Raw genomic sequence first — 46,821 nt, 5'->3', positions numbered from 1 at the left:
CCTTCCCCTTTCCCCTTTCCCCCTTCCCCTTTCCCCTTTCCCCCTTCCCCTTCCCCCTTCCCCCTTCCCCCGCCAAATCACAAAAGCGAACTACTAAGAGTTAGCTTTATTCCATTTTGGAATACAGAAATGAGATTTAAGTATATCGAGTCACAACATCTGAGCAAGTGTCGTGATAAAGTCTGAACTATTCATAAATACGGTAATTTGGTCGGATTATAGTATAATCTCAGCACAAAGCCTGAAAGTCTTTATCTGAAAACTGAAAGTAGTTTCTAGCGGCCCTGAAATCTTGATTCTAATTAGGATTTTACCGTCTAGGTTTTTGGCTGTATTGTTGGCGATGAAAAATTAATCACCAACCATCAGACAAATAGCCAAAAAGTTTCCATTACACACACACAAATTATGACTGATATTAAGTTCGCATACTGGATTCCCAATGTTAGTGGCGGGTTAGTGGTAAGTAAAATCCCCCAACGCACAAACTGGACTTACGATTACAACGCTCAATTAGCACAAACAGCTGAAGAAGTGGGGTTTGACTATGCGCTAGCACAAGCTCGATTTATCGCTAGCTATGGTGCTGAATATCAACTTGAGGCATTTACAATAGTGTCCGCCTTAGCTCCAGTCACCAAGAAGTTAAAGTTAATTGCAGCAGTTCATCCTGGATTGTGGCATCCGGGAGTCGTGGCCAAAATTGGTTCTAGCATTGATTTTATTTCTAATGGTCGGTTTGCTCTAAATGTAGTTAGTGGCTGGTTCAAAGATGAATTCACTATCTATGGCGAACCTTGGTTAGATCATGACGAACGCTATCGTCGTTCGGAAGAATTTATCCGCGTTCTCAAAGGTTTGTGGACAGAAGATGAGTTCCATTTTAAAGGTGACTTCTACCGCATCAATGGTGGTTGGGTGAAGCCTAGACCAATTAACCAACCACATCCAGAAATTTTCCAAGGTGGTAACTCCAAAGCCGCCCGGCGCATGGCTGGCCGCGTGTCTGATTGGTATTTTATGAATGGCAATACCATAGAAGGGGTGCGCGAGCAAATTGCAGAGGTGTCTGCATTAGCTCGTGAAGCTGGACGCACCATCAAGTTTGGTTTGAATGCCTTCATCATAGTCCGGGATACAGAAGCTGAAGCCCATGAAGTACTGCGCGAAATCATTGCTCAAGCGGATGTAGAAGCAGTCAAAGGATTTGGCGAAGCCGTGAAACAGGCGGGAGCCGCAACTCGCGAACGTCAAGGAATGTGGGCAAATTCTAATTTTGAAGACTTAGTACAATACAACGATGGCTTCCGCTCAGGATTGATTGGTACACCCGAACAAGTGGCTGAGAAGATTGGCCAATTTTATGAAGCCGGAGTTGATTTAATTCTTGGCGGTTTCTTACACTACTCAGATGATTTACCTGCATTTGGTCGGACGGTAATTCCTATTGTGCGCGAACTCAAAGCTCATGGTCGGACAGCTGAAGAATTAGTTCAAGTATAGATTGAGCGGAAAATATTCAACACAAGCGGTTGTTGTGGATGAGAGCTGCTAATTAATATCCTTTCTGTTTTCTAATGTGCGTGGGAGAGATTCAAGGAGTTTTACTATGACATCAATCATCAATACTGAAAAAAAGGCCCATATTATTCAGGATGACCAAGAAGCGATCGCCATCGCCCATGAATTGGCCGCTGAGTTTGCTAAGGGTGATTCCGAACGCGACCAAACTCGGCGTTTACCTGCTGAAGAAGTAGAAAAGTTCTCTCAAAGCGGATTGTGGGGAATTACAGTTCCGAAAGAATACGGTGGTGCTTTTGTCTCTAATGCCACCTTAGCAGAGGTCATCAAAATCATTTCTGAAGCTGACTCTAGCCTTGGTCAAATTCCCCAAAATCACCTCTATATGGTGGAAGCCATTCGTTTAGATGGTACACACCAACAAAAGCAATTGTTTTTTGATTTAGTCCTCCAAGGTAAGCGATTCGGTAACGCCTTCTCGGAAATCGGTACAAAGTCGGTAACTGATATCCAGACTAAATTGCAGCCAGATAATTCTGATTATGTACTCAACGGACGAAAATACTATTCAGCTGGCGCATTGTTAGCTCATTGGGTTCCCGTCATCGCCAGTAATCCAGAGGGTAAGACAGTGGTAGCATTTGTGGAACGAGATGCCGAAGGACTCACCCTACTTGATGATTGGACTAGCTTCGGACAGCGTACCACTGCTAGCGGTACCACCATTATTGAAAACGTCAAAGTCAAAGCAGAACACGTCATTCCCCATTATTTAGCATTTGAGCGTGCCACACCAATGGGTGCGATCGCCCAAATTATCCAAGCTGCTGTAGATGTGGGCATTGCCAAAGCCGCAGTTCGTGACACCATTTATTTTGTCCGCAACCATACCCGTCCTTGGGTAGATAGCAATTTAGAAAAAGGCTACGAAGACCCCCTTACGCTCTATAACTTTGGTAATGTCCAAATTCAGGTTCACGCTGCTGAAGCATTGCTGCGACGTGCCGGTGAATTTATCGACATCGCCAACGCATCAAATTTAGAAGAAGCCAAGGTAGTGGAAGCATCAATCGCAGTTGCGGAAGCCAAAGCCCTAGCCACCGAAGCCTCAATACTAGCCGCCAACAAGTTATTTGAATTAGCAGGTACTAAATCCACATTGGAACAATTTAACTACAATCGCCACTGGCGCAATGCCAGAGCGCATACACTCCACGATCCCGTGCGTTGGAAGTATTACGCTGTTGGTAACTACTTCCTCAATGGTGTCTATCCTCCCCGCCATCCTTGGCTTTAAGATTCCCCAGCCTATGAATCAATCTGGTTTAGTTAATGAATTTATCTGTTCAGGCAATTCTTGGTAGGGAAAAAGCTTAACTAAACTGTATTGGGTTAAAGCGTTGATTGTTGACTGTTGACCGTTAACTGTGAACCGTCAACAGTCAACAATGTAGCACCCAAAATGAGTGATTCTATAGGTAAATTATGAATTGAAATACCGTAAATTTAAAAATTTAATTCAAAAATTTAGCTAAATTTATAATTGCTCATTGTAAGAGAGTGAATGGAAAAATTGGTAAGTTATGCAATTAATAGACATTAAAGAATCGCAAAGTTATTTGGATATAGCTAAATCTTTAGCAGAGGAATTTGCCCAAACTGCGGTGGTGAGGGATGTGAAAGGTGGAACACCAAAAAATGAACGCGATCGCTTGCGTGAAACTAACTTACTGAAACTCATAATCCCCAAAGAATACGGCGGGTTAGGGCAAAGCTGGATTACTGTTTTGCAAATTACCCGTGAATTTGCCAAGGTTGATAGTTCGATTGCTCATGTGTTTTCTTACCATCATTTAGGCGTAGTCATTCCCCATATTTTTGGTTCGGCAGAGCAGAAACAACGCTATTACACAGAAACTATTCGCAACAATTGGTTTTGGTGCAATGCCCTAAACCCTTTAGACAAAAGAAATATTCTTACCCCAGAAAATAATTATTTTCGACTTAACGGAATCAAAAGTTTTTGTTCGGGTTCCCATGATTCGGATATATTACCGATTACTGCCATTCATCAAGAAACTGGTGAATTGATAATTTTGGTAATTCCGACCCAACGCTTGGGTGTTACTGTGAATGATGATTGGGATAACATAGGACAACGGCAAACAGATAGTGGTAGTGTGACTTTTGAAAATGTGTTGGTTTACCCAGAAGAAATCCTGGGTATTAGAGACAAACCAAGTCAACCTTTCACTACTATTCGTGCTTGTTTGACTCAATTGAATTTAGCAAATATTTACTTGGGAATTGCTCAAGGAGCATTTGCAGCCGCGAAAACATACACTCGTACAAAAACAAAACCTTGGTTAACATCAGGCGTAAAAAATGCAAATCAAGATCCTTATATTCTGGAAGACTATGGGAAAATGTGGGCCGACCTGCAAGCAGCTAGATGTTTAGTTGACGAAGCAGGAGAGTTACTGCAAGCGACTTGGGAGCAGGAATGGTCACTGACAGCAGAACAACGGGGAGAATGTGCGCTCTTAATCGCTAGCGCTAAAATTGTGACTACTAAAATCGGTTTAGAAATTACTAATCGCATCTTTGAAGTTATGGGCGCACATGCTACCAGTGCAAAATATGGTTTCGATCGTTATTGGCGCAATCTTCGCACATTCACGCTCCACGATCCTGTCGTTTATAAAATCAGAGATGTAGGAAACTGGGCACTAAATGATGAATTACCAAAACCCAATTTTTATTCTTAAATAAAAATAGGTTATGGCGCAATACAGTTCAGTTAAGCCTTTCTTTCTTCTCTTTGCGTCCTTCTCTGACGAGACGCTGCGCGAATGCGTCCTTGGCGGTAGCCTGCGGCAAGCCGCTACGCGTCTACGTTAAAAAAATTGAATTTGACCAAGAGTTTTAGCCTTAACACCAAGCGTATTAGGTTATGGCGTAGCAGCGTGTCAAGGCTAAAATGTGGCAATAGATTTTATTGTGGGATGGGTGTCCTCACCCGTCCGGGCGGGCAGGATGCCCACCCCACAAGAATTTATTAATGCACTATTTTAATCTAGACACGCCACTACTGGCGTGACAAGTCTTAAATGTTGCAATAGATTTTATTGTGGGATGGGTGTCCTCACCCGTCCGGGCGGGCAGGATGCCCACCCCACAAGAGTTTACTAATGTACTATTTTAGCCCGGTCACGCCACTACGTATGTTTCTCCAAATCAAATATGAGTCCTATGGCGATGCACTTCAACTCTAGGAAAGATATCACAGTCTATTGGCTCACCAAATTTTTTGGTTTTCAATGAATTAAATTGTGGTAAATCAATTTCTTCGAGAGGTTTGAAAGGCCATGCTTTCGGACGCTGATAATAAGTAACATCATCGCCAGTCCAATTCGTAACTATTGCGCGTCGTTGTGTAGAAGATTTGTTAGTTACTGAGTGATGAATCGTCAGAAAATGATGAATTAAACAATCTCCAGCCTCCATATCCCAAGAGAGAATTTCGTGAGGTTCTGGTTCTACAAACCACGAAGGATTCGATCGCTCGCGTAATTCTCTGCCCCATTGATGAGAACCTTTGATATACTCTAATCGGCCATTTTCTTGTTTGACAGTATCTAGAGCCAGCCAAATTTTACAACACTGCCAACCTTGTACAGGCCAATAAGGTAGGTCGTTATGCCATCCAATACGGCCATTTGCTTCCGGTCTTTTTACAAAAAAACCATCAGCTAAAAAATTTAATTTTTCCGATTTTAAAACTCCAACTGCAAGTTTTGGTAATGGAGATTCAAAAGCCAAAGCACGGAAATCAGCATCAACAAGCCATAAGCTACTGGTATGTTCCGCACTCGCTTCTTTTTTTGGTGTATTCTTTCCCTCTAAAGGGCCAGGGATTGATATATTCTTGTCAACTGCTTTTCGCATCCGTTCTATCCAGATGTCATCTAAAGCATTTTTGACACAGATAACTCCATCTCGTTCAAAAGCTTCAACTTGTTGAGGACTAATTTTTGGTGTGTCTACCTTGAGCATTTTCTCTTTTTTCAGATTTTGAAATTCAACTATTTTGGATGGAAACTCCAAAAAATAAACAACAGCACATGGTGGTTGATTGTTGACTGTGAACCGTCAACAGTGAACAGTCAACAATAGCAATAGAATAGTTTGTTACCACCTAACAAAGCTTTTTCAGTATAAAGTAGATATTTAGTTAGTCATTCTTTCTGTAGATGGACTATTTTTTGACAAATCCAGTGAAATAATTTCACTCTAACTACTGAGATCCTTTTTCATAATGAGTGGTACTAGTGACGCTAAGCGTAATATACCAGATACAATGAATACTTCGGTTATTCCCAAAGAGCCAGCGAACTGAACAATAAAACCGCCTATAGTTGCTCCCAAAGCACCACTCACCCCAGCAATAGCAGCTGCGATCGCAAAATAAATAGACTGATTTTTTAGTGGTACTATTTCAATCTGGAGATTGTTGTTACACAAATCAACTCCTCCCCAATTGGCACCAATGAAAATGTGTAACAAAGGCAGCCATAACCACAGATTCAAAGGACTAGAACCCATCCACAGCCATAGCCACGGTATGACTGCAATCATCATTCCTGTAAAAACTAAAATCCGACGATTACCAATTTTATCTGCAAATTTTCCCCAGACAATTAACATTACCATGTGTGCCCCAGCTCGCAAGCTGTTGTAAAAAGTTACCCAACTCACATCTAGATTTAAAGTATCCAAGAGGTAAAGGTTAAAAAATGGGGCACTGAGGTTAACACTAAATGTCCATAAGCCGAAATAAAGCAAAAATAGCAAAAAATTAGAATTTTTCTGAATAATACTAACTAAATCGTTTTCTGGTGTCAGTATTTGCTTTAAAAAGATTGCATCAGATGTTTCCCCAACTTCCTTTGGTGATGAGTCTGCCTGAATCTTGCTAGTTTCAGACGAGTTAGCATAATAACTATTTTGTAATTGGGGATTCACATCTACCTGGAAATACTGACACCCCAAGCTAACCATGCCAAAGAAAATACCTGCTAACAAAATCACTCCATAACCTTGGATGCTTCCCCCATACCAATGGGATACAGTCAAACCTGCCAAGGGTAAACCAATTAACTCGGTAAGATTGGCAAGACTATTGCGTAGCCCAAAATATCTGCCCCGCAACCGTCGTGGAACTAACATTGCTATCCAACTCAAGCATGATGCAATTGCTAATCCTCCTAAAAGATGAGTGCATAGCAGAATTGAAAGCGACAAAATTGCCAACTGGTTGGAATCCAGCCATCCCCAGTTAAAGCTAAAAATGGCAATTACTAAAATTAGCCACAGTAATCGAGCAATTCCATGTGTCCGTAGTGAATACTCAAAGCGGCTGGTGCTGCGTTCAGATAAGTAAGCACCTATGGGCTGAAACAAATGTACCAACATAGGTATAGAGGATACCAAGCCAAACACCACCGGACTAGCATCCAACTCCACCAAAAAATTACCTAGCAAAACTGCGCCAGTGGCAATAGAGAAAAGTGCTGCGAAAATTCCATCAGCAGTGGCAGCCTTTAAACTAGTACGAATCGCATCTTTAGAAATACGAGAACCTGCTGTTGGGGTAGGAGCAAGTGTTGTTGATGGTGGTGTAATCTCAGCAATTTCTACACTAACAGATGTGCCTATTTCAATTGGAGCAAAATCCATAAATCTAAGTAGTAATTAAAAAAATAATAATGGAGTATCCCAATTAGAGCGTATCTATAAAATCCCTAAAAAGGGAAAAAAATCATCCCTCAAAAACAAAAATTTTCGATGGATAAAGTTGAACCTATATGTATAAATACTCAGAAGAAAAATTCTTTTTCTCAAACAAGAAATCACTTGCTCTCAACTTTTATAGGAATATGGGATACTTGAAGCGGACAGCAATCAAAAATTAAACTACTATAACCATTATGTAAGCATATCTTAGTACACATTATGGTCAAAAAAGTTGGGAATTTGATTGTTTGTAAGTTGAATTGAGGATTTTTACTTAGCGATCGCCATCAAACTCTATTAAAAGTAATAGATAAAGCTACAAGAAAAAAGTCAACCACGTAGTAAATGTATCATTTATAACTTAATATTTTAGCTTAATCTTTTGTTACATACTTCTTAATTTTCCCGCTGACTTGCTTGTGGCATGAATGACATAGCGTCATTTCGGTATCAAAGATTAACTTTTGAAATTAAGTCTCAAATGCCCAAATCCTCTAAATCTGGTTTTTGTTTTGAAATCTACCTTTGGTGTAGGTGCAATTTTTGAAAAATAATGATATGTTAACTAATGTAAACAAGTGTCTAAGCTTTCTCGGCAAGTAAAACCACTCCCTTAGCTTGCTTTTAAACCTCTATTAAGCTACTACAAGTCCGTGAATCTTGAGGCTAGACATAGAATTGACAGTCTGATATTCTGATAAAATCTATGAAGTTTTGTTACGGAAATTTGCGATACCCTTAAGGTTCAGCGAAGACTTAAGGACTTTTGCTGTGCTGATGAAATGACATGACATGCACTTCATCTTTAGTGCTGTAATTTGTGATTTCTAAATGTGCAATCCAACAAAATTTCATCTAGATTTACGTCTTTTTCACCACGAATCGCAGGCAATTTTCTTGCATAGGACATAGATGTCGGCAAGTTAAGTCACTCTCAAATAGAGTGCTTACATTTGTGATGGCATCAACATCAAAATGACAATTTTTTAACCTAGAGGGCAAAATTTGTGACCATAGTTCAAACAAAACTCGCAGCTACCGAAAACAAATTTCACGTGGAAGCTTATGAAAAGATTGAGTATGAATTAGTTTATGTAGATGGTGTTTTTGATATTGCAAATCCAGAACTTGCAGAGATATATAGAAGTTTTGGTAGATGCTTGGCTGTTATCGATACCAATGTCTACAATTTTTACGGTACTCAGATTGAGAAATATTTCCGATATTACGGCATCGAACTGAAGGTTTTTGCTCTGACTATTACCGAACCAAACAAATCTATTCAAACCTTTGAGAAGATTATAGATGTGTTTGCAGACTTCAAATTAGTGCGAAAAGAGCCAGTATTGGTAGTGGGTGGTGGTTTAATTACAGACGTTGTGGGTTTTGCTTGCTCTACCTATCGTCGTAGTAGTAATTACATTCGGATTCCTACTTCTTTGATTGGTTTGATTGATGCCAGCGTCGCCATCAAGGTAGCAGTTAACCATCGGAAGCTGAAAAATCGTTTGGGTGCTTATCATGCTTCCCAAAAAGTTTTATTAGACTTTTCTTTGCTGGGGACATTACCGACAGACCAAGTCCGTAATGGGATGGCAGAATTAGTCAAAATCGCTGTAGTTGCTCATCAGAATGTGTTTGAGTGGCTAGAAAAGTATGGTAAAGAACTACTTGACACTCACTTTGGTAATCTTGATGCAACTCCAGAGATTAAAGAAATAGCTCATCGTCTAACTTACGAAGCCATCAAAAAAATGTTGGAGTTAGAAGTACCTAACCTCCACGAACTAGATTTGGATAGAGCAATTGCTTACGGACATACTTGGAGTCCGACTTTGGAACTTGCGCCACGCATCCCGATGTTTCATGGACATGCAGTGAGTATCGATATGGCCTTATCTGCAACCATCGCAGCTAATAGAGGATATATCACAACTGAAGAACGCGATCGCATTTTAGGATTACTCAGCAATTTGGGTCTAGCTCTCGACCATCCTTTAATGGATGAAGAACTATTGTGGGACGCTACTGAGTCTATCAGCCTCACACGAGATGGTTTGTTGAGAGCTGCTATGCCCAAACCAATTGGAACTTGCTTCTATATGAATGATTTGACAAGGGAAGAATTGGCCCAAGGTTTAGCAGACCATAAAGAGCTTTGCGTTAGTTATCCTCGTGGTGGTGAGGGTGTGGATATGTACCCTGTTTATCAGACAGAATTAGTTGGGAGTGCAATCTAATGTCCACCACAATTCCCAAGCCCACAGCTAGACCAGTCACACCGGTAGGAATCTTAGCAAAGAAGTTAGAAGCTATTGTCCAAAAGATTAACCAACGCACAGATTTACCTGCGGAGTTAGTCGATAACATCACTCAAGCATGGCAGTTGGCAGCTGGTTTAGATCCTTATCTGGAAGAATATACGACCCATGAATCAGCCGCTTTAACTGCACTTGCCGAAAAAACATCTAATGAAGCATGGCAAGAACGTTTTAGTGAAGGCGCAACAGTACGACCTCTAGAACAAGAGATGCTATCTGGTCATGTGGAAGGACAAACACTGAAAATGTTTGTTCATATGACCAAAGCCAAAAGAGTACTGGAAATCGGGATGTTCACCGGTTACTCTGCACTGGCGATGGCTGAAGCATTACCAAAAGACGGAGTGCTGGTTGCTTGTGAAGTAGATCCCTTTGCGGCAAAAGTTGGACAAGCAGTTTTTGATAAATCTGCTGATGGTCAAAAAATCCGGGTGGAATTAGGGCCAGCTTTGGAAACTTTAGATAAGCTAGTTGCAGCTGGAGAATCCTTTGACTTGGTGTTTATCGACGCAGATAAAAAGGAGTACATAACTTACTTCCAAAAGTTGCTAGATACCAATTTGCTAGCACCGTCAGGATTTATTTGTGTAGATAACACCTTGCTGCAAGGAGAAGTTTATTTACCCACGCAACAACGCACTCCCAATGGTGAAGCGATCGCTCAATTTAATCGTGCCGTAGCACTCGACCCTCGCGTAGAACAGGTAATACTCCCCCTACGAGATGGCTTGACGATTATCCGCAGAATTGCGTGATTGAGTATGGCACAATCTATTTCTGTTTCTTCTTCGCCTGCTATACCGTCTTTTCCTTCAGAGACAAAAATAGCTGTAATTATCCAAAATCTTTTGACTTTGGCGTTGCTATTATTAGCACTGCCATTCAATGCCACCATTGTTTTAGTAACTTTGTTGTGGCATACCATCTCGCGTCCTTTTCAGCAAGCAACCACCAAAACAGCAAACCCCAAAAATGTCCTGATTAGTGGGGCTAAAATGACCAAAGCTTTACAGCTAGCGCGGTCATTCAACGCTGCTGGACACAGAGTGGTGTTGATAGAAACCCACAAATATTGGCTATCTGGTCATCGATTTTCCCAAGCAGTGGACAAATTTTATACCGTTCCTGCACCCCAAGAAAATCCAGAACGCTATACTCAGGCTTTGATAGACATCATCAAACAAGAAAATATCGATGTCTATGTGCCTGTAACTAGTCCATTGGGTAGTTATTACGACTCCCTTGCCAAGCCAATGCTGTCGAACTACTGTGAAGTATTTCACTTTGACGCAGATATTACCCAGAAATTGGATGATAAATTTGCCTTTGCCGAAACAGCGCGATCGCTTGGTTTATCAGTACCTAAATCCTTTAAAATTACTTCTGCTGAACAAGTTCTAAATTTCGACTTCTCCCAGGAATCTCGCAAATACATCCTCAAGAGCATTCCTTACGATTCAGTACGACGTTTAGACCTAACCAAGCTTCCCTGTGCCACCCCTGAAGAAACAGCTGCATTCGTCAAAAGCTTACCAATCAGCCCGGAAAAGCCTTGGATTATGCAAGAATTTATTCCTGGAAAGGAATTTTGTACCCATAGCACCGTCCGGAATGGCGAACTCAGATTGCACTGCTGCTGTGAATCTTCAGCGTTTCAAGTCAACTATGAAAACGTTGAAAATTCCCAAATCAGGGAATGGGTGAGGCATTTCGTCAAAGAACAGAAACTTACAGGACAAGTTTCCTTTGACTTCATTCAAGCTGAAGATGGTAGAGTTTACGCCATTGAGTGTAATCCCCGCACGCACTCTGCGATTACTACCTTCTACGACCATCCCCAAGTTGCCCAAGCCTACCTCGATAAAGAACCGATGGCTGAAACATTACAGCCATTGCCAACTAGTAAACCAACTTATTGGACTTATCACGAAGTCTGGCGTTTGACTGGTATCCGTTCTTTCACGCAATTGAAAAAATGGATTGCAAATATTTGGCGGGGAACTGATGCAATTTACAAACCAGATGACCCGTTACCATTTTTAATGGTGCATCATTGGCAAATTCCTTTACTCTTGCTCAAGAATCTACGTCAGCTTAAAGGCTGGACGCGCATAGATTTCAACATCGGCAAATTGGTGGAATTGGGAGGGGATTAATACCCAGGCTGCTACGGATTACCAAGAAATTACTACTACTGGTGGGGTGGGCGTCTCGCCCGCCCGCAAACAAGGGCGGACAAGATGTCCACCCCACAATAAAAGTTAGAGAACATGAATTATGCCAGCACTTCGTATCCTTCATTTAGTTGGATCTGCACAGAATGATTTTTACTGCGATTTGTCACGCCTTTATGCGGCAGACTGTCTGACAGCAACAGCAGACACATTTTATGACTTTCAGATTGCATATATTACACCCGATGGCCAATGGCGATTTCCTAGTTCCCTCAGCCGCGAAGACATTGCTCAGGCTAGACCGATGCCTTTATTTGAAGCCATAAAGTTGATTACAGGACAAAACATTGACATTGTGTTACCACAAATGTTTTGTATCCCTGGAATGACTCACTACCGTGCTTTATTTGACCTGCTAGAGATTCCTTACATCGGTAATACTCCAGAACTGATGGCAATAACCGCTCACAAAGCCAAAACAAAAGCAATTGTTGAAGCAGCAGGGGTAAAAGTGCCTCGCGGAGAAGTACTGCGTCACGGAGATGTGCCGACAATTGCACCTCCAGTAGTTATCAAACCCGTAAGTTCAGATAACTCACTAGGGGTAACTTTAGTCAAAGATGCTGCTGAGTATGACGCAGCACTGAAGACGGCATTTGAATATGCAGATGAAGCGATTGTAGAAACATTCATCGCAGGTCGAGAAGTTAGATGCGGCATCATTGTCAAAGACAAAGAGTTAATTGGTTTACCTCTTGAAGAATATCTGCTAGATTCTCACGAAAAACCCATCCGCACCTTTGCCGATAAACTCAAACAAACAGATGATGGCAACTTGGGTTTCGCCGCTAAAGATAACAAAAAGTCTTGGATTGTAAATCCTAGTGACCCAATTACCCAAAAGGTTCAGGAAGTGGCTAAGAAGTGTCATCAAGCTTTAGGCTGTCGCCACTACAGCTTATTTGACTTCCGCATCGACCCACAGGGACAACCTTGGTTTTTAGAAGCTGGGTTGTATTGTTCTTTTGCCCCTAAAAGCGTGATTTCTTCTATGGCTAAAGCAGTGGGAATCTCTTTAAATGAATTGTTGATGATAGCGATCGATGAAACGTTGGGCAGTAATAAATATAATTTGGTTGAAGTGGGAAAATTTTAGAAACATTCTTGATACAGTACTATTTGACGTTGACAGTTGACTGTTATGGCAAGGGACTGGGGACTGGGGACTGGGTGAAAAGTCTTTCTGCGTCTAAGTTTTATCATCTTTTGATGTCCTAAGCACCTTGGCTGTTGCTATAACTCTCATCAGCTCTGACTTTTCACGGGATGTGGAAAAGGAGAAGTGGTTCGCGGAGGATTTACGCGAACTAATTTTTATGGTTGGCGATATTTAGAAGTTTCTTCGATTAAATCTTTTAGCCCAAGGTTGAGGGACTCAATGGATCGATCTAAAGCTTCGATTTTGGCACGGCGGGTAATTTGTTCAAGAGCATCTAAGTATGCTGGACTACCAGCTTTACCTAGATGCTGATATCGAGACAATTTACCATCGGTCTTTGTGGGAAATATTGGAGAAGATGCCTGTAATTTGTAATACCAATAATTATCAGCCCGGCCCTTGGCTTGGTAGCGAACAATCCAACAGGAAGCAGGAGCAACTTTACCCTGGGCGAGTATTGAATGGATTTCTTGCTCAAGACGCTCCTTGCATTTTGCTACTGTGTCTATACGTTGATGTAAATCATCTAGTGGAGAAAGTTTTTGCGACTGAGGCATATAACTCTCCTCCGATTTGGTTCGCGTAAGATTTACGCGAACCACCTTCCCTTTTCCACATCCCGTGAAAAGTCTGCTCAAGGTTGGGGGAAGAATTCAAACCTTAACCCGAACTGACGTTTTTTAACATAGTTGTGTTTTTTCCCACCGACTTACTTAGTGGCAAAGGATAGGCAAGATGCCTACCCCACCAGATTCATGATTTACTAGTTACAAATCCTTAAGCATTAACGAAAATATCTGCATTTGTTAAGGACAATCCAGTATTGAGCGTGGCAATTTGGATTCTAGCGATCGCTCCTGTACCATCTCGATCGAAGAAGAGAGAACCATTGCTTTGATTGTAGATAAATCTCTGACTACTTGTAGTAACTCCTGAGCCGATGATAAATTGATTAGCCGCGATCGCACCACCAGCGACTAATCCCCCACCAAAACCAGCCGCAGAAACAGCAATCGTATCATTAATTACATTAAAGTCAGTAATACGATCAATGCCTTCAGTACGGGAGTTGAAAGTAAAGCGATCGCTTCCTGCACCACCAGTTAGTGTATCGTTGCCAGTACCGCCAACTAAGATGTCATTGCCATTACCACCATTGAGGATGTCAATGCCAGCGCCACCATTGATGGTATCATTACCAGCGCCACCATTGAGGGTGTCATTACCAGCACCACCATCGAGCCTATTGTTAGCACTGTTACCTGTAATTGTATTGTTAAGGCCGTTGCCTGTGCCGTTGATAGCAGATGTGCCTGTTAGAACAAGATTTTCTAAATCGGCTACATTCAAGTTAAAGTTGTAGGCAGACTCAACTGTGTCTACACCTTCATTCGCATATTCATAGATAGTTATGAAATTATCACTATTGAATATATAGCGATCGTTGCCAGTGCCGCCATACAGAGTATTATTGCCAGTACCGCCATTGAGAGTGTCATTACCAGCCTCCCCATAGAGCCTATCGTTGCCAGCACCCCCATCGAGAGTATCGTTGCCACCTCCCCCATAGAGGACATCGTTACCGTCTATCCCAGCGAGGTAATCGTTACCAGGAACGCCGCCAAAGATATCATCGCCTATGATGACATCATTGTTAAAACCGCCAAAGATGAAATCGTTGCCAGCACCCCCGATGATATTATAGAAAGTAAAAAAATCTTGTCCACTGATAATGTCGTCACCGCCAAATCCGTTGATGGTAACTAGAGTAAAGTAGCTATAGCCGAAAGAGCGATTGGGGTCAATCAAAGTGTCAGGGCCATTCGTACCGTTATAAGTAACCATTGATGTGTTTGTCCTTAACTTAGAGGGTAAAAAATTACCTCATCACTATAAAGGAAGTATAAAAATTAGTCATTCATTTAAATGCTGTTACAAGTGCATGATTTGGTATTAATATATGCACTATCTTGTATATAAGATTGCAGAAAAGTGCAATGTATCTATTTTTAAAATGGCTGATAGCAGAATAAAAAATTCAAGCCATTATTTTGTAGTGAATTACCGCGATCGCTTGTTCCTATTAATGGTATGCCGTAATCGGCACGCAATACTAAACCGCTAAAAGGTTGCCAACTCAAAGCTACTCCAGGGCAAACGCATCTAACAGTTCCATCAAAGCATAAGCAGCAAGCACTCGCTCTGGGGCATTTGCTTCACTTACAACCACTTTCAACAACAGTCCCAGACTATCAACTAAAGTCTGCCGCTTTCTCCCTTTTACTCCTTTTTAGATTTACTTTATAAATAGCCTCTAAGGCTTTGAGGAAATTAAATCTCACTCAAGCTAAAAATGATAATCATTAGGAAGGGGAGTTAGAGGCAGCCGACGGCTACCTGAATTTTCACGGTCAGTTCTCCACTCTTCTAGCGTAGGTTTTCTCACAGTCTGATTCTCAATAGTTTTAGATTAATGACTAGGAATCACGAGAAGATCAGCGTAAAGAAAAACTCAATTTATGCAATCGCCACAGGGAAGGGCGGTTACGCCATCGCTAAGCGATCAAAGTGACTTTTACAGATGGCGTGAAAAGTCAGATCAGCCAACAGCTAACGATTCTTAGAACGAATTTCTGCGGGAATGGTTTTCCGCAATTTATATTTTTTACATTGCAGGCGATCGCTAATTTTATTGTTACCATTTATACAAAATTTTGAAAATTTGGCAACAGATTCAAACCACCAAACCTAGATAAAATCTAAATTTCACAAATTGCGTTAGCGTAGCTTGCTTCCCGATGCACCGGATATTGCGAATTGGTATCAGTTCCAAATTGTTGGACAATTGACACTGGACTCTTGACTTTTCACTAAATAATGGCATCTCTAAAAAATCAAATCATTTTAATTACTGGCGCTAGCAGTGGTATTGGTACTGCTTGTGCCAAAATTTTTGCTGGTGCGGGTGCAAAACTCATCTTAGCAGCACGGCGGTTAGAACGTTTGCAGGAACTTGCGGATAGTCTGCGCCAAGATTTTAATACTGAAGTTCATTTGTTAAAGCTGGATGTGCGCGATCGCTCTGCTGTGGAATCGGCCATCTCTACTCTACCTTCCCCCTGGTCTGACATCGATATTTTAATTAATAATGCTGGTTTAAGTCGCGGTTTAGACAAACTACATGAGGGTAGTTTTACAGACTGGGAAGAAATGATTGATACTAATATTAAAGGTTTACTTTATCTATCTCGTTATGTTGTTCCTGGAATGGTCAGCCGTGGTCGCGGTCATGTGGTAAATCTCGGCTCCATTGCCGGACATCAAACTTACCCTGGTGGTAATGTATATTGTGCTACCAAGGCTGCGGTGAGGGCAATTTCTGAAGGCTTAAAACAAGATCTGTTGGGTACTCCTGTACGCGTAACTTCCGTTGACCCTGGTATGGTAGAAACAGAATTTAGCCAGGTGCGGTTTCACGGCAATACTCAACGTGCTAATCAGGTTTACCAGGGACTTACCCCTCTGACAGGAGATGATGTGGCTGATGTGATATTTTTCTGCGTGACGCGATCGCCACATGTCAATATTAATGAAGTTGTGTTGATGCCTGTTGACCAAGCCAGCGCTACCTTAGTTAACCGACGCACATAACAATCATCAAAGAAGACAATAGGGTTGGGGGAACAGACAACAGTTTTCTGTTCCCATTCCTGCTTTGGGGGAGTAACAGACCCTCAGATTTTTGGTATTAAAACCAAATCTTGTGCTACGGCCAGTCCCCAATTCATCGGTTGAACTTACCCTACTCAACGTCTGACTTACTCAGTTACCCTGAAAATAAATATATATAAGAGCAATTTTCAAATGACCATTTACTTTTATAAGGCTTGGCAACCTTACGGCTGTTTTTCTAACTTTTCTTTTCACGGAATTCATCTCCAGGGTGTTTACTGGCCGACAGTTGAGCATTATTATCAAGCACAAAAGTTTGTGGGCAGTACGGATGCAGTAATTATACCTTTCATTCATGCCGCCCCCACACCTGAAGAAGCTGCGGCTTTGGGAAGATGTAGCACTCGCCAACTACGTAGAGACTGGGATTTAGTCAAAATCCAAGTAATGCGAGAAGCTGTACTCAAAAAGTTTCTCACTCATGCTGATATTAGAGAAGTTCTGTTGAGGACAGGCGATGAAATGTTGGTTGAAAACTCCCCAATTGATTATTTTTGGGGTTGTGGCGCTAATAAAACCGGTCAAAATCATCTCGGTAAAATTCTCATCAACGTTCGTGAAGAAATCCGTAAATTGCTATCTTTAACGGTAATTCACGAAGAATTTAATTAAAAAAGTTACATTCATCATAAAATCAGCAATTCAACGGGGAATAGTTAAATTCCCCAGGCAAAAAATTCTCAATCAATCGCCCAAAACGAGTCATTTAATTGGCAACAATCTTAATTAATTGGGTAAATGGGCAGCATTTTTAAAAAAATATTGTTAATTTCAAGCAATTAATCAGCTACTAAGTTGAGTGAAATTACTGAAAGAGTTTAATCTGTGAGAATATAGAATTAATAGGTGTCAATAATTAAAATTTTATTAACTATAAACTTTAGAGGAGATTTGTAAAGTCTGTGTAATAAATTCAGCGGTTTTAAATTTTCCTTAATCAATTTTAATCACAGTGATTCTAATACTTGTAAAATATTATCTAAGAAGCTAATCATGATTCAAATTGCATCTTTGTGTTCCCGCATTTTTCTAGCGAGTGCAATTATGCAATTTGAAAGTGCATCAACTTACCATTTACAAAAATATCTGCGACAGTAATTTGATGAAATGGGATGAGAATCACGGAACTGTAATTTTAAAATTCTCATCAAAGACACCTATAAAAAAACTTTTTTATACTTCAGTCATGGTGTATATAAGCGATGACATTCACCGATAAACCAAACTGGTTGCAGCAAAGCTTAGACCAAGAAAGTTTACTGCATCGGATGACGAAACAGATCAGGCGATCGCTCGATCTCCAAGAGATCTTAACGGCTACTGTTGCCGAAGTACGGTTGTTTTTGGGTACAGATAGAGTCAAGGTGTATCGGTTTAATGTTGATGGTAGCGGTGAAGTTATTGCTGAATCTATTGATGAACAGCGTCTACCATCTTTATTGGGGTTACGCTTTCCAGTACATGATATTCCACAAGAAGCTAGAGAGATGTTTCTGCTAGCAGGACAACGTTCAATTGTAGATGTCGCTAGTGGGAAAATTGGGCTATCACCTCTAAAGTCAAAAGAAACTGGCAAACGTCTACAAACTAATATTTACTATCGGCAAGTAGATCCTTGCCATATTGAATATTTAAAAGCAATGGGCGTGCAGTCTTCCTTAGTAGTGCCAATTCTGCATTACGACCTGAAAGAAGAATCGGCAAAACCCCGATTGTGGGGATTGCTGGTATCTCATCACACCCAAGAGCGAAGGATTCTGAAGCGAGAACTGAGATTAGTGCAGCAAGTTGCCGATCAAGTAGCCATCGCCATCGCTCAAAGTCGCCTATTCACTGAAGCCATCGCCCAACAAGAACGAGAAGCCACTATTAACCGAGTCACCACACTATTACATAAACTGCCAACCATTCAATTACAGAGTGCATTAGAAGAAGTAATTACTGCCTTCGCTGGCATAGGTGGTAGGCTTTATCTTGAAGAAAGTAAAGAATTATATACCTGTGGCGAACAGCCGAAACTACCATTCGAGCTAGAAAATAGCCTCATAGAACAGCATTCTATGTGGCAAACCTGGATGGCTGAGTCTAAACCGGGCGGTATTTGGGCAACTGCTGACCTTTATAGGGAAGCGCGTTTGCGAGTTTTAGCTTTGGGGTTCCGTTCCACCCCAATTCGGGGTCTGATGGTGATTCCGCTACATTATCGCGAAAAATTTACTGGTGTATTAACCATTTTTCGCTCGGAATTTGACACAGAAATTTTATGGGCTGGACAGTGCGAAGATAATCGGCGGCAATTATTACCGCAACTTTCCTTTGAAGTTTGGCGAGAGGAAAAAAAAGGGCAAGCACTTGAGTGGAAGATAGAAGATATTTTATTAGCTCAAGCTCTGTACGATCATTTTTCAATGGCAATTCAGCAGCAGCAAATGTACAAACAAGTACAAGCCCTCAATTCCAACCTAGAACTGCGGGTGCAAGAGCAAACTGCTGAATTAGAAAAATCATTACTATTCACCAAAGTACTCAAACAAGTCACAGACCACATCCGCAGTACATTAGACTCGCAGATAATCCTCCAGACTATCGTTCGGGAAGTGCGATCGCTCCTGAATTCAGACAGAGTATTAATTTTCCAAATCCAAACAAAATCGGTGATCGTGGAAGAAATTAATGGCAGTTGGCACTCAGTTTTGGGAGTGCAAGCACCAGGAGAATGCTTTCCTGATGACTTTATTAAATTATACTTCCAAGGTAGAGTGCGAGCCATCAACAATGTATCAAGCATTTCTTTGAGTCCTTGCCACCGAGATTTTTTACAAAGTCTACAAGTGCAAGCCAACTTAATTGTTCCAATCAACATAGGTATGCAAGTATGGGGATTACTGATTGCCCATCAGTGCGATGGCCCCAGAAATTGGCAGGATGCGGAAATTGATTTATTGCAACAGCTAGGAGATCAAGCTGCGATCGCCATTCAACAAGCACAACTCTACGAACAAACTTGCATTGCGGAAGCTGAAGCCAGGAATCAAGCTGTACAGTTAGAACGTACTCTGCATCAACTCCAAGAAACGCAGACAAAATTGATTCACACTGAAAAAATGTCTGCCTTAGGACAATTGGTAGCAGGTATCGCCCACGAAATTAATAACCCAGTTAACTTTATCTACGGTAACCTCTGCCATGCTAGCGACTATACCGAACAATTACTAGAAATTTTACGCCTCTACCAACTACATTATCCCAATCCCCATAATGAAATTCAGACTGCCATCGAAGCCATCGATTTTGATTTTTTGGTAGAAGACCTGCCAAAAATCATGGAATCAATGCAAGTAGGAAGCGATCGCATCCGTTCAATAGTGCTGTCATTACGCAATTTTTCTCGCTTGGATGAGTCAGAAAACAAGCGCGTCGATCTACACGAAGGTCTTGACAACACTTTATTAATTTTGCGACACCGCCTCAAAGGAAATCCTGAATTTCCAGGCATTGAAGTCATCAAAGACTATGGCAAAATTCCACGAGTGGAATGTTATGCAGGGCAAATGAATCAAGTATTCATGAATATTATCAGCAATGCTATAGATGCTTTGGCAATAGGCTATGGAGAGTGGGGAGTAGGGAAATGGGAAGATGAAGAAGAAATAGGAGAATTTCGAGATGAGCAAAACTACGCCGATTATCCCCAATGTCCAATCCCCACAATCCACATTTCCACTAAACTTTCACCAGATAACTCTCGTGTGTTGATTCGTATTAGTGATAATGGCCCTGGAATGACTCAAGAAATAAAAAAGCGAATTTTTGACCCATTTTACACCACCAAACCTGTAGGTAAAGGTACAGGACTGGGATTGGCAATCAGCTATCAAATTATCGTCGAAAAACATAGCGGAATAATGGAGTGTATTTCAGAACCAGGCAAAGGTACAGAATTCTGGATTGAGATTCCCGTTCAGCCGCCAGGGGCAATTAGTTAAGGGGAAAGGGGAGATGGGGAGATGGGGAAGTGTGGGGAGTGTGGGGAGTGGGGGGGGAAAGATTTCTTCCACATCCTCCCACACCCCCCACACCTCCCACACCTCCCACACCTCCTGCTTGCCCCATGCCCATTTTTTTACAAAATGTTAGTTTCAAAACTTAAAAATTTACTTGGTAATTACTCAATTCATCCCAAAGGTTGATGATAAAATTATTTACAATAGTTTATACAAATTATATAAAAAACTTGAAGCTATTTAGAGCCTGCGCTGTGTTGATTTGGGTAAAAAATAGTTCAAAAAAATAGTTCAAAAGTAAAGTTTAGTTGCAAAAAAATTTACTTTCATTCGTTACTGCTAATCTAATAATTGAAGCTAATAAAAAGCTTCCCTGGCAGATATAACAGCTGCATGATGGAATGTAGTTAAGAGGTAAACGACGCTGTTTAATTCACATCTGTCTCGTCAAAACACGGCAACACCCAACGCGAAAACTCATATTTCCTCAAATATGGAAAATTAGGGGGCGCTGTAACTGATTTTCATTACTTGTTTACGAAGCGATGAGAGTTAGTACATCCCTGGCTAGAATAAACAAGGAGAGGGAATGTTGAAGCGAGTAGATGGCTGGGTGTTGTTGTATTTAAAAAGAAATCAGAATAATGACTCAAAAAGTAAAGAATACAAGCCCTTAAATTTATTTATAGGGATGCTTAATTTTGAATAGGTGAATTTTGAATTCGGAGCAAAGCAAGGTGACTCCTCTGGGTGTAAGCTAAATACGAACTTAAATAGCGATCAACATTTGAAATAGCGCCTTATGTCAATTATTGCGCTCAGAGCGTGGTATTTACAGGATTATGAGCCGATTCCAGAATTGGAAAAGCGCCCACCAGACATTCGCCTCAGTAAAAAAAGTCTGCTGAGATCGGCATTGCGAGCAGACTTTTTAGAAGAAAGTGACGAAATTAAAAAATCAATTTGGTTTGGGCGCTATCTGGAAGGAGAAGATATTGAGTTTTATATTGAGGGTAGTGGCGGCTATCGCGTAGCTAACATTGACTTGATTAGTCACGAAATTTATTTTACTAAACAAGCTTTGTTAGCTCAGTTAGACCCAACTATTTTTTTCTCCTACCAAACTGAGTATGCCGCAGCAAGTGATGTTCTGAGGGAAGAACTGCGAAAAAGTTTGGAGACTTTAAACTTGCGATCGCGTCTTCCTTTAACATTAGTAGAATCCTCTCGTCCCAGTGATGCTACTCTGCGAATTAATCGCACTATGATGCGAAAAATTCGTAAAAGTTTGTTATTTATCGCTGATACTACACCCATTACTACTATTGATGTTAAAGAAAGTGTCCAACTAATTCCCAGTCCGAATGTTTGTATTGAAATTGGCTACGCTATCCAAAGTAAGCGGTCTGAACAAATTCTTCTAGCGCAAATGCAACGGCCAAACTTTGAAGGACAAGTTCCCTTTGATTTACCAATACAACAAATTTTACAATTTCAAGACATCAAACAACTGAATAAAATTCTGACGCGAACAATTGAAAATCAACTAGCAAGGTTTAAGTTGTTTTTTTGAAAAAAATAATAAGCATCTTTGCTCACCAGCAAATTTTATAGTACGAACAATTAGATCCCCAACTTCTTAGAGAAGTCGGGGATCTCAAGTTTGTAATTTGAGTGGGTAGTTACTCCCTAAAAAGTTTAGATCTGGCCCTTCTTCCAGATTGTTGATTGTTAGAGCTAAAATAATTGTCAATTACAGTTCTAATCAAGCTAGCTTCAACTATTCGGGTTTACTGTCTATGTAGATGCTGGCTTTTTCTTGATAACTCTGCTCAGAAAACCCATTACTAACAGTCCAGTAATTGCACCAGGTTCAGGAATCGCAGTTGCTGTTAACTGACCTCCAAGATCTAATCTACAGTCTGGGAATGTATCGCATACTTCCGGTGAAAGATCGTCTTTTAAGAAAATTGTAGCCGTTGGCAATCCTTGTTCGGCATTTAAGTAAGTATAAAAATCTAAGCCCGTCACATCTGTTGCAAAGTCAATTCCCAAATCAAAACCATTAGCGGTGTCAAAGTTACCTGTTTGTAGAACAGTGTTTGTAACTGTATCAAAATTGAAATTGAAACTAGTATCGGTTTGGGGAAAATCGTATTGGAAATTTTGTAATAAAGTTCCTTGTGGATCGAAGAAAGAAATAGCAAAATCAGTCAATTGTTCCTTAGTGACGATGTTTCCTATAAAACTATCGTCATAGCTGAAATTTCCCTTGGCTGAATAGCCTTGATTTCCTTGCCAATTCAGTTCAAAAGAAGCAGCATCAGCACTTTGGATATTCGTGAAAGTAGCCATAGAACTGAACGCAGCAATAGCTACAGTAGCTTTGATTGGGTTATGAATGCTTTTCATTGTCTTGATAACAGCAATAGATTTTAATGTTGTTATAGCTTTTGTTTGACTGTGCAAACTTAGATTGGAAATTTGAAATTTTAGATCGTAATTCTTTCGATAATCTTGCAAAAAAGCAAGATACAAGACCCGTTAATAACAGGCAGAATAAATCTTTTCATTCCAAATTTCAAATCTTGAATTTCCTACTTAAAGTGATTGAGACTAATCTGAAAGACGCTTGTAGACTCGTTAACAGTAGACTATAGGCAATCAAAAATTCAAGATTGATTAACCTTGAATCAGGTCTCAAACACCTTTGGGCAGATTGTATCATTAGATTAAATCTAATCCATATACTTTATGTTCTTTCTTTGTCAGAGAAACATAAAAATCTTATATTTTTTAACTTAAATTATTCTTTAACTACTCTTAACCAAATATTGTATATCCAATAAAATTATCATTTTTGTCGATTGTATCGAGAGAAAATTAAAAGTAATAATCCCAAATTAAATTAAGCATTACCTAAATTTAATTGAAGTCGAATAATTTCTTGTCAGCATTTTCAGTAGCCAAAAAATTTTTATGAAATTATCTCGACGTAGATTCTTTACATTAGCAGGCACAAGTGCTGCTGGCACTTTGTTAGCCTCTCCTTTAGAAGGTCTTATTGCTAGACAAGCCAATGGTCATCCTGTATTTGGTAAAGGTTACGGGCCACTCATACCAGATCCCAATGGCTTATTAGATTTACCAGCTGGATTTAAGTATCGTACTTTCTCTCTCACAGACGACTTGATGAACGATGGTACTAAAGTACCTGGTGGCCATGATGGGATGGCGGCTTTCCCTGGCCCGAAAGGCACAGTTATTTTGGTTCGCAATCACGAACTCAGTCCTACTTCTGCTACAAAAGTTGAGGGGCCACGTCCTTACGATTCATTTTGTAAAGGCGGTACGACAAACTTAGTTATAGGGCCCGATCGCAAGCTGATCAAACATTTTACTTCTTTAAGTGGAACTTATCGTAACTGTGCAGGTGGGCGAACTCCTTGGGGTTCATGGATTACTTGTGAAGAAAATACCACCACACCAACTTCCTTTCCAGTGGGGAATCGAAACTATGTATCGAAGTTCCACGGCTATAACTTTGAAGTTCCGGCTAGCACCACTACTCCCGTCAACCCCGAACCTCTAATAGCTATGGGACGATTTAACCATGAAGCTGTTGCGGTAGATCCTAAAACAGGATTTGTTTATGAAACTGAAGATACGGGAGATAGCCTTTTCTATCGTTTTATCCCAAAAGTACCAGGCAAATTAAAAGAAGGAGGTACTCTTCAAGCCTTAAAAATCAAAGATATCTATCAAGCACAAACATTTGCAAATTTCCCCAAACGCAAACCCTTTAAAGTAGAGTGGGTGACTATTACTGAGCCAAATCCAGCCCAAGATACTGTAAGAGTTGAGGGTTTTGCCAAAGGAGCAGCTCAGTTTGCCCGTGGAGAAGGTATCTGGTATGGTGACGGTGAATTTTACTTTTGCTGTACGAGTGGTGGTGCTTTAGGGCTTGGTCAAGTGTGGCGGTACATTCCAGGGAAAGAGACTATTGAATTGTTTGTTGAATCTACATCTGCTGCTGAACTGGAAAATCCAGATAATATAGTCGTCTCGCCCTATGGGGATCTCATCCTTTGTGAAGATGGGGATGATGACCAATTCTTAGTAGGTGTTACTCCCAAAGGGGAACTTTATCAATTTGCCCGTAATGCTTTAAATACCAACGAGTTCGCTGGTGCCTGCTTCTCACCAGATGGTAAAACTTTATTTGTCAACATCCAAACTCCGGGGATTACTTTTGCAATCTGGGGCCCTTGGAAGAAATCATAGAGTTTAGGATTAGCGATCGCTACTAAGTCACTCAATTATCATTGATACTGTGCCAAGGGTTGTTGAGGATATTCCCCTTGATGTCAGTAAAATCGTTGCATAACAAGGCTTAAGAGCTTTTTTAGTACAAACCAACTAACACAGTAGGGTAGCACAGCTATGCTACCCTACAACTATATTCCATTCAATCAAAAACTGTTTTTCGCTGAATCTTGATTCGTTAAGATAAATTATTCTACTTGAAGTTGTTGACTGTTGACGCTTCACGGTCAACAATAGCAGGTCAACCATAAAAAAGGTAAAATATAGCAATCCTATTTGAGTTGTGAAAAATATCAGTGGTGGCTGTTGACTGTTGACTGTAGTTAAACAACAGCCTCGCCAGTAAGATTTGACAAATGATTTAGGACTGCTATAGATTCTTTGTGATTACTTCACTATACTCGGTTCCGCTCATAATAACATTTAATGAGATTGAACTACTTATTTGCAGATGGAACAAGTAATTGAAACTCTCAAACACGATTTACCCACACTTTTTGAAAAAGATATTTCCTATGATATTTATACACGGAATATCTATTTTAAAGACCCGGTGAATACATTCAAATATAAATTTAATTATCGGATTATCTTTTGGACTTTGCGATTTCATGCCCGACTATTTTTTACCGAAATTTATTTTGATGTACATGATATAAAACAGTCTGCTGAAGATACTATTTTAGTAAATTGGACAGTGCGGGGAGTGTTGCGCGTTCCCTGGAAAGCACCTTTGCTTTTTAACGGCTATTCAACTTATAAACTCAACAAAGATAATTTGATATACGAACATATTGACACGTGGGACAGAAAGCCAACAGAGATTTTAAAGCAGTTTTGGCAAAGGGGAGAAACAGCTAGTTAACTGTTGGGTACTATTTGAAAATAGGCGTTTATTGGTCTTGGACAGAGGCGCGATCGCTATTTTATTTGAAGACAATAAGTCATCAGTTAATCTTGATAATAAATCCAATCATGGAATTTGTAATTGTGTTTTTTCTGCTATTTTATAAGCTAAATAATTAAAATCATCATAAGCATTTTTCACAACTTTAGCATAAGCGCCAATAGCACCATCAGCAGGTTTTAGGTGAAACATAGGTTTCTGAGCTTCTTGAGCGATTTTCATTAAACCGAGATAGCTTTTAATTAAACCTAAACAGTTTCGATCGTTTTCAATAGAGACTTGTTTTTCACTAGGCTGATTTAAAATTATTTCTTGATAAGTATTTGGAATTTCAAATATAGCTCTATTATATGCTTTTACTGGGCGGTCTAATCGAATTGGCATCTGCAAAACAACATAACCAATAGGCTGTATATCACCTTTTGGCAATAGCATTCTGTTAGTATTGTTTTGCTTTAATCTATATTTCCAGTCAGTTCTCCAATTTTTAAAAGTATTACCAATTGTTTGCAAGCCTTGTAATGAGAATAAATCTAATGTCAGAGGTATAACAATATAATCTGCTGCAATCAGCGCTGCACGATTTATTGCTCCTAAAGTAGGGCTTAAATCTACTAATATTATATCTGCTTTATGAACATTGCCAGCTTTCTGCAAAATTCTCCAAAAAGCAGAAGTTTCGAGAAAAGACCTTTTTTGGTTACTTTTTCCAAGGCAATTATTCCACTGTGTTGAAAGTTCATCTTCAAAACTAGAAAGCATGATATCTCCAGGTAAAAGAGCTAAATTTCCTGATTCTGTAGATAAAGATAATGAAGTTAAATTTTCTGATAACTGATTTTCGTGGATATATTCCAGATGTGGCTTTTCAATATCATCAATACCCTTTAATAAAGGTTTTAAGCAATCAAAAATAGTGCCTATCTTATTTTCTTGTAAAAACAATGATTCTAACCTTTCTTCACCTAAAAAACTGACAGTAAGGTTAGCTTGGGGATCTAAATCGGCTGCAACTACTCGCAATCCTAAATCTTGATACATCCATGCCAAGTGATAAACCAAAGAAGTTTTACCAACTCCTCCTTTGTTATTAAAGAAAGCAACAATTTTTGCACTCATGGTTTTCTCTTAAGGGTCACCAATATATGGGCATCTTCCACAGTGAATTCTAGAGGTGGGTTACCATTCTTTTGAAGTTGCTGGCGAGCGAGTGCAATTCCTAACCCAAATCGCTGAACATAACCAAGGTTTTTCATGGCTTCGGCAAGGTGAGGATTTCGATAATCTGTGATGCCTGGTTGTCCAAAGTTTTGCCGATTTACTTGACCAAAAGGGCCGCCAGGATTTTGAATTTCAATTCGGTCATTAAACCATGTAATTCTTACTGGCGCATTTGTCCCTTCATAAGTGCGATGCATAACCGCATTTCTTCCTAATTGTTGCAAGGCAACTATTGGATAATCAGGCTGTCGCAGTTCTATTGGTTGAGCAGTGATGTCTGTCGCCACTGAAATATGAACTTGAAAAATTTCGTCCAGCATCCGCAACAAATCTGGGATCGGGCCGCCAATTTCTTTTTGGTCTTTAATAGGGTCTGTTAATTCTATGCCTTCAATGCGAAGAAATTGAATATATGCGCTGGGAACGAATTGTCTAGGATCGTTACCCACCACTAGCACACCCAAGATAGTTGGTTTAGGCAACAAATTAACTGTTAAAAAACGCATTGATTGAAGTTGTTGTTCAACAGTGCGTTGATTTTCTTGAAGAATATCGTTTGCCAAAGCAGAAGGTAAATAAACTCGACGAAAAATTTCTAAATCTAGGTCATCTAAACTAGCTGATGGTAGAGGTTGTAAATCGAAAGGTAAGTCTTTTGAGCGTCTTTTTTCAGCTAAACGACGTTCTTCTTCTGCTGTAGCAGTTGCTCGACGTGGCCCAACTCTTATCCAAACACGTCCATTAAAGCGCACAGGAGGAGCATCTGATGGTTCTACAATTACTACAGCTAGTTTGCAACCACTAATACTTCGCTTTTGAACAATCATTGATGGAAAAGGTAATATGTTGCCATCAGAACGCATAGCCGAAAGTGTCAGCAAAAGTCTATCGTCTATGGTAAGGTTTGCACAAATGCCATTATCATTAACGCCAATAAACAAAACTCCTGGTTTTTGGTGGTTAGGCAAGTCATTGGCAAATGCACAAATAGCTTCGCAAAGCTTACCTTTATCAGAAATCGAAGCTTTCCTTTCAACCCGGTCTGATTCCAGGTCGTTTAAGAGAACTTCTAACTCCTGGTCATCCATTCAGTTCTCCTGAAAAATACTCATTTACCTTTACATACTTTTTATCGTAGTTGCTTGTGGCGGATACTGCTGCAATACCTGTTGTAAATATTGCCCGGTATAAGATTTGGGATTTGCTGCAACTTCCTCCGGTGTACCCACAGCAATTAATTCTCCGCCTTTATCGCCGCCTTCTGGCCCCAAATCTATCACCCAATCTGCACAACGAATCACATCTAAGTTGTGTTCAATTACTAAAATTGAATTGCCTTTATCCACCAATCTTTGCAAAACATCTAATAATTTGTGGACATCATAAAAAGATAAACCTGTTGTTGGTTCATCGATTAAATAAAGTGTCTTACCTGTGGCGCGGCGAGATAATTCTGTGGCTAATTTTACCCGCTGCGCTTCACCACCAGATAAAGTTGTGGCAGGTTGTCCCAATTGAATATAACCCAAGCCGACATCAAATAAAGTTTGCAAACGGGCGAAAGCTTTAGGAATATTTTGGAAAAAATCTAAACTTTCCTCAACTGTCATGTTGAGAACATCGGAAATAGATTTGTCTTTATACTTCACCTGCAATGTTTCGCGGTTGTATCTTGCACCTTTACAAATTTCGCATTGCACGTAAACATCAGGGAGAAAGTTCATTTCAATTACATTTACACCCTGTCCGCTACAAGCTTCGCAACGTCCGCCTTTGACGTTGAAGGAAAATTGTCCTGGTTTGTAACCCCTAGCTTTGGCTTCTATCGTTTGCGAAAATACATCCCGAATGGCATCAAAAATTCCTGTGTAAGTTGCAGGATTAGAACGTGGTGTGCGTCCAATGGGCGATTGATCTATGACAATCGCTTTATCAATTGAACTTAATCCCTGAATTTTATCTAAGTCTTTGGGTAAGGGAACTTTCTTAGTTAAATGATGTTGTAATGATGGATAAAGTAATTCGTTGACTAGGGTAGATTTGCCAGAACCAGAAACGCCAGTAACCGCAACAAGTTTACCCAATGGAATTTCTACATCGATATTTCTTAAGTTGTTGCGATGGGCATTTTTAATGATTAAACTGCGTCCATTTCCTTCCCGGCGTTCTGGTGGTGTATTAATTACTCGCCTGCCTGATAAATAAGCACCAGTTAAGGAATCTTCTGCTGTTAATAATGCTTCTAAATCACCTTGGGCGATAATATTTCCGCCGTGAATTCCTGCGCCAGGGCCAATATCAACTATATAGTTGGCTGCACGAATTGTTTCTTCATCGTGTTCCACGACAATTAAAGTATTACCTAAATCGCGCAACTTAGTTAAAGTTTTTAGCAATCTACCATTATCTCGTTGATGCAAACCAATACTTGGTTCGTCTAAAACGTAGAGAACTCCTGTTAAACCAGAACCGATTTGTGTTGCTAAACGAATGCGTTGGGCTTCGCCACCAGAAAGGGTCATTGCTGGACGGTCTAGGGTGAGGTAATCTAAACCAACATCTAACAAAAATTGCAATCTGGCTTTAATTTCTCTGAGGACTAAATCAGCAATTTGTAATTGCCGATCGCTCAATTTTAATTGTTCGACTCTTTCCCGACAATCTCGAATTGAGACGCTAGTTAAATCTAAAATTCCATATTGTCCCAACTTCACCGCTAAAGCTTCCGGTTTTAATCTTTTACCATGACAAACTTCACAGGGCTGGTCAATTAAATACTGCTCTAATTTTTGCTTAATTAACTCCGAGCCACCCTCATATTGCCGTTGTAAAATTGGGACGATACCTTTAAAAGTTTGTTTTTTATCTGTTTTTGTTTTTTCTTCTTTTTCGCCATACAAAAGAGTCTGCTGCTGTTCTGCTGTCAGCTTGTTCCAATTTGTTTGTAATTCAAATCCGTAAGCTTGCCCTACACTGTAGAGCAATTCCAAATAATAGGAATTATCTTTTTCTGACCAAGGAGCGATCGCCGCATAAACTGGCGCTTCCGGGTCTGGTACAATCAAATCGGGTGCAAATCTCCTCAAAGTCCCGATTCCATGACAGTTAGGACAAGCACCATAGGGCGAATTAAACGAGAACAATCGCGGCGATAATTCCTCCATCACCGCGCCGTGTTCTGGACAAGCAAAATTTTCCGAAAATACTAATTCTTCGTCAGTTGTTGTCTCTCCATCGTTGCTGCTGACAACGATGGTTGCAATGCCACCAGACTGTTTTAAGCACGTAGATAAAGAATCGACCAAACGCTCTTGAATACCATCTTTTTTTACCAAGCGGTCAATTACTACTTCGATGGTGTGTGTTAAATTTTTATCCAATTCAATGGAATCTGATAATTCCCGCACCTCGCCATCGACACGCACGCGGACAAAACCTTGGGATGCCAGACTTGACAAAAGCTTACGGTGTGTGCCTTTTTTACCCCGAACAACGGGTGCAAGAATTTGGAAACGAGTGCGGTCTGGTAATTCCAGAATGCGATCGCACATTTCATCAATTGTTTGGGGTGCAATACAGCGATGGCAAATCGGACAATGGGGTTCGCCAGCGCGACCAAACAACAGCCGCAAATAGTCATAAATCTCCGTCACCGTACCCACAGTGGAACGGGGGTTATGAGAAGTTGACTTTTGGTCAATGGAAATTGCTGGACTCAAGCCTTCAATGGCTTCTACATCCGGCTTATCTAATTGTCCTAAAAATTGCCGTGCATAGGCGCTGAGGGATTCCACATAGCGGCGTTGTCCTTCAGCGAAAATCGTATCAAACGCCAAAGAAGACTTACCAGAACCAGAAACACCAGTGAAAACAATTAAGCGATCGCGTGGCAATTCCAAGTCTATATTTTTCAGATTATGCTGTCTAGCACCCCGAATCCGAATGGTATTCTGGCTATTGGGCGAGGGAAGATGTCCGTTTAATAGAGAAGCCTGGGCATTAGCTTGCTCTGAAAGGAACTTCGGGGAAGCTGTGAGCTGTGATTCTGACATACTGGGCGGCAAAAAAGGAGTTTCTTGTGAAACAGTCCTTAATAATACTATCTTTAATTAGTTTACAGTAGAACAATAGTACTGTTTTGAATACTTATTCGGTATGGGGCATTGGGCATGGGGCATGGGGCATGGGGCATGGGGCATGGGGCATTGGGGATGGGAAGAGGACAAGGTAGACAAGGTAGACAAGGTAGCAATCTTTCTCCCTTGTCTCCCCCATCTCCCCATCTCCCCATCTCCCCATCTCCCCCTCTCCCTTTCTCTGCCAAATTCCTACAAACTCCATGCAGCCTGAAAAAAGTCATACTCACACAGCATTGCATAACGGTAAGTTGAATGCACAACACCATTATCTGTGGCATAATTTTCAACTAAACTTTCTAACTGCTGTGCCAATGGCAGAAAATCCGCGCTGCTGTAAGTCCGAATCCAGTCAGCATATTGATGATTCGGGATGCCATTACTAGCTAACTGTTCTCCCAAAAAAGCATACAAACGCATACAAGGAGACATGGCCGCAGCAGTTATACCAACATCTGCACTCCAAGCCGTTGCTAGCAAAAAATCAGTGTAGCGACGGGTAGCGGTTCCAGGTTCCACAGAATGCAAATTAACTCCCCACTGGGAAGCATAGCCACTGTGCAATTGCAGTTCTGTTAATACACCTCCAGCTAAGTTATGAAATGTCATAAAACCCGCCCAATCTGGTGCTTTCGCTGCGGCAATACTATACGCACGGGCAAAAGCTTCTAAGAAAAAAGCATCTTGTCCTACATAATAAGCAAATTTCCCTCGTTCCAGAGTTCCATTACCAATGCCTTGAACAAAAGGATGCTCCAAACAAGCTTGAGCTAAATCTTGATTTTTATTCCATAATTCATTGGATAAAGTCATTAGTTATTGGTCATTGGTCATTGGTCATTAGTCAACAGTCATCAAAAAGGCAAAAACTGAAGCAAGATAGAACCAAGACTGCCGAAAAAGTCAACAAAACTGGGACTACCGGAGCTTACTTTTTCAGTATAGGGTGTTTGGAGTTCTTTCATAAAAGCCTGGGCTGTTTGCATTCCAGAACTGTTATTTTGGGATGTAAACAATTTATCAGCAACTTGGGCATCTACGAAGGCACCTTGTCTATCTAATAATTGGTAGCGGGCTACACCACGAGCTAGATAAGCACCGGCATAGTCTGGTTTAATGGCGATCGCTTGACTAAAATAACTAATTGCTTGCTGGTGGTTGCCTTTTTCTCCTTGTGCTACACCCAAGGCATAAAAATCCTCTGGTGAGGCAATTTGTGATGGTATCCCCATTGCACCTTGGAAGTTAGTACTATTCAGGTAAGCACCATTTAATTCTGCGTTTGTTAAATAGCTATTTCTCAAATCAGCAGCGGCTAAATTGGCACCGCTAAATCTAGTCTCGGTTAGGTTAGCACCATATAAACTAGCACCACTCAGGTTTGCCCCCCGCAAATCAGCACCGCTCAAATTTGCACGGCTCAGGTTCGCACCTGCAAGATTAGCACCGCTCAAATTCGCTCCAGATAAATCAGCCATCACTAAACCTGCATGAGTTAAATCGCAGTTTTGACATTGTTTGGTTGCCAATAACTGTTGAACGTGTTCAGAATTCGCGGCTTGTACGGTTGTTGTCAGGCTAAGGGTGCTTAAAAATACAGCTGCGGCGATAATTTGATTTTTCATATTTGCGTAACATTTCTTACTCAAGACTCAATATTAACCGGGGTAGATTTATACCCCAGCCTATGATAAGAGCAATCCTAAGATTTTGACCTCTGTAGTTGCCCATATCGCTTTTCATCTAAATACTTACGATAAGAATGACGCAAAGACGGTGAGACGCTCTGACACGGAGAATTTTGAATTGTAAGTGATTACCCGAACTTGATATCAGAAGGAATGGGGAACATTATGCCTCCATCGCCGGATTATAATCATCTGGATTATCAAAGCCAGCAATCCAAGCAGCGGCTTGATGGCATGTTTGCATATATGGGGGAACGCGTAGGATATGAGTATGTCCTGTAGATGGACAGCTGACTTTCAACACCATAAAATGCTCGTCATCCTCAAAAGGAATGCAGATTAGTTGACGCTCTCCACCTGCATCTCTATCCCGATGACGGACTAAGCCTCCCACTTGTTGCAAAAATCTCTCGTAGCCCAGGCGCTCAATGAGTATGCGGCGTAACTCAACGTTATCAGTGTTGAGGATATCTTGCCCGGTTATGGAGTCCGATGCAAAGGCAATGGCATCATTCACCTGCACGCCCCGCCAACGCAAAACAAAACCATGCCCTTCAGGTAAACTAGTAATCCCACTCCCAGCTAACTCAATCCAGTGGGTGACGTGCAAACCTTTGGCCAGAGTTGTCAGCTTCACACAATCGCTGATATCCAGGCTTTCACAGGTGAGGTTTTCAGGTAAATTGTAAAGTTCCAAAGCACCGCTTAAATCCAGATGGCCTAAAACCCGCATTCCATCCCATGCCCGATACTCAAGTATCAGCTTTCTTGCACGTTCAGCCGTTATAGGTTCGTGGCTTTGCTGTGGGCGCTGCTTAACTGGTCTATTTGGCACGCGCCCATTTGACATAATCTTCAGCATTAATCTGCAACCTCTACATAAGCTTCAGGGCGGTATTCACGTTGTCTCCAAACTCGGTAAAGTCCTTGCGGTAATTCTATAGCCCGATGTTCTTCATGAATTAAAGTAGCAGTGGGTTCTTTAACCTCAAGAAAAAGCTCGCTACCATTCACCCACAACTGAACAGCATGGGATTGCTGAATCCGATGGCTGTGTCCCGTGAGTTCCCCATGAGCCAAAGTTGCACCTACACGTTTTTCAGCCCCCACTGGTAAGCTAGCAATTTTTCTGAGTAGAACGTCACCATGTCTGTAGAGCATACCAGCTTGATTAATTTGAGTGTGATTACGGTTATTTGGTATATCCTTATTATACAAGATATTGGGCATTAGGCATTGGGCATTGGGCATTGGGTATGGGAAGAGGACAAGGTAGCAATCTTTCTCCCTTGTCTCCCCCCTCTCCCTTGTCTCCCCCCTCTCCCTTGTCTCCCCCCTCTCCCTTGTCTCCCCCCTCTCCCTTGTCTCCCCCTACCCTTCTGCCCTCTGCCCTTAAATTTATTCGTCAATCTGCCATGAATCTTTGATTATTTCTTCATCCAAAATTTTCTTAGGACGCACAATAATAATAATTCTTCCTAATAGAGGAATTTCTGGCTCGGTTTCAAACCATTGAAAATCTAATTCACTACCATTTTCAATGACAAAATAGTTGGAAGCATCCCATTGTCGTTGGGCACGATCTACTACTACTAGTAGTGGTTCTATTCGAGTTTGGGGTTGGTTAGAAAAGCGATCGCTAGAAGCTAAAATCGCTACTGGATCTTCTGCTGCCAACAGTACTTGCCAACCTGGTAAGGGTACCCAAGCTTGTTCCCCAGCAAATTTAACCATACGAAATGGTTCAATTTCGGTAATTACGGGCACAGCCTGTAAATCTTTTCCTGATAATGGCAACTCGCCCACCACTGGAACCATTCTAGGCAATTGTTCTTCAGATTCCAAGCGGTAAAAAGGTAAAATTGGAGCCGGACGCTTGGGAACGGTGGTAAAATCAGTCAGCAATTGTTCGATTTGTTTTCTGGCTGTTGGTGTGTGAGCAAAACGCAAGCCTTTAGCTATTAAGCGCGATCGCTCCTGTAAATCTGAGTTTTGCCGTGCTAGTTTCCAAGTTTGGTAAGCAACCGCATCCCCAGGATGGTTAGAAAACCCTTCTGGCAATGTACGCAAATAAGAAAATTCTTTAATGGACTTGGCTACTTCCCGCGCTTCATCAGCATCGAGTTTGTGTACGAAAATCAACTCAGCTGCGGCCGCCCGTTCTTCCTGGGTGAGCAAACGTAATTCATATAAAATATCACTACCACGTGTACTGTAGTGCGATCGCGTGGCTTCAGAAACTCCAAATTTTTCTAAAGAATTGTAAACTTGAGAACCAACAATCACCTGATTTTGTTGAATTGGCTCAAATCCAGTGGCTTCAAAAATTTCTTGGGGATTGTAGCCAGTTTTCTGCAACGAGGCAATGGCCGTTCCCCATTCCACCCAGTTACCTTGCTTTTGCCTCAACTTTCGTAGTAACTCTTGTGCTACATCATTGTTGATAGTATTTTCAGAATCTTGAGTGTTGGGTGGTAGATCTGTCATAAATCGGTGTGTGAGCTTCAACTTGAGAGGTTGATTAATACCTCATGAGCAAGTTTTATTCTAATCTATGAGCTGCACAGAGTAGGAAGATGAGGAACAGGGCAGTCATCACTCATCAGTCAACAGTCAACAGTTATCACTCATCAGTCCCCACTCCCCGTTTATTCAATTCCTCAACAATTTTTCCGTGCTTAATAATAAAATGTGTCGGAAATAGCATTTTTATCAGTAATAGTTCTTAAAAAATTGAATTTGTTCTCAATTAAGCTTGGTATGGAATATAACAAGATAATGAAATATTTAAAGGAAATATCTTATGGATAATCCTAACCTCGAAATTGATAAAATCCAATATCAAGTGATGACTCTGGAACGACCAAAAAAGCTGAAAATTCTGGTGGTTGATGATGAACCAGATAATCTCGATTTGCTTTATCGCACTTTTCGACGAGATTTTAATGTTTTGAAAGCTGATAGTGGGGTGAATGCCCTACAAGTTTTGGCAGCAGAAGGAGAGGTTGCTGTGATTATCTCCGATCAACGAATGCCAGAAATGAAAGGAACTGAGTTTCTCAGTAAGACGGTGCCTCAGTTTCCTGATACAGTCAGGATAATTCTCACGGGATTTACTGATATTGAAGACTTGGTGGAAGCGATTAATGCCGGACAAGTCTACAAATATATTACCAAACCTTGGGATCCAGGGGAACTCAAGGCAGTGGTGCAAAGGGCAGCAGAAACCTACGACTTGCTCAAGCAGCGCACAGAAGAGTTACGCCGCGCCCACGCTCAAATGGCGTTGCTGAGTGTTTTAGTGCAACTGACTCAAGCAGCTTCTAGCTTAGAAGAAACTCTTAGCCCAATTGCTAGGGCTTTTTGTGAAACTTTTGGCACTCAGGGCTGTATTATACAACTTATAGATGGAAATAATCTGGCTGCTACTCAAGGAAATTACAGCGATACAGGTACAGTAGAAAATTGGCTTTCCCAAGACCCGCTTACCCAAGAAGCGATCGCCACAGGAAAAATACAACTTTCCTTGAATATAGCCAAAGATAGCAAATTAAATGATGCTGTTCACTACCAAAACTCAGGTGTGCAAGCGCATTTAGTCATGCCCATTATTTACCGAAATGAACTTTTGGGCGTATTATCACTACAGTGGAAACAACCGTGCATTTTGCGAGAAGATGAATTAAAGCTGATTGATTTATCAACACAACTGGTGGCGATCGCTCTGACCAGTAGTCGCTGCCATCAAAGCATTGTGTAGTTGTCATTAGTCATTAGTCATTAGTCATTTGTGAAAACTAATCTCCAATGCCCAATGCCCCATGCCCAATGCCCCATGCCCCATGCCCAATGCCCCATACCCAATGACTAACGAAATTCAGTCCATTTTCAACCGCATTGCTCCAGTTTATGACCAGTTGAACGATTGGTTGAGCCTGGGACAACACCGAATCTGGAAAGAAATGGCAGTGAAATGGAGTGCGGCTAAATCCGGTGATACTGCACTAGATTTGTGTTGCGGTAGCGGTGATTTAGCTTTACGTTTGGCACGGCGTGTAGGAACAAATGGACAAGTGTATGGAGTGGACTTTTCTCCAAACCTGCTGGAAACTGCTCAAGAACGCTCAAAAAAACAGTACCCCCAACCTGTTATCGCTTGGGTGGAAGCTGATGTACTAAATTTGCCCTTCGACGATAACCAATTTGACGCTGCAACAATGGGCTATGGTTTAAGAAATGTTAAAGATATTTCCCGCAGTCTGCAAGAGTTATACCGTGTCCTGAAGCCTGGTGCTAAAGCTGCGATTTTAGACTTTCATCGACCGAGTAATCTCCAACTACGGGGTTTTCAGCAATGGTATCTGGACAATTTTGTGGTGCCGATTGCGGATAATTTGGGCTTAAAGGAAGAATACGCTTACATCAGTCCCAGCTTAGACCGCTTTCCCATCGGTAAAAAGCAAGTGGAGTTAGCTTATGAAGTTGGTTTTGGAACTGCCACACACTACCCCATTGCCAACGGTATGATGGGAGTGCTAGTAGTCAAGAAAAATGAGTGAAGAGTTAGGAATTGAAAGTTATGAATTATAAGGTTAGGGAACTCCAAAAAATAAATTATTCCGCTTGGGGTCGTTGACTGTTCAGTGTTGACTGCTGACTGTTAACGGTCAACGGTCAACAATCAACAATTAACAGTCTTATGCGTGAATATTTTTTTACTTGTAAGTCCCTTATAAATTATGAGTAGCGATCGGTTCTCAATGAAAATCGATCATTCCTAACTCTTAACTCCTAACTCCTCACTCCCAAATTCCAAATCAAAATCCTGTGGACTGGTCTCATCTTTGGCTTTATGTTTCTCCCCCTGTACTGGGTGGAATTATTGGCTATTTCACAAATGATGTAGCCATCAAAATGTTGTTCCGTCCCTACCGAGCAATTTATATTGCGGGACGAAGAGTACCTTTCACACCTGGATTAATTCCCCGCAACCAGGAACGTCTGGCTCAGAATATTTCCAATACAATCATGGGGTCGCTATTAACGCCAGAGGAATTACAAAATCTGGCACGGCGTCTGTTACAAAGAGAACGCGTACAAGGAGCGATTCTTTGGTTATTGCGGCTGGCCATCGAACAAGTCAAAACAGATAAAAACCAGAAAAGCGCTAAAATTGTAGCCGGAATTTTGCGGGATTTACTAGGAGAGTCCTTGCCAAGATTACTAAAGGTTTTATCACGGCGAGAAGACTTTTTAGAAGCGCAGATTAATCAAATTTTTGACCAGATTTTGCTGGAATTTCAATTGACTGAAGAACAAGCCACGAGGCTTGCAGATTGGTTATTACAGGTAGTTTTGCCACCAGATATATTGCGGCAAGCCATAGTTGATTTTTTAACCGATCGCACAATTCAAATTATTGATGAAGGCTTTCGGGAAAAAACCAGTGGTACTTACTGGGTAGTAGCAAATTTGTTTGGTTTACGTAATACTTTAACGCGACTCAGGACTTTTTGCTTAGATGAAAAAGAAGCTACCAATACTCGTTTGCAGGAATTAACTCAAGATTTACAAATGCGCGATCGCATTCGCAAATTACTGCAAAATTTATCATTACAAAACTTACCCATAGGAACAGTGCGCCAACTACGAAAGACCACACGGGAAAGTGTGCGTCATTACTTGCAAACCAGTGGCAGTGATTTCCTACAAGGGTTAACTGATTCTGTTAATTGGGAAAATATTGCTGTGGTGCTATTGAATCGCTTGAGTAGTTCACCTGTTGTCGGTACTTCTTTAGAAGTGATGAGTCAAGAATTAGCTGTCATTTTAGAAAAATATTTGGAAAAAGATTTAGAGGCCCTTGTGGCGCAAGTAATTCCAATTTTATCCATAGATCAAGTAATAGTTGACCGTGTAAAATCAACTTCACCTGCTGATTTAGAAGCTGCCATCGAAGGAATTGTGAAAAATGAATTGCAGGCAATTGTAACTTTAGGTGGTGTTTTAGGTTTCATTGTCGGGCTATTTCAGACAGGATTTTTGTTATTTAGTCAATTTTAATTTTTGATTAGCTGTGTCGAATAAGAAATAGAGAGTCGTTGACCGTTGACTGTTTACTACGAACAGGCAAGGGCGTTAGGGTGTCTTTCATTAAACTTCTGCCTTAAAAATAGGGCATTAGGCATTGGGCATCCCTTCTCTGCGAGACGCTACGCGAACGGCTTCGCTCAGGGCAAGTGGGCATGAGAATATTGAATTTTATTGTTCCTTGTGAGCGCAGGTCATGGAGTAAGAGTGCAAAAGTCGGAAAAGGAGAAGAGTTTGCTATTTCCCCTTTCCCTTTCCCCTTTCCCCTTTCCCCTTTCCCCTTTCCCCTTTAACCTTTCCCCTTTCCCCACAAGAGTGCAAAAAGCACTCTTGTGCAAGAGGTCTATTCCATCTATAGAAGGTATGGGATGAAAGATGCTGATTGAGAAAATCAGGCATGTATCTCAAAAATTTCTGACAAAATATCCATTTCAGATTTTTTGTGTCAATTGATTCTGATAACTTAGTAAAGTAAATAAGCGATTGCGCTTTAAAATTGCACAGTTACTCGTAAAGTTGTTTGACCGCCGACGGTTAACAGTCAACAACCAACACCAAAATATGTGCGGCTTTAGATGCAAGGGCAGCTTATCATATTACTTTCAAAGCTTCCTACCTGGCGGAGGCATTGAGGAAAACAGACACAATTGATTGGCTAAAAGTTATGGCGCTCATAGTTCAAAAATATGGTGGTACATCTGTCGGTTCAGTGGAACGCATTCAGGCTGTTGCACAGCGCGTTTATCAAACTGTCAAAGCTGGAAACTCTCTGGTTGTGGTGGTTTCGGCAATGGGGAAAACCACTGATGGACTCGTCAAACTAGCTAATGAAATTTCGCCAAATCCTAACCGCCGGGAAATGGATATGCTGCTTTCCACTGGCGAACAAGTCACCATTGCTTTACTGAGTATGGCGTTGCAGGAACTCGGACAACCAGCAATTTCTATGACTGGCGCTCAGGTAGGAATTGTGACTGAAGCAGAACATAGCCGCGCTCGGATTTTGCATATTGAAACTAGCCGCTTAAATCGCCACATTAATGCTGGAAAAGTGGTTGTAGTAGCTGGCTTTCAAGGTATATCCAGCACTCAAGAAATGGAAATCACAACTCTGGGGCGTGGTGGTTCGGACACTTCAGCAGTAGCTTTGGCAGCAGCATTACAGGCCAATTTTTGTGAAATTTATACAGATGTCCCAGGGATTTTAACTACAGACCCGCGCTTAGTTCCCGAAGCTCAGTTGATGGATACCATCACCTGCAATGAAATGCTAGAACTAGCTAGCTTGGGAGCAAAAGTCTTGCATCCCCGTGCTGTGGAAATTGCTCGTAACTATGGCGTTCCCTTAGTAGTGAGATCTAGCTGGACGGACGATCCAGGTACTTGGGTTATCTCTACCAAATCCAAAGGGCGATCGCTCATCAATCTAGAAATTGCTCGTCCAGTGGATGCTGTAGAATTTGATACTGACCAAGCAAAGGTGGCTTTATTGCGCGTCCCTGATAAGCCAGGAGTTGCAGCAAGGTTGTTTGGGGAAATTGCCCGCCAAAAAGTAGATGTAGATTTGATTATTCAATCAATTCATGAAGGTAATAGTAATGACATTGCCTTTACAGTAACAACACCTATTTTAAACCGAGCCGAAGCAGTAGCAGCAGCCATCGCCCCAGCCTTGAGGAGTCCATCCAACCCCAAATCCGACGAAGCCGAAGTGATGGTAGAAAATAACATCGCTAAAGTCAGCATCTCAGGGGCAGGTATGATTGGGCGTCCTGGTGTAGCTGCGAAGATGTTCGCCACCTTAGCTGAAGCGGGTGTAAATATACAAATGATTTCCACTAGTGAAGTGAAAGTCAGCTGTGTAGTGGATGCGGCCGAATGCCATCGGGCTGTTACTGCACTGAGTAAAGCATTTGAAATCGAAGCAGAGGAAAATGACGCGGTGACACAAGGATGTGGGGACACAAAGAGAGTATTTGATAATTTCTCCGTGTCACCGCGTCTCCCCATCTTTGCGTCTCCTACTCCTCCCGTTCGTGGCGTCGCCCTAGACTTAAACCAAGCGCGTTTGGCAATTCGCCAATTACCAGACAAACCAGGAATGGCAGCAAAATTGTTTGGATTATTAGCACAACACAACATCAGTGTTGATATGATTATCCAATCTCAGCGTTGTCATGTAATTGATGGTATTCCCAGGCGGGATATTGCCTTCACTGTCTCTCGGATAGATGGAGAAAATGCAAAACAGCTGCTCACCCAAGTAGCAACAGAAGTAGGATGGGGTGAAGTGGTTTTAGATAGTGCGATCGCCAAAGTAAGTATTGTCGGTACTGGTATGGTGGGACAACCAGGTGTTGCCGCTAAAATGTTTGAAGCCTTAGCCCAACAACAAATAAATATTCAAATGATTGCCACTTCAGAGATCAAAATTAGCTGTGTTGTGGCACAAGACCAAGGTGTTAAGGCTTTACAAGCTATTCATAGCGCCTTTGGACTGGCTGGAACTGAAAAATTTGTTGTACCAGCATAAGCCAATGCTGTTAAAGACTTCCAAGTAAAAAAATATTCTACATAAGACTGTTAACTGTTGACCGTTGACCGTTGACGGTTAACAGTCAGCTGTCAACGACATAAAAATCTTTTTGCATCCCGGCGTTCCCGTGTCTTTGCGTTAGCTTTGTGTGCAAAATCTATCTATTTTTGGGATGCCATCTTTCCATCATGGCTATGATTTCAGAAATTTTGCGATCGCCACGCCAAACTAAATCAAGTTTTTTGAGTTGGTCAAGGCTGATACCGCCATCTTCCTCAGTAATTCGCTGATGTTCTGTATCTCCCATTGCCGCTAATAAATGTTGAAAAACGATCAACTCATCAAATTGGGGATTTTCTTCTGGATCGTTAAGAATCAACATTGCTCGTTCTTCCGGCAATCCTTGGAGAGTACTAAGTATAAATCGTGTGGGAAAGTCTGCATCCTGAAGTTGAGGATGACGGGATACTAAGCCAGCAACTAGTACTCCCAGATAAGCTGCTGCTTGAGAATTGCTTAATGTCTGAATGTGTTGGATGGCAATTTCAGTCAAATTACTAAAAAATGCACATCCTAACTGCTGCTCAATAGCAATAACTCCATCTTCGCTTGCTAAAGGCTCTAACTGTGCTGCAAACAAAAATTTACGTTGCTCTGGTACTTGGGACAGTAAAATTTCCTTGGCGCGATCGCTCATCAAAAGTCTGCCATCAGATCCAAAGCTGAAGTCTTTTCCCGGTTCTAAACCTCCACTTAAAAGAATTTGAAAAACGTTAGTTTGGGCTTTTTCTTGCATCTGTTCGTATTGCCCTTGCCCAAGAAAAATTTGACAAAACCAACGGTGGCTGTCAGAATCGCATTCCACCATTACCTCGTTAACAATCAAATTAGTTAACTTTTCCGTTCCCAGAACTTTTTGCCAATGTGCAATCAGCCTACTAACAGCAGCTATGTCACGACGGCTCAGCGCCTCAAGTAATTGACGCTTTACAGTAGCCACTTTGTCTTTGTTTTGCCCAAATCTGTTGATTTTCAATCTTTTAGACTCGGATTATGTATCACTCGATCCGCTATTTTTACCGCATTTGGGGATAAGGTGTCATGAGTGGGATTGCTGAAGAGTAAGGATCAAAATAACCTCTTAATATTCTTATCCTTTGCCCCAAGTGTCTTTTGATGCACGCCCCTTACTTAAGCTTGATAGTATATGACCGTATGTCATCAGTAAAATTTTACGGAAAAAGAAAAATATTAGTAGAAATATGCAGTATTAACTAATTAATAGGACTTATCAATGGAGTTTTGCCACAATTATTTTTATTTTCATAATTTTTTTGATTTTAAAATTACCAGTAATAACACGTACACTATAATCAAATAAAATATCAGACTAAAAGACTATAGTTGATTATTAATGAATAGTCACTTCCTAGATAGACGCTACCGAATACTAAAAGTTCTCAAGGATGGGGAAAAGGCAAAAACCTATTTAGTAGAAGATGTGAATCTTTCTGCCAAAAAATTTGTAGTCAAGCGGCTATATTTTTCTACAAACAATACACAAAACTTAACAATTCTCCACCGTTTGTTGGCTAGTAAGGTAACAACTTTAGAGCAACTCGGACAAGAAAACGACCAAATCCAGAAGCAAGTTGCTTATTTTGAAGAAAATGAAGAATTTTATTTAGTCCAAGAATTTATTCCCGGCAATCCTTTGACTGATGAAATTTTACCAGGACAACCACTGAGGGAAGACCAAGTAATTAGTCTTTTATCAGAGATATTAGAAATTTTGATAGTTGTGCATAGCCGTGGAGTGATTCACCAAGATATTAAACCAGAAAATATTATTCGCCGTGATTCAGATAAAAAGTTAGTTTTAGTTGATTTTAACTCTATTAATGAAGTTAGCAGCAATTCTCATCATCTTGAATATACACCCATAGAGCAAGTTAATGGCAACCTGAAATACAACAGCGATATCTATGCTTTAGGTATAGTTGCCATCGCCGCACTTCTGGGTTTATCAACCAATGAAATATCTCATGTGCGAAATCAAAAGCATCGATTCACAAAAGAAATTATTTGGCACAATAAAAATTTAAAAATTAACAGAAAATTAATAAATATTATTAATAAAATGGTGCGGTTCGATTATAGAAAACGCTATCAGTATGCAACTGAAGTTTTAGATGATTTAAAAAAATTAACCAGCCTCGAACACAACCAACAAAATCGGCATTCCAAAAAATTATTGTTAGTGATGACAGGAATAGCTGGCTGTATGACACTTGGTATTGTCGGATGGTTTTTGCAGTTACAAAAATCTGAAGATAATCCGCAACAAAAATTATATCAAGAAGGGTTAAATAAATATGATGCAGCCAATTATGAAGGAGCCATTCAAGATTTTAGTCAGTTGATTAAATTAGAACCCAAAAATGCTTTAGCTTATAACAAGCGAGGTGATGCTTATTATCGATTAGGAGACTACGAGCAAGCACAAACCGATTCTAGTCAAGCAATTTTGCTGAATCCTCAAGATGCTAATGCCTATTATGACCGGGGATTTGCGTTGTATGAATTACGCAAATATAAAGAAGCGATCGCTGACTACACCCAAGCGATTAAATTCAACTCTCAAGATGCATACGCTTATTATGGCCGAGGATTAGCCCGCGTTCAAATTAAAGATAATAAAGGGGCATTGGGAGATTTTACCAAAGCCATCGCCATTAAACCTGAGTATAGAGAAGCCTACTTACAACGGGGTATTCTCCGCCGTCGCCTCAAACTCAGACAAGCAGCAATGCAAGATTTTGATAAAATCATTAAAATCGATCCTAGTGATGCTAGAGCCTTTTATCAAAGGGGTTTAACTCAAGTTATTAACAAGCAAAAATATGCGGCATTAAAAGATTATTCAGATGCCATTAATATCAATCCTAAATATATAGAAGCTTATCTTAATCGTGGTGACATTTACAGCGATTTAGGCAACAAAATAGAAGCAAGCGAAGATTATAACACTATTATAAAACTCGACCCTAAATTTGTTCCTGCTTACATCCATAGGGGCATTCACCGCTTTTCTTTCGGAGATTATAAAGGTGCTATTCAAGATTATACCGAAGCACTAAAACTAGATCCTAATGATGCCGCAGCTTACAACAATCGTGGTAACGCCTATTTGGAACTGGGAAATAGAAAAGCTGCAAATCAGGATTATTCACAAGCCATCGCCATTGATGCTAACAATGCCTTAGCTTATTATAATCGCGGTGTGATTCGTGCCAAACAGAAAAATAAACAAGGAGCGATCGCAGATTTTAGAAAAGCTGCAAAACTATTCCAACAACAAGGCGAAAAAGATAGTTATCAAGATACCCAAAGGGAAATTGCCATTCTGCAAAACAAATCAGGAACAGGAAACATTACTCGTCCAAAATCTAGTGGAAGAGAGAAAAAAGGAAGTAGGGAGAATTAGAAGTTGACTGTTGATTGTTGACTGTTGACTGTTAAGAGGTTATTTATAAAGTAACCTTAGAGGATGTTTGAAAAGCTATTTTATAAGTATCCAAATTTTAGATACCTCTAAGTAGAACGACCTGAAAAACTAAACTATGTTAACTAATGTAAAAAGCTTTGTATTGATTTTTTAGTGAGTACTTTAGTCCTTTTCTAAAGAATTTATGACACTTTACTGTCTATGCTCCAATACGATTCAGATAAGCAGTATGAACTTCCCTTGTGGTGTGGGAAAAGGTTAAGGGGTAAAGGATGTATTTGAAACCTTTCCCCTTTCCCCTTTTCCCTTTCCCTTTCCCCTTTCCCCTTTCCCTTTCCCCTTTCCCCTTTCCCCTTTCCCCTTTCCCCTTTAACCCAAAAGTCAACAATCAATAGGCACTACTGATATTTTTTATTACTCAAGTAAGGGAACTCCAAAAAATAAACAACAGCACATGGTCGTTGACTGTTAAAGGTTCACAGTCAACAGTCAACAGTCAACAGTCTTCTGTAGAATATTTTTTTACTTCCGAGTTTCTATAACTGTGTATTTAAACTTTTAATTCCTCAAATATAAATAAATTTTAATAACTCAATAGTTATGCAAATATTAATAGTTAAATAATCTTAGGAGAAATAAAAACAGCTGGGATCTACATCAGCACAGGTATTTGCTGGATAGAGTAATGCAGATCCTATTTTAAACCTGGAATAACAATCTTTTTGGGACTTACGCATAGCAGGAAAAAATCCCCAATGCCCAATGCCCCATTCCCGACCTCAACAAATAATCTCGCTGCGTAAGTCCTGCTTATAACTCTGTTAACACAAGCCATCCTGAACGATGACTGGTTAAAACCTTGCACTTGAACATCAAGGGAGCAACAATGAGTAGCAATCTCGCCATCAAACTGCGCTCTGGAACTCAACAAGCCCACACCTCAGCAGAAAACGTGGGATTTATGAAATGTTTTCTCAAAGGAGTTGTAGACAGAGACTGCTTCGCCAAGTTCCTCAGCAACTTGTATTACATCTACAGCGAACTAGAAGCCGCCATAGAAAGCCATACAAACCATCCTGTGATTAGTGCGGTTTATTTTCCCGAACTGAATCGCCAAGCTTCCCTAGAAAAAGACATGGTATTCTATTATGGGGATAATTGGAGAAAGCAAGTCAGCCCCTCATCTGCTGCCCAGACTTACATTCATCGCATTCGGGAAATTTCTGCTAATGAACCGGCTTTACTGCTAGGTCATGCCTACACTCGCTACATGGGCGACCTTTCCGGGGGTCAAATGCTACAAAAAATTGCTCAATCAGCCCTCAAGCTTTCTGGCTATGAAGGCACATCTTTTTACAATTTTGAGCGAATTCCTGATAAAAAGGCATTTAAGGATAAGTATCGTCAGGTATTAAATGAACTACCCATCGATGATGCTACAGCAGAACGGATTGTGGCAGAAGCCAATAATGCCTTTGGATTAAATTTAAAAATGGCTCAGGAACTAGAAGCAAGCTTAATTAAAGCCCTGGGCCAAGTTGTATTTGATAACCTAACTCGTTCTCAAAACCCAGGCAGTACGGAAATAACTGCTTAGTTATTGGGCATGGGGCATTGGGCATGGGGCATKGGGCATKGGGCA

The 46,821-nt window shown here is 40.8% G+C and carries 36 protein-coding genes and 1 pseudogene; 20 read left to right on the top strand and 17 right to left on the bottom strand.

Going from position 1 to position 46,821, the window contains the following annotated elements:
- Window positions 1-408 precede the first annotated feature (408 nt).
- The 3 genes from sfnG (at window position 409) to VF06_RS32150 (ending at window position 4,289) form a co-directional block, all read left to right on the top strand.
- Complete coding sequence (gene sfnG, locus VF06_RS32160; RefSeq protein ID WP_099071062.1) at window positions 409-1,503, top strand: dimethylsulfone monooxygenase SfnG; 1,095 nt, start codon at window positions 409-411, stop codon at window positions 1,501-1,503.
- Window positions 1,504-1,609: 106 nt separating this feature from the next.
- Window positions 1,610-2,818 carry an SfnB family sulfur acquisition oxidoreductase gene (locus tag VF06_RS32155; RefSeq protein WP_099071063.1) on the top strand — a complete coding sequence of 403 codons (1,209 nt, stop codon included), beginning with the start codon at window positions 1,610-1,612 and terminating at the stop codon, window positions 2,816-2,818.
- Between the two features lie 286 nt (window positions 2,819-3,104).
- Window positions 3,105-4,289, top strand: coding sequence for an acyl-CoA dehydrogenase family protein (locus tag VF06_RS32150; RefSeq protein WP_180267514.1), 1,185 nt, complete (start codon window positions 3,105-3,107; stop codon window positions 4,287-4,289).
- Between the two features lie 469 nt (window positions 4,290-4,758).
- On the opposite strand, the gene VF06_RS32145 is transcribed toward VF06_RS32150, so the two are convergent.
- Window positions 4,759-5,577 (bottom strand): phytanoyl-CoA dioxygenase family protein, encoded by an 819-nt coding sequence (locus tag VF06_RS32145; RefSeq protein ID WP_099071064.1) that lies wholly within the window; start codon window positions 5,575-5,577, stop codon window positions 4,759-4,761.
- 237 nt (window positions 5,578-5,814) lie between these two features.
- Window positions 5,815-7,260, bottom strand: a complete 1,446-nt coding sequence (locus VF06_RS32140; protein WP_099071065.1) for an MFS transporter — start codon at window positions 7,258-7,260, stop codon at window positions 5,815-5,817.
- 1,064 nt (window positions 7,261-8,324) lie between these two features.
- Here VF06_RS32140 and VF06_RS32135 point away from each other — a divergent pair.
- The 4 genes from VF06_RS32135 (at window position 8,325) to VF06_RS32120 (ending at window position 12,968) form a co-directional block, all read left to right on the top strand.
- Entirely contained in the window at window positions 8,325-9,557 is a 1,233-nt protein-coding gene (locus VF06_RS32135; RefSeq protein WP_099071066.1) for a sedoheptulose 7-phosphate cyclase, read from the top strand.
- A complete protein-coding gene (locus tag VF06_RS32130) occupies window positions 9,557-10,393 on the top strand; it encodes an O-methyltransferase (protein WP_099071067.1) in 837 nt (278 codons plus the stop codon). The genes VF06_RS32135 and VF06_RS32130 overlap by 1 nt, the downstream gene beginning before the upstream one ends.
- A 6-nt stretch (window positions 10,394-10,399) precedes the next feature.
- Window positions 10,400-11,794 carry an ATP-grasp domain-containing protein gene (locus VF06_RS32125; RefSeq protein ID WP_099071068.1) on the top strand — a complete coding sequence of 465 codons (1,395 nt, stop codon included), beginning with the start codon at window positions 10,400-10,402 and terminating at the stop codon, window positions 11,792-11,794.
- Window positions 11,795-11,915: 121 nt separating this feature from the next.
- The gene (locus VF06_RS32120; protein WP_099071069.1) at window positions 11,916-12,968 is read left to right on the top strand and encodes a D-alanine--D-alanine ligase family protein; all 1,053 of its coding nucleotides are present in this window, start codon (window positions 11,916-11,918) and stop codon (window positions 12,966-12,968) included.
- Window positions 12,969-13,186: 218 nt separating this feature from the next.
- Here VF06_RS32120 and VF06_RS32115 read toward each other — a convergent pair whose 3' ends face one another.
- The 4 genes and pseudogenes from VF06_RS32115 to VF06_RS32105 form a co-directional block, all read right to left on the bottom strand.
- Window positions 13,187-13,588, bottom strand: coding sequence for a hypothetical protein (locus VF06_RS32115; protein ID WP_099071070.1), 402 nt, complete (start codon window positions 13,586-13,588; stop codon window positions 13,187-13,189).
- Window positions 13,589-13,808: 220 nt separating this feature from the next.
- A complete protein-coding gene (locus tag VF06_RS43425) occupies window positions 13,809-14,876 on the bottom strand; it encodes a calcium-binding protein (RefSeq protein WP_099071071.1) in 1,068 nt (355 codons plus the stop codon).
- A 164-nt stretch (window positions 14,877-15,040) separates the two neighbouring features.
- A complete protein-coding gene (locus tag VF06_RS43080; RefSeq protein ID WP_306419422.1) occupies window positions 15,041-15,172 on the bottom strand; it encodes a hypothetical protein in 132 nt (43 codons plus the stop codon).
- A 20-nt stretch (window positions 15,173-15,192) separates the two neighbouring features.
- A pseudogene (locus VF06_RS32105) lies at window positions 15,193-15,321 on the bottom strand (IS5/IS1182 family transposase); the annotation flags it as partial.
- A 587-nt stretch (window positions 15,322-15,908) separates the two neighbouring features.
- Between VF06_RS32105 and VF06_RS32100 the strand changes: the two are divergent.
- The 5 genes from VF06_RS32100 to VF06_RS32085 all read left to right on the top strand — a co-directional run bounded on the left by VF06_RS32100 (window position 15,909) and on the right by VF06_RS32085 (window position 22,340).
- Entirely contained in the window at window positions 15,909-16,682 is a 774-nt protein-coding gene (locus VF06_RS32100) for an SDR family oxidoreductase (protein WP_099071072.1), read from the top strand.
- A 213-nt stretch (window positions 16,683-16,895) separates the two neighbouring features.
- Window positions 16,896-17,375 (top strand): riboflavin biosynthesis intermediates N-glycosidase, encoded by a 480-nt coding sequence (ybiA, locus tag VF06_RS32095; protein ID WP_099071073.1) that lies wholly within the window; start codon window positions 16,896-16,898, stop codon window positions 17,373-17,375.
- 590 nt (window positions 17,376-17,965) lie between these two features.
- Window positions 17,966-20,749 (top strand): GAF domain-containing sensor histidine kinase, encoded by a 2,784-nt coding sequence (locus VF06_RS32090; RefSeq protein ID WP_099071074.1) that lies wholly within the window; start codon window positions 17,966-17,968, stop codon window positions 20,747-20,749.
- A 13-nt stretch (window positions 20,750-20,762) separates the two neighbouring features.
- On the top strand, window positions 20,763-20,900 hold the full coding sequence (locus VF06_RS41575; protein ID WP_180267953.1) for a hypothetical protein: 138 nt from the start codon (window positions 20,763-20,765) through the stop codon (window positions 20,898-20,900).
- Window positions 20,901-21,569: 669 nt separating this feature from the next.
- Window positions 21,570-22,340 (top strand): hypothetical protein, encoded by a 771-nt coding sequence (locus VF06_RS32085; protein ID WP_099071075.1) that lies wholly within the window; start codon window positions 21,570-21,572, stop codon window positions 22,338-22,340.
- 224 nt (window positions 22,341-22,564) lie between these two features.
- On the opposite strand, the gene VF06_RS32080 is transcribed toward VF06_RS32085, so the two are convergent.
- On the bottom strand, window positions 22,565-23,179 hold the full coding sequence (locus VF06_RS32080; RefSeq protein ID WP_099071082.1) for a PEP-CTERM sorting domain-containing protein: 615 nt from the start codon (window positions 23,177-23,179) through the stop codon (window positions 22,565-22,567).
- Window positions 23,180-23,746: 567 nt separating this feature from the next.
- Between VF06_RS32080 and VF06_RS32075 the strand changes: the two genes are divergently transcribed.
- Entirely contained in the window at window positions 23,747-25,051 is a 1,305-nt protein-coding gene (locus VF06_RS32075) for an alkaline phosphatase PhoX (protein WP_099071076.1), read from the top strand.
- 493 nt (window positions 25,052-25,544) lie between these two features.
- On the top strand, window positions 25,545-25,958 hold the full coding sequence (locus VF06_RS32070) for a C6orf136 family protein (RefSeq protein ID WP_099071077.1): 414 nt from the start codon (window positions 25,545-25,547) through the stop codon (window positions 25,956-25,958).
- 108 nt (window positions 25,959-26,066) lie between these two features.
- Here VF06_RS32070 and VF06_RS32065 read toward each other — a convergent pair whose 3' ends face one another.
- From VF06_RS32065 to VF06_RS32025, 9 genes are all read right to left on the bottom strand, one after another.
- Window positions 26,067-27,119 carry a ParA family protein gene (locus VF06_RS32065; RefSeq protein WP_099071078.1) on the bottom strand — a complete coding sequence of 351 codons (1,053 nt, stop codon included), beginning with the start codon at window positions 27,117-27,119 and terminating at the stop codon, window positions 26,067-26,069.
- On the bottom strand, window positions 27,116-28,309 hold the full coding sequence (locus VF06_RS32060; protein WP_099071079.1) for an RNA/DNA-binding domain-containing protein: 1,194 nt from the start codon (window positions 28,307-28,309) through the stop codon (window positions 27,116-27,118). The genes VF06_RS32065 and VF06_RS32060 overlap by 4 nt, the downstream gene beginning before the upstream one ends.
- A gap of 30 nt (window positions 28,310-28,339) precedes the next feature.
- Window positions 28,340-31,273, bottom strand: coding sequence for an excinuclease ABC subunit UvrA (gene uvrA / locus VF06_RS32055; RefSeq protein ID WP_180267513.1), 2,934 nt, complete (start codon window positions 31,271-31,273; stop codon window positions 28,340-28,342).
- 57 nt (window positions 31,274-31,330) lie between these two features.
- Complete coding sequence (locus VF06_RS41570; RefSeq protein ID WP_180267952.1) at window positions 31,331-31,504, bottom strand: histidine kinase; 174 nt, start codon at window positions 31,502-31,504, stop codon at window positions 31,331-31,333.
- Window positions 31,505-31,549: 45 nt separating this feature from the next.
- Window positions 31,550-32,170, bottom strand: a complete 621-nt coding sequence (locus VF06_RS32050; RefSeq protein ID WP_099070757.1) for a TenA family protein — start codon at window positions 32,168-32,170, stop codon at window positions 31,550-31,552.
- Between the two features lie 41 nt (window positions 32,171-32,211).
- Window positions 32,212-32,982, bottom strand: a complete 771-nt coding sequence (locus tag VF06_RS32045; RefSeq protein ID WP_099070756.1) for a pentapeptide repeat-containing protein — start codon at window positions 32,980-32,982, stop codon at window positions 32,212-32,214.
- Window positions 32,983-33,208: 226 nt separating this feature from the next.
- Window positions 33,209-33,895 carry a DUF6745 domain-containing protein gene (locus tag VF06_RS32040; protein ID WP_244918193.1) on the bottom strand — a complete coding sequence of 229 codons (687 nt, stop codon included), beginning with the start codon at window positions 33,893-33,895 and terminating at the stop codon, window positions 33,209-33,211.
- 11 nt (window positions 33,896-33,906) lie between these two features.
- Window positions 33,907-34,296: a DUF8820 family protein gene (locus VF06_RS32035; protein WP_244918192.1), complete on the bottom strand. Its 390-nt coding sequence runs from the start codon at window positions 34,294-34,296 to the stop codon at window positions 33,907-33,909.
- A 147-nt stretch (window positions 34,297-34,443) separates the two neighbouring features.
- Window positions 34,444-35,532 carry a RuBisCO accumulation factor 1 gene (locus tag VF06_RS32025; RefSeq protein WP_099070754.1) on the bottom strand — a complete coding sequence of 363 codons (1,089 nt, stop codon included), beginning with the start codon at window positions 35,530-35,532 and terminating at the stop codon, window positions 34,444-34,446.
- Between the two features lie 316 nt (window positions 35,533-35,848).
- Here VF06_RS32025 and VF06_RS32020 point away from each other — a divergent pair, with 316 nt between their 5' ends.
- The 4 genes from VF06_RS32020 (at window position 35,849) to VF06_RS32005 (ending at window position 41,668) form a co-directional block, all read left to right on the top strand.
- Entirely contained in the window at window positions 35,849-36,805 is a 957-nt protein-coding gene (locus VF06_RS32020; RefSeq protein WP_099070753.1) for a response regulator, read from the top strand.
- Between the two features lie 103 nt (window positions 36,806-36,908).
- The gene (gene ubiE, locus VF06_RS32015) at window positions 36,909-37,604 is read left to right on the top strand and encodes a bifunctional demethylmenaquinone methyltransferase/2-methoxy-6-polyprenyl-1,4-benzoquinol methylase UbiE (RefSeq protein ID WP_099070752.1); all 696 of its coding nucleotides are present in this window, start codon (window positions 36,909-36,911) and stop codon (window positions 37,602-37,604) included.
- A gap of 268 nt (window positions 37,605-37,872) precedes the next feature.
- Entirely contained in the window at window positions 37,873-39,108 is a 1,236-nt protein-coding gene (locus tag VF06_RS32010; protein WP_099070751.1) for a DUF445 domain-containing protein, read from the top strand.
- A gap of 691 nt (window positions 39,109-39,799) precedes the next feature.
- The gene (locus tag VF06_RS32005; RefSeq protein ID WP_099070750.1) at window positions 39,800-41,668 is read left to right on the top strand and encodes an aspartate kinase; all 1,869 of its coding nucleotides are present in this window, start codon (window positions 39,800-39,802) and stop codon (window positions 41,666-41,668) included.
- A 160-nt stretch (window positions 41,669-41,828) separates the two neighbouring features.
- On the opposite strand, the gene VF06_RS32000 is transcribed toward VF06_RS32005, so the two are convergent.
- Window positions 41,829-42,671 (bottom strand): hypothetical protein, encoded by an 843-nt coding sequence (locus VF06_RS32000; protein ID WP_244918191.1) that lies wholly within the window; start codon window positions 42,669-42,671, stop codon window positions 41,829-41,831.
- A 414-nt stretch (window positions 42,672-43,085) separates the two neighbouring features.
- Between VF06_RS32000 and VF06_RS31995 the strand changes: the two genes are divergently transcribed.
- Together VF06_RS31995 and VF06_RS31985 are read left to right on the top strand one after the other, a co-directional pair.
- Window positions 43,086-45,158, top strand: a complete 2,073-nt coding sequence (locus tag VF06_RS31995) for a tetratricopeptide repeat protein (RefSeq protein WP_099070748.1) — start codon at window positions 43,086-43,088, stop codon at window positions 45,156-45,158.
- A 907-nt stretch (window positions 45,159-46,065) separates the two neighbouring features.
- Complete coding sequence (locus tag VF06_RS31985) at window positions 46,066-46,776, top strand: biliverdin-producing heme oxygenase (RefSeq protein ID WP_099070746.1); 711 nt, start codon at window positions 46,066-46,068, stop codon at window positions 46,774-46,776.
- Window positions 46,777-46,821: the final 45 nt, after the last annotated feature.

This window comes from Nostoc linckia z4, from assembly GCF_002608075.1.
Lineage (GTDB): Bacteria > Cyanobacteriota > Cyanobacteriia > Cyanobacteriales > Nostocaceae > Nostoc > Nostoc linckia.
Note: the sequence above shows the minus strand (reverse complement) of the source record. Positions and strands in the feature narration are given on the sequence as shown.

Excerpts from the sequence above, each read along its gene's own strand:
- sfnG (WP_099071062.1), top strand. The coding sequence starts at position 409 with ATGACTGATATTAAGTTCGCATACTGGATTCCCAATGTTAGTGGCGGG.
- VF06_RS32155 (WP_099071063.1), top strand. The coding sequence starts at position 1,610 with ATGACATCAATCATCAATACTGAAAAAAAGGCCCATATTATTCAGGAT.
- VF06_RS32150 (WP_180267514.1), top strand. The coding sequence starts at position 3,105 with ATGCAATTAATAGACATTAAAGAATCGCAAAGTTATTTGGATATAGCT.
- VF06_RS32145 (WP_099071064.1), bottom strand. The coding sequence starts at position 5,577 with ATGCTCAAGGTAGACACACCAAAAATTAGTCCTCAACAAGTTGAAGCT.
- VF06_RS32140 (WP_099071065.1), bottom strand. The coding sequence starts at position 7,260 with ATGGATTTTGCTCCAATTGAAATAGGCACATCTGTTAGTGTAGAAATT.
- VF06_RS32130 (WP_099071067.1), top strand. The coding sequence starts at position 9,557 with ATGTCCACCACAATTCCCAAGCCCACAGCTAGACCAGTCACACCGGTA.
- VF06_RS32125 (WP_099071068.1), top strand. The coding sequence starts at position 10,400 with ATGGCACAATCTATTTCTGTTTCTTCTTCGCCTGCTATACCGTCTTTT.
- VF06_RS32120 (WP_099071069.1), top strand. The coding sequence starts at position 11,916 with ATGCCAGCACTTCGTATCCTTCATTTAGTTGGATCTGCACAGAATGAT.
- VF06_RS32115 (WP_099071070.1), bottom strand. The coding sequence starts at position 13,588 with ATGCCTCAGTCGCAAAAACTTTCTCCACTAGATGATTTACATCAACGT.
- VF06_RS43425 (WP_099071071.1), bottom strand. The coding sequence starts at position 14,876 with ATGGTTACTTATAACGGTACGAATGGCCCTGACACTTTGATTGACCCC.
- VF06_RS32100 (WP_099071072.1), top strand. The coding sequence starts at position 15,909 with ATGGCATCTCTAAAAAATCAAATCATTTTAATTACTGGCGCTAGCAGT.
- ybiA (WP_099071073.1), top strand. The coding sequence starts at position 16,896 with ATGACCATTTACTTTTATAAGGCTTGGCAACCTTACGGCTGTTTTTCT.
- VF06_RS32090 (WP_099071074.1), top strand. The coding sequence starts at position 17,966 with ATGACATTCACCGATAAACCAAACTGGTTGCAGCAAAGCTTAGACCAA.
- VF06_RS41575 (WP_180267953.1), top strand. The coding sequence starts at position 20,763 with ATGGGGAGATGGGGAAGTGTGGGGAGTGTGGGGAGTGGGGGGGGAAAG.
- VF06_RS32085 (WP_099071075.1), top strand. The coding sequence starts at position 21,570 with ATGTCAATTATTGCGCTCAGAGCGTGGTATTTACAGGATTATGAGCCG.
- VF06_RS32080 (WP_099071082.1), bottom strand. The coding sequence starts at position 23,179 with ATGAAAAGCATTCATAACCCAATCAAAGCTACTGTAGCTATTGCTGCG.
- VF06_RS32075 (WP_099071076.1), top strand. The coding sequence starts at position 23,747 with ATGAAATTATCTCGACGTAGATTCTTTACATTAGCAGGCACAAGTGCT.
- VF06_RS32070 (WP_099071077.1), top strand. The coding sequence starts at position 25,545 with ATGGAACAAGTAATTGAAACTCTCAAACACGATTTACCCACACTTTTT.
- VF06_RS32065 (WP_099071078.1), bottom strand. The coding sequence starts at position 27,119 with ATGAGTGCAAAAATTGTTGCTTTCTTTAATAACAAAGGAGGAGTTGGT.
- VF06_RS32060 (WP_099071079.1), bottom strand. The coding sequence starts at position 28,309 with ATGGATGACCAGGAGTTAGAAGTTCTCTTAAACGACCTGGAATCAGAC.
- uvrA (WP_180267513.1), bottom strand. The coding sequence starts at position 31,273 with ATGTCAGAATCACAGCTCACAGCTTCCCCGAAGTTCCTTTCAGAGCAA.
- VF06_RS41570 (WP_180267952.1), bottom strand. The coding sequence starts at position 31,504 with ATGGGGAGATGGGGGAGACAAGGGAGAAAGATTGCTACCTTGTCTACC.
- VF06_RS32050 (WP_099070757.1), bottom strand. The coding sequence starts at position 32,170 with ATGACTTTATCCAATGAATTATGGAATAAAAATCAAGATTTAGCTCAA.
- VF06_RS32045 (WP_099070756.1), bottom strand. The coding sequence starts at position 32,982 with ATGAAAAATCAAATTATCGCCGCAGCTGTATTTTTAAGCACCCTTAGC.
- VF06_RS32040 (WP_244918193.1), bottom strand. The coding sequence starts at position 33,895 with ATGTCAAATGGGCGCGTGCCAAATAGACCAGTTAAGCAGCGCCCACAG.
- VF06_RS32035 (WP_244918192.1), bottom strand. The coding sequence starts at position 34,296 with ATGCCCAATGCCCAATGCCTAATGCCCAATATCTTGTATAATAAGGAT.
- VF06_RS32025 (WP_099070754.1), bottom strand. The coding sequence starts at position 35,532 with ATGACAGATCTACCACCCAACACTCAAGATTCTGAAAATACTATCAAC.
- VF06_RS32020 (WP_099070753.1), top strand. The coding sequence starts at position 35,849 with ATGGATAATCCTAACCTCGAAATTGATAAAATCCAATATCAAGTGATG.
- ubiE (WP_099070752.1), top strand. The coding sequence starts at position 36,909 with ATGACTAACGAAATTCAGTCCATTTTCAACCGCATTGCTCCAGTTTAT.
- VF06_RS32005 (WP_099070750.1), top strand. The coding sequence starts at position 39,800 with ATGGCGCTCATAGTTCAAAAATATGGTGGTACATCTGTCGGTTCAGTG.
- VF06_RS31995 (WP_099070748.1), top strand. The coding sequence starts at position 43,086 with ATGAATAGTCACTTCCTAGATAGACGCTACCGAATACTAAAAGTTCTC.
- VF06_RS31985 (WP_099070746.1), top strand. The coding sequence starts at position 46,066 with ATGAGTAGCAATCTCGCCATCAAACTGCGCTCTGGAACTCAACAAGCC.